Source organism: Corynebacterium sp. CNJ-954, from assembly GCF_001942345.1.
Taxonomy (GTDB): domain Bacteria; phylum Actinomycetota; class Actinomycetes; order Mycobacteriales; family Mycobacteriaceae; genus Corynebacterium.
Genome location: NZ_MKKI01000007.1, coordinates 1 through 51174 on the forward strand (window position 1 = coordinate 1; position 51174 = coordinate 51174).

A 51174-nucleotide genomic window follows, 5' to 3' on the forward strand; every position below is an offset into this window, starting at 1 on the left:
GCCGGCATCTAAGTGTGTGGGGAGGCCCTGGTAGCCAGTTTTCTGGTTGCTGGGGCCTCCTCTTTTTTTGTGTGCGTGTGTGCGTGTGTGCGTGTGTGGGTGGTGTTGGTGGGGTGGGGTGCCCCGCCCCGGCCCGGCCCGGCCTGGGGTGAGGGGCGTGCGTGCCCGGCCCGGGTGGGCGGCGGCGGTGTTCCTGTGGGGTGGAGCGGCGGCGGTGGTGGTGTTAGAGGGTGTGTGGGGTGTAGTGGCTGTGGAAGTGGTGGTGGTGGTTGGTGAGCGGGTCGGGGAAGGACAATGTCACCGCGGTTAATCCCATAGGGTGGTTGAAGTCCTCGTCGGCGACGGTTGTCCGGCAACTCCCACGCATTGCTCTCCAACGGGTCTGCGTTGTGCGGACGGGTTGTGTGGCCCGGACTATGAGGAAGGGGCCCTAGCTCGTGTGTTCCTCGAGCAACGGCACCAGCTCCTTCAGCGCGAACTCGATCGCGGACGGTGACCCCAGGGAGTAGGCGCTGGAGATGTCGCGCGGCATGGCGAAGGAATGTCCTTCCTTCGTCGCTGAGAGCCGTTGCCAGGCGCTGTTGCCGTCCACGTCCTCCGGGGTCGTCCCGACCGCGAACGCCACGACAAGGTCCGAGTCAGCCTTCGAGAGAGTTTCATCGCTGAGCTTGACGGAGAAGCCGGTGTCGCCGACCTTCTCCTCAGCGAGGGTGGTGTTCTCCTGGAACCCGAGGTCGAGGAGCGTGTCGTAGCGTTCGGAGCCGCGGATGTAGGCGCCCCACCCGGTGGAGGAGAGGGCCACGGTGGAGGCCGTCTTCTCCGCCCATTCGGGATGTTCCTCGCGGATTCCGGCGACCATGTCGTCGTATCCCTTGTTGATGGTCTCTCCCGCATCGGGACGTCCCAGCGCGGTGGCGATCATCTGCACCTGTTCCTCACGGGGGGTCAGGTAACTGTCCGCCCCGTCCGGAATGCCGACGGTGGTGGCGATCGAGGAGAGCTTGTCGTAGCGGTCCTGGTCGCCGGAACTCCGGACGTCGAGGATGAGATCGGGCTTCAGCGCGGCGATTTCCTCGTACTCCGGCTCCAGCGTGCTGATGATCTCGGGGGAGGAGTCGTAGGCACCTTCCATCCACGGGCCGACGCCCTCACCGCCGAAATCGAGCCAGTCGGATGCGGCGACGGGCTGGACGCCGAGAGAGAGTGCGGTCTCTGCATCGCCCCACCCCAACGCCACCACCTTGGTGGGCTGTTCGTCGACGGTGACGTCACCGAACTTGGTCGCGACGGTCTGCGGGAAGGTTCCCTCTGTCTGGACGGCGGAGGATTCGCCGGCGTTGACGGAGTCGTCGTCGTCCGAGGAACCGGCGCATGCGGACAGGGCGAGTGCACAACCGACTGCTGTGAGTATGCCGACGGTGCGTCGGCCGGGATGTGGAGTGAAAGTCATGAAGGACAGCCTACGCTGGCATAATCATGAAGAGAAAGAAACTATCCCAGCAGGTCTTGGCTGGCGATACGTGCACCTTCGACGAGTGACTCCAGCTTCGTCCACGCGATCTGCTCGTGGAGACGGCCACCGAGACCGCAGTCTGTGGAGGCGACGACCCGGTCTGGCCCGACAACCTCGGCGAACGTCAGGATCCGGTCGGCTACCGTGCGCGGGTGTTCCACGACGTTGGTGGAGTGACAGACGACCCCGGGATAGATCAACGTGTTGTCGGGGAGTGCATGGTCCTGCCAGACGCGCCATTCATGGGCGTGGCGAGGGCTGGCGCCCTCGAAGGAGAACCCGCCCACCTCAGCCTGGAGGACTTCATCGATGATGTCGGCGAGGGGGATGTCCGTGGTGTGGGGGCCGTGCCAGGAACCCCAGCAGATGTGCAGACGGGTCTGGTCCTTCGGCAGCCCCGCGAGCGCTCGGTTGATGGCGGCGATCCGGATCCGGATCCACGCCTGGTAGTCGGCGACGGAGGGCTCGGGGTTGATCTGGTCCCAGGCCTCGGCGAGGTCGGGTGCGTCGATCTGCACGGTCAGGCCGGCGTCCGTGATGGCCTTGTACTCATGGTGCAGGGCATCCGCACAGGCGTTGACCAGGGCCGTGTCGTCACCGTAGTACTCGTCGGTGAGACGCGCGGCGGAGCCCGGGGAAATGGCGGCGATGAACCCGTCGGACGTGTTCTTGTCCGCGGCGGACAGCGCATGGGTCAGGAGTCGGACGTCGGCGCCTACCTGGTCAGCGCCGATGTAACCGACCTCGCCGGTGAATTTTGGGTTGCCCACCTTGGCACGTCCGGTAAAGATACCGGACTCGGGGTCGTCGTAGGCGGCACTGAAGGCGGCACGGTCACGACGGTCGGGGAAGGAGGTCAGGCGGATGTTCCCGGGGGTCGACCGGACCTTCTCCGCGTTGGCCCAGCGGTCGGTGTCGGTCATGGTGAGTCCGCTGAGCCGGGAGAAGATGTAGTTCCACCAGGCGCCGTAGTCCACGGCGCCGGAGGTGACGTGTCCGTACTCGCCCTCGTTGATGATGTCGAGCCCGAGGTCGACCTGCCGGCGGACGACCTTGTCGACACCGTCCTGGAGAATGCCGAGGAACTCGTCCTGGCTGATGTCGCCGCTGCTCCGACGCTGGTTGGCCTCCAGCAGTTCCGGGGTGCGCGGCAGTGAACCTACGTGTGTGGTGCGGATCTGAGTCATGGGCACCATCGTAGTGTTTAGTTTCCGGTCTTATGCAGACGCGTCCAGTCAGCAGCGAGCAACCGCTCCTCGGCCAGGTCGAGGGTTCCGTCGGCCTTGCAGAATGTCCACCGCACCAGGGTGTCGACCTGTTCATCGGCCACAGCCACGAAGCTGCTCACCGGAATGGCGGCCACTCCGACAGCCTCCGGCAGGGAGCGGCAGAACTCCTCGGCCGTGACGTCGAGCCCCAACGGGTCGATGTCGCTGACCAGGAAGTAGGTGCCGTCACTGTGCAGGACGTTTTGCCCTGTCGCACGCAGGACGCCCGCCAGGCGGTCCCGGCGGGCCTGCAGCGTGTGCCCCCACCGCTCGCTCCAGTCGTCGGCGTTGTCGAGCGCCCACGCCACCGCCGGCTGCAGGGGTGTGACCCCGACGTAACTGAGGAACTGCTTGGCTGCGGTGACGGCATCCAGCAGCTCCGGAGGAGCGATCGCCCACCCGGTCTTCCAGCCTGTGACGTTGAAGGACTTAGCGGCGCTGGACAACGTCACGGTCCGGGACCACATCCCGGGCAGCGTGGCGAAGGCGACGTGGGGACGATCGAAGGCGAGGCGCTCGTAGACCTCGTCGCTGATGACGACCACGTCGGTGTCACGTACTGTCTCGGCGATGAACTCCAGGTCGTCGCGCCCCAGGACCGTGCCGGTCGGGTTGTGCGGTGAGTTGAGGATGACGGCGGCCGGGCCATCCGCCACTGCAGCGGCGAACGTCTCCCGGTCCAGGTGCCACCTGCCGTCGTCCAGCAGCAGACGCACAGGTCGGGCAACGGCCTCGGCCAACCCTATGGCCGCCGAGTACGCGTCGTAGGTGGGCTCGAGGACCACGACCTCGCGGCCGCGGTCGACAAGTCCGAGCACTGCGGCGGCGATGCCCTCGGTCGCCCCCACGGTGATCAGCACATCCTCCGGGTCCACGACGTGCCCGAGACGGCGCCCCCGGTCCTCCGCGACGGCACGACGCAACGACGGCAGGCCGCGTCCCGGCCCGTACTGGTTGTTGCCGCCGGTGATCTCCGCGGCGGCCATCCGGAGCATCTCCGCCGGGCCGTCCTCGTCCGGGAAACCCTGCCCGAGATTCGCCGCACCGGTACGTACCGCCTCGGCGGTGATCGTCGCGAAGACCGTCGGGCCGACGCCGGCGACCCGGGACGCCGGAGCACGGGTGGGGATGTGATGCTGAGATTCCATGCCGCCATAGTATGGGGTCATGAGCATTCAGCCGATTACCGCGACCGGGGCGGACCCGGACGAGACCGTCCGCCTTGAGCAGACCGACCCCGCGACGTTGCCGAAGGGGCATCCGGTGGACGCCCAGGCAGGCAGGGACGGCATCAGCCCGCGCGGTCAGCTCACCCAGCTGCTGAACTTCTTCGAGGACAGCTACCCGGAGATCTTCCGGTCGTTGACCACCGATGAGGCCGCGGAGTCGCCGGACGGGGTCACCGCCGAGCTCAAGGACCGTACCGAGCGCATGTGGGCGCGGGTACCGGACCTGATCACCCACTGCAGTCTGCTGGTTCTCGGTGCGGGTCTCGACCACGCCATGCCGACGTCGGCGTTCCTGAAGACGGGCCCCTCGGCGGAACCGGTGACCGTCGCCGGGGTCGGCGGGACCGTGCTCACCCCGAGTGAGCCGACCGGTGCCGTGGCGGTGAGCCTGCACGGCGGGCCCGGCTGGTTCGGTGACGCTGAGGCCCACGACCAGCTCTGGCTGCCGTTGTTCGCCGTACTGGCCGAGAAGTCCGGGGTGACCGTGGTGGATCTGGTGTACCCGTTGCCCGCCTACGGCGAGGGAGCGTCACAGGAGCGGACGCAGGCGGCCGTTGCCGCCGCCGTCCGCGAGGTTCGCGGGTGGGGCCGACCGGACCAACGCACCGGTCTGATCACCTTCGGCTCCGGCTTCGGACTGGCCCGGGACGTCGTCGAGGACGCGGACTTCCTGCTGGCCATGACTCCCCGGATCTCCCCGGAACTCACCGCTGCTCCTCCGGCTCTGTCGGAGGTCCCCACGCTGGTGTCGGTGGCTTCCGAGGACTCCCGGGGGACACCGGCGGAGCAGGTGCAGGACTTCTTCACCTCCAGCGCACCGGGCCATGAGTTCCGGGCCTACCTCTCCGAGCACATCCTCGGGGTCCCGGACGTGTGGCGGCGGCGGATCAGCGACGACGCGGCATGGTTGGCGCAATGGTAGAGGTACGCGACCTCAACCGGTATGACGCGGACGGGCGTCGCTGGCTCGCCGGGGCGATAGCGAAGGTCAAGGCGGACCAGTGCCGCTCGGCCGACACCCACCTGCTGTCCGTGCCCCTCCCGGAGGCCTGGGGCGTGGATCTCTACCTCAAGGACGAGTCGACGCATCCCACCGGTTCGCTGAAGCACCGGCTCGCCCGTTCCCTGTTCCTCTACGCACTGAGCAACGGGTGGATCCGGCCCGGTGCCCCGGTGGTCGAGGCGTCCTCCGGTTCCACCGCGATTTCGGAGGCCTATTTCGCCCGGCTCATCGGTGTCCCGTTCCTCACCGTCGTGGCAGCGACCACCAGTGCCGAGAAGGTTCGTCTGATCCGGTCGTACGGTGCCGACGTCCGATTCGTCGATGATCCGTCCACCGTCTACGCGGTCGCCGCGGACATTGCGCAGGAGAGCGGTGGCCACTACATGGACCAGTTCACCTACGCCGAGCGGGCCACCGACTGGCGGGGGAACAACAACATCGCCGAGTCCGTTTTCCGTCAGATGGCGATGGAACGGTACCCGGAGCCGGCATGGATCGTCGCGACCGCCGGTACCGGCGGCACCTCGTCGACCCTGGGCCGCTACGTGCGCTACACCGGACGGATGACCGGTCTGTGCGTCGCCGACCCGGAGAACTCGGCGTTCCTGCCGGCCTGGGAGGCTGACGACCGGGACGTCACCACTGCGGCACCCTCCAGAATCGAGGGTATCGGTCGCCAACGGGTGGAACCGAGTTTCACCGGGACCGTCGTCGACCGGATGATGGGTGTGCCCGATGCCGCGGCGATCGGTGCGATCCAGGCACTGGAGCAGGTGACCGGCATCCGGGCCGGCGGCTCCACCGGCACCGGACTGTGGGCCGCGCTGCGGCTGGTCTCCGAGATGGTGGACGCCGGTGAGCAGGGCAGCGTGGTGTCACTGATCTGCGATTCCGGGGAACGCTATCTCGACAAGTACTACTCGACGGAGTGGCTGGCGGACCGGGGGATCGACGCCGCGGCCTACCGCGACCGGGTCCTGGAGTTCCTCTCAGCCGATGAGGGAGGACAGCGACGCGCTCGTCTCGAGCAGTGACGCGCGCAGCAGGGTCGCCGCCCCCTCCCGGTCACCGGCCTGGAGCCGGGTGACGATAGTCCGGTTGACCGGTACGAATCCCCCGTGGAAGCCGGGATCGTGCCGCTCCGCCTGCAGGAAGACCAGGCGCATCCGGGCGAGTAGCCGTTCCATCTCCTCGTTGAGCAGCTCCGAACCGGCCGTCGCGACCACGGCGCGGTGGAACTCCTGGTTCGCCGTCGCGGTCGCCGCCAGGTCGCCGGCCCTCTGGTGTTCTTCGGCGTCGGCGACGATCCGGTCCAGGACGTCGACATCGTGGGTCTCCCCCCACAGCAGCGCCCCGGGTTCGACGACGGCACGGGCGAGGAAGAGGTTGTGCACGTCGGCGGCGCCGGGTGAGGCGATGAACACGCCGCGGTTGGGGATACGGGTCAGCACACCGTCCGCGATCAGCGTGGCGTAGCTTTCGCGCAGGGTGTTGCGGGAGATACCGAAGCGTTGCGCGACGGCGACCTCGCTGAGTTTCTGTCCCGGGCTGAATTCGCCGGCGGACACGGCGAGCCGGAGCTGCTGGGCAGCGGTCTGGGCACGCACTCCTACTCCTCCACGACCCGGGCGATCACGTCTCCGCGGGCGACAGTGTCCCCGGGCTCGGCGTGCAGGTGGATGGTGCCCGAGACCGGTGAGGTGACGGGGGACTCCATCTTCATCGCCTCGACGGTGGCGATCGTCTGGTTCTCCTCGACGGTGTCCCCGTCAGAAACCTGCCACCCTGCCAGGGTGCCGGCGAAGGGGGCGGGGACGTCCCCGGGGTCCCCGTCTCCGGCGGTGTGTCCGTCTCCGGACGCCGCGCCCCCGCCCTGCAGCAGCACGGACGGGACCCGCACGTGCTGTAGTACGCCGGCGATCTCGACGGCGAGGGTGGTGCGGTCGGCGTAGATGTCGTCGAATGACACGTCGGCCACGGTGCGCGCGCCGGGCACGTACTCGCGGTCGACCCAGTCGGTGCACATGGCGAAATCGTCGGCCCCACCGGACCACGCCGGTTCCCGCACGATGTCGCGGTGGAACGGCAGGACGGTCCGCACCCCGTCGATACGGAACTCGTCGAGTGCGGCGCGGGCCCGTCGCAGAGCGGTCTCGCGGTCAGGCCCCCACACCACCAGTTTCGCCAGCAGGGAGTCGTAGCTGCCCGGGATCGTCGACCCTGAACGGACACCGCTGTCCACACGGATCCCCGGGCCTGTCGGGGGTTCGAAGTGCGACACGGTCCCCGGGCAGGGGGCGAAGCCGTGGGCGACGTCTTCGGCGTTGATCCGGAACTCGACGGCATGACCGTGGGCGACGGGGTCCGCGTCCGGGTCGACGGTCAACCGTCCTCCGGCCGCGATACGGAACTGCTCCTGGACGATGTCGATTCCGGAGACGGCCTCGGTCACCGGGTGCTCGACCTGCAGGCGGGTGTTGACCTCGAGGAAAGACACGGTGCCGTCCTCGGCGACGATGAACTCCACCGTCCCCGCACCGACGTATCCCGCCGCACGGCACACCTCGCGGGCACCGTCGATGATCCGCCGGTTCTGCTCTGCGGACAGGAAGGGCGCCGGTGCCTCCTCCACGAGTTTCTGGAAGCGACGCTGGGTCGAGCAGTCGCGGGTGCCGACCACGGCGACCGCCCCGTGGGAGTCCGCCAGCACCTGGGCCTCGACGTGCCGGGGGCGGGCGAGGAACTTCTCCACGAAGCACTCCGCACGTCCGAAGGCCTCCTGCGACTCGCGACCGGCCGCGGCGAAGGCGCCTTCCACCGCCTCCAGTCCGTCCTCCTCGGTGACGACCTTCAGACCCCGTCCGCCACCACCGAAGGCGGCCTTGATCGCGATCGGCAGGCCGTGCTCCTCGGCGAAGTCGCGGGCCTGTTCCCATGAGGTCAGTGGTTCGGAGGTACCCGGGGCCAACGGGGCCCCGGACTGCTCGGCGAGCTGACGCGCCGCCATCTTGTCGCCCAGGGTCTCGATGGTCTCCGGCGACGGGCCGATCCACACCAGTCCGGCGTCCTGCACTGCCCGGGCGGCACCGGCGTTCTCCGACAGGAACCCGTACCCGGGGTGCACACTGTCGACGCCGGCGCGGGACGCCACCTCGAGCAGTGCGTCGACGTCGAGGTAGGAGGACACCGCGTGCGCTTCCTCGGCAATCTCGGTGTGCAGGGCACCCACGTCGACGTCGGTGTACATGGCGACCGTGCGAATGCCCAGGTCACGGGCGGCACGGGCGATGCGCACCGCAATCTCCCCGCGGTTGGCGATCAGGACGGATGAGATGGTGCTCATGTGTACTCCTCGAATCTGACCGTCGCGCCGGGCGCCAGCTGGGCTGCGGCGTCGAGGTCCTCGGCGATGACAGTGGCGATGACGGGGTAGCCGCCGGTGACGGCGTGATCCCGCAGAAACAGGACAGGCTGGCCGTCCGGCGGCACCTGGACGGAACCGGCGACCATCCCCTCACTCGGGAGCTCGCGGTCGTCGCTGCGGTCCACGGCGGCACCTGACAGCCGTACCCCCACCCGGTTCGACGCCGGACTGACCGTCCATGTCCGGCCGGTGAGGGCTTCCGCTCCGCCGGTGAACCAGTCGTCACGGGGCCCGGGGATGACGCGCAGGACATCCGGGACACGCAGCGGGTTGGTGCCGTGCCGCGTCGGAGCCACCTGGCTGGCACCCACCTCGATCATGGAGCCGGCGACCAGCGGATCCGGTCCGAGCCCCGAGAGAACATCCGACGACAGCGATCCCAGCACCTCTCCGTTGTGCCGGACACCGCCCCGTACCGCGACATAGCTGCGTAGCCCGTGGTGAGGGTCGTCGACGCCCGGAACCACCAGCGTCGACCCCTCGGTGACCAGCAGGGGAGAGGCCAACGCTCGGCTGCGACCGTCTACCGTGACCGTGGTTTCCGCGCCGGTGACCGCGACCACCACGTCCTGCAGGGCCGTCAGTGACAGTCCGCCGATGTTCTCCAGGACCGCGTCTCCGGGGTGGTTGCCCACGACGTCGTTGGCGACCTGGGCTGAGGTCATGTCTGCGGCACCGGAGCCGGTGACTCCCACCCCGCCGTGCCCAGGGCGGCCGGCATCTTCGATCACTGTGAGCAGACCGGGGTCAGTCAGCGTCAGAGAAGCGCGTTCCTGCACGTCGTCGTCGCGTTCGGGAGCCGACGGGCAGACCTCCACCCGTTCCCTGACCGCCCGGTACGCCACACGGTCGCCCGGTCGGATCAGGGCAGGTTCCTGCTCCGATGCGTCCCACACCGGAGTCGCGGACGTGCCGATCAGCTGCCAGCCACCCGGTGAACTGCGGGGATACACCGCGGAGAACTCACCCGCCAGGCCCACGGCTCCGTCCGGGACCTCCGTGCGGGGAGAGTCCCGGCGGGAGACGGACGGTACCTTGTCACCCACACAGTAGGTGAACCCCGGCGCGAAACCACCGAATGCACCCGTCCACGTCGACGAGGTGTGGTGCTCGATCACCCCGTCGACCGTGGTGCCGAGCTGGTCAGCGACCGTCTCCAGGTCGGGGCCGTCGTAGACGACGTCGACGGTCACAGTCCGGTATGCGTTCCCGCCAGCGCTTTCGGTAGGACGGAGTGTCCTGAGCTGCTTCATCGCCGCCGTTGCCGCCGACGGTGAATCCAGCACAACGAGGACGGTACGGGCTGCGGCGATGATGTCGCGCTGGCCTCTTAACGGGTGGGTGGCCAGATGGGAGTGCCAGACCATTGCCGTCGCCAGGTCCGGAAGATCGACGAGCGCCGCCCGCGAGCCGACCCGGTGGACCGGTGTTGCATCCGGTGTCGCATCCGTGGTCACAGGAAACTCCTGATATCGATGCCGTCGGCGCGAAGCTTCTCGACGATCATCCGGGAGAGCTCCACCGCGCCCGGGGAGTCACCGTGGATGCACACCGATTCAGCATCGACGCGCAGGACCGTGCCGTCCACTGCGGTAACGGCGCCGGTGGTGGCTACCTGCAGGACGCGCGCGGCGACAGCGTCCGGATCGGTGATCACGGCGTCCGCCTCCGACCGGGGGACAAGCGTGCCGGCAGAGGTGTAGTTGCGGTCGGCGAACGCCTCCCGGATCACCCGCAGGCCTTTACCCTCGGCGAGGTCGATTGCAACACTGCCGGGCAGGAGCATGAGCGGCAGGTCACCGAATGCCCGCACACCGTCGACGACCGCCCGGGCCTGTGACTTGTCGTGCACGATGGTGTTGTAGAGCGCTCCGTGAGGTTTGACGTAGCTGACTTTCGTCCCGTGGGCCCTGGCCAGGGCATCGAGTGCACCGATCTGATAGAGAGTCTCGTCGGCAAGCTGGGCGGGGTCGATGTCGAGGATGGTTCGCCCGAAGTTTCCGGGATCCCGGTAGCCGATGTGCGCCCCGACGGTAACTCCGCGTTCAGCGGCGGCCCGGACAGTGGCGGCGATGTCGTGGGGGTCACCCGCATGGAACCCGGTCGCGACATTGGCGCTGGAGACCAGGGCGATCATGGCTGGGTCGTCGGCCACGGCGATGCCACCGGTGGTCTCGCCCAGGTCGGCATTCAGGTCGATGGTGGCTGGACCGTTGTCGTGCATGGTGTCGTAACCCTCACTCTCAACGACATTGTTGAACAAAGTCAAGCCTAGCGGAATTGTGGAGGGTGGCTGGGGGAGCCAGGTTAATCATCGCACCTCATCACTGGCTTATGTTCGTAAAAGGCCTGTTCAGATTCGCAGAAGGAGCTAAAGGGGTGCGAAATCCAGCCCGCGGCAGTAGCCACCGCGCCGATCCGGCGTTCCGTCGGCTACTCTGAACCTGCGTCCACGGGGGTGGACCGAACAGAAGCACGGGGGAAACGAATGGCATACCGGGGGACACATCTCGACGACAACTTCGTCCGGGCTGGTGACCTGTGGGTGCCCAGGGCGGCGGTCAGGGATCCCGCGCTGGTGGCGTGGGGAGCCGCAGAGCATCCCCGTGGCCTGGCCTACGATCTTGATGCCTTGACCAGGGTGCGGATGGTGCTTACCCGACGACCGGACTGGATCGCGCACAGCTGGAGTGCCGCGTGCCTCTGGGGGATGCCGTATTTCTGCGACGACGCAGACACCTGCGTCCTGTCCGGCGGTCGGCGTCGGGCGGCGACGACTCCGCAGGAAGTCTCCCGGTTCCGCAAGGAGGGGACGCTGGCGGCGGTCACACCCCGCTGGCAGGTGGACGGTGAGATGCCCGAGCTCCAGGTCACGCCGCCGGTGCTGACCGTCATCCACTGTCTGCGCTCCCTTCGCGCCGGCGACCATGCCTGGCGTGTTGTGCCCGGGACGGGGTTGGATATGAAGCGTGTCCGGGCCGTGCAGTTCATCGATGCATTCTGTGCCTTGTCCGGATGTGATCCTCTCCGTCTCGTCGCCGCGTGCGGAGACCATTATCCCCGACGGGACATGGCGGGGATTGCGGCGATGGCGGACCGGGGTGCGGAGTCGCCGATGGAGACCGTGATGCGGCTGCAGGTGCGTCGGATGTTCGGGGAGGGCTTCATCTCTCAACTGGTGATTCGGCGGGACGGTACGGTGGCGGATCCGGTACACACGACGGACACTACCGGCCGTGGCGTCGTGGCGCGGGTGGACTTGGGTTCGCCGACGTTGAAACTTGCCCTGCAGTACGACGGTTCAGAGCATCTGGACCGCCGTCGCCGCGACACGGACTCCCGTATTTCGGCGGAGTTGGCGAACCTGGGGTGGCACGTCCTGCGGCTGACCTACGGCCATCTCAGGGATCCGGACCTCCTGGAGCGCACCATCGCGGCCGGTATCGCACTGTGCCGGCGTCGAGGATCGGGTGACTATCGCACCCGGTAAGGAGATAATGTTTCCGAAAGTCCAGGTCACAGCTCCATCAGAGAGTGATGGGGTGCGATAATCCACCGGCTCCCGAGACCGACCGGAACCTACTCCAGCTCGAGCAGCAGGTGCCGGGTCTTCTGCACGTCCTCGAGACGGTCGATCAGGGACTCCAGCCGCGACCACTCCGACTCCGGGATGGCCTTCTCCGCCTCGGCGACCACGGACCGGTCCTGCGTCCCCCACGCCACCGGCATCGGGGAGATCTGTTCCCAGTGGTCCTGCTGTCCGACGGAGCGCATTCCGGTGACCGCCATGGCAGGCACCCGCTCACCGACCTTGCGTTCCACCCCGGGAATCGAGGTCACGGTGCGCAACGCGAGAGCCGGGCGGGACCTGGCGGTACCGGTGGCGGCGGTGTCCACCAGCGACATCAGGACGACGTCACGTGGGTTGACCTGGGCGATCACGGTGGGGGCAAGCGCGTAGGCGTCGTAGTAGTGTTGCGGCGAACCGAGCTGGCGGGGGAACACCGGCACCATGATGAAGCAGATCAGCGCCATGATCACAGCGGCGATGCCCACGATCACCGCCCAGCCCGCGTCCACGACCACGAAGAGGATCACTGCGGCAGCGACCATGATCGCCCCCATCAGACCAGCCGACCACTGGAATCGGCGCGAGTCGCGGAAGAACTCGTTGTGTTTACGGGCGAAGGGCTCGTCGACAGTGAAGTTGAAGCTGACCACGGTGAATGATCCTACAGGTCGACCGAGTCGATGATGCGGTAGCCGTACCCCTGTTCCGCCAGGAAGCGCTGACGGTGGGCGGCGTAGTCGGCGTCGAGTGTGTCCCGGGCGACGACGGAGTAGAAGTACGCGGGGCCTCCGTCCGGCTTCGGACGCAGGATCCGCCCGAGGCGCTGAGCCTCCTCCTGGCGGGAACCGAAGGTGCCCGAGACCTGGACCGCGACCGACGCGCCGGGGAGGTCGATGGAGAAGTTCGCCACCTTCGACACGATCAGCACCCGCAACTCGCCGCTGCGGAAGGCGTCGTAGAGTTCCTCGCGGCGGTGGGTGGTGGTGCGTCCGTCGATGACCGGTGCGTCGAGTTCTTCACCGAGTTCCTCCAGCTGGTCGATGTAGGCTCCGATGACCAGCGTCGGTTCGTCGGGATGCTGGTCGAGGATCCTGCGGACGATCCGGTTCTTGGCCGGCGAGCAGGCGGCCAGCCGGTACTTCTCGTTCTGCTCGGCGGTGGCGTACACCATGCGCTCGGACTCGGTGAGCTGCACGCGTACCTCGGTGCAGTCGGCGGGGGCGATCCAGCCCTGGGCCTCGATGTCCTTCCAGGGGGCGTCGTAGCGCTTGGGGCCGATGAGACTGAACACGTCGTCCTCGCGGCCGTCCTCACGCACCAGCGTGGCGGTCAGACCCAGGCGTCGGCGCGACTGGAGGTCACTGGTCATGCGGAAGACCGGGGCGGGCAGCAGGTGCACCTCGTCGTAGATGATCAGGCCCCAGTCACGGGAGTCGAAGAGTTCCAGGGCACGGAACTCACCCTTCGTCTTACGGGTCACGACCTGGTAGGTGGCGATGGTGACGGGCCGGATCTCCTTCTTCTCACCTGAGTACTCGCCGATCTCGTCTTCGGTGAGGGAGGTGCGCCGGACGAGCTCGTCCTTCCACTGCCGTCCGGCGACGGTGTTGGTCACCAGGATCAGCGTCGTGGTCTGCGACTTCGCCATGGATGCTGCGCCGACCATCGTCTTGCCGGCGCCACAGGGCAGTACCACCACGCCGGAGCCACCGGCCCAGAAGGATTCGGCGGCCATCTCCTGGTAGTCACGCAGATGCCAGTTCTCCTGCTCGGTGGACAGGGAGATGGGGTGTGCCTCGCCGTCGACGTAGCCGGCGAGGTCCTCCGCGGGCCATCCGACCTTGACCAGCTCCTGCTTGAGACGCCCACGTTCCGAGGGGTGGACGATCACGGTGTCCTCGTCGATTTCCTCACCGAGCATCGGCCGGATCTTCTTGTGACGACGGATCTCGGCGAGGACCGCACGGTCGGTCGACTCCAGAACCAGCCCGTGGGCGGGGTGGTTGGCCAGAATGAGCCGGCCGTAGCGTTCCATCGTCTCGGCGACGTCCACCAGCAGGGGCTGGGGGACGGGGAACCGGGAGTAGGTTTCCAGCACGTGCACGACCTGCTCGGCGTCGTGTCCGGCGGCCCGGGCGTTCCACAGGGCCAGCGGGGTGATCCGGTAGGTGTGGACGTGTTCGGGGGCGCGTTCCAGTTCGGCGAAGGGGGCCAGCGCGGTGCGGGCCTCCTGTGCCTGGGCGTGCCCGATCTCCAGCAGCACAGTCTTGTCCGACTGGACGATCAGCGGGCCGTCACCGAGTCCCACGGGTGCCTCCTCACAGGGGTTGGTGCAGGTGTGCGTTGCCGCTCGTGCAACCAGACCATCCTACGCGTCGGCACCGTCCACGTCAGTTACTGCTCATCGGTCGTATCCACCGGTGTGCCGACCCACGCGACGCGGTGCGGCTGGATGTGCAGTGACTGGCCACCGGCCTCGGTGACGCCGATGATCGACACCGGGCTCATCGTGACCACGGAGATCCACTCGTGCACCGCTGACCCGGTGGCGTCGACGTAGCTGATCTCCACCGAGGTCCCGGCGTCGTAGGCGTGACGCAGCGCCGCCATGATGGCGCGGGGTTCCCGGACCCGAGCGGTCTCGCCACTGTGGCCCGCCTCGTCGTCCTCGTCCTGACGGGTGCGGCGGAACCCCTCCACCGCACCGGCGAGCTGGTCGGCGACCTGGGTGAAGGACGGTGCCGGACGGGGTGGGTCCGGGACGGTGGAGAACACCGGTGCGGCGGTGGCACGTCCGGTGCCCGTGTCGCCGTCGATGCTGATGGTCACGCCCTCGTCCTCGAGAGCCTCGACCACCAGTGACAGCTGCACCGAGCTCGCGGCGACGGTCGGGGAGAGCAGGCGGAGTCCGGTCTCGTCCGCCGCCTCGGTGTCCATGATCGCTGCCATGGACTTTTCGTCGGGGGCGGTCAACACGCTGGCCGCGGTACTGCCGACCACCGGCGTCGGGGGACGGTGGGTACGGAACGTGTCCTGGACCAGATACCACAGCGACTGGGGGACGTCGGGGGCCATGCCGGCGAGGAAGTCCTCGATGCCTTCGGCGGTTTCTCCCCGTTCCACGGCACGTTGCATGCTCTCCCTGGTCACCCGCCAGACGCTGGCCATACCGGTGGACTCGACGTCGGCGAAGGTCCGCAGCTTCGCCTCGGTGTCCTCGTCGAGCAACCCGGGGGCGAGGATCGTCATGTCGGCCTGGATGATCAGCATGCCGACCGGAGCGGGCAGGATATCGGCGAGTGCGGCGGTCAGCCGGTCCTCGTCGGATCCGGTGGCGGCCAGCGCGACGGCCGCCGAGGAGGGCTCCCCGTCAGCGGACAGGCCCAGGATCACGCACTCGTCGCGCACACTGTCGACGGCGGCCTCGGACGTCACAGCGGCGACGGAGGGCCGGATACGCCAGAGGGACTCTGCCGTGACGACCCCTCCGCTGGCGGCGACGACACCCCGCAGTGCCGCCGCTTCGGCCGCGTCGAGGGAATCCTGCAGCAGGTGGGCGTCAGCGCCGGTGTCGTCCTGCGCCGACCACGGGGCGTGCGGGCTGTGGCGCCATCCGTCGACCAGCATCGCCCAGCGTCGGGACAGGGGTGCGGACAGGTACGTGGCACCTCGTTCGCTCAATGACCAGAAGTTGCCGCTGCCGATGACGTCCCGGGGAGCGGGAACGGGCAGTCCCAGGGCGATCAGGTCGGCGTGACGGCACAGGACGAGCGTGTCGCTGACTACCGCTGCGTCGAGGCCCAGCGCCTTCGACAGGCGCGCGATCTCCCGTACCCCGATCCCCCCTGCGTTGAGGGGGCGCACGGGCGTGTTCCCGATCTGCTTCAGGACGTCGGCCACCAGGCGGGCGGTCTCGACCACCCGTGCCACGGCGGTGGCGTCGGTGCGGGCGTCCGGGCGGGACGGGTTCTCCACCGCGCTGAAATCACCGCCGGGCGGGGGGACGACGCGTCCGGAGATGCTCGCCGACACCCGCAGTGACAGGCGGGCTGTCTGGGCGTCCACCCGGTCCAGCAGGCCTGCCGCGATCATCCGCGCGAGGGGGCGTTCCGGGTCGTCGAGTGTCGCCGAGTGCCCGACGCCACCGGACAGCTCGAGGGTGTCGAGCAGTCGCCGCTGGCGGGTGGGGAGGGCGTCGAGGACCTTCGGCAGGTCCTCGGTCGGGATGGGGCAACGGTAGCCGTCCACCAGTACCCACGGCAGGTCAGTGGTGGCGGAGAACAGCGGTGGCAGGTGCATCGGCACCTTCATCGCGCCCGGCGCTGTGGCAGGGTCCCGTGGAGACACCGACAGGTCCGGCCCGAAGACCAGCCCCCAGGATGCCAGCGTGTGGACCGTGGTCCGGACCGCCTCGGTGTCCGCCCGGTGTTCTGGGCGGGTTCCGGCGGTGTCCCACAGCTGTGTGAGGGTGCTGGTGACGTCCTCCAGTTCCACCGGCTGATGGTCTGCCCCGGCGACGACGAGGGCGTGCAGGACGGCCAGGCCGGTGGCGTCGAGCCGACGCAGTGCGGCCACGTCCGAGACCGACCCCAGGGAACCGGGGTGGAAGGCACGCAGACGCCAGAGCAGGTCGACGAGGACGTCGTCGGGGTGACCGGACAGCCAGTCGGCGTAGGTGGGGAAGGAGTCAGGCATAACGACGGTAACTTTACCCGCCGGTGGTCGCACGGGTGTAGACGCCGGTGTGGACTACACCGTCGGAAAGTCGCCTGAACGGCGAGGATGTGGAATGATCGGTGCCATGGCTGACGCAAAGAAGAAGCACTACGTTGATCCGGGCTGGCCGCAGAACCTGCCCGAAGGTAAGCACGCTGTCTCTGAGCTCGTGGCTGACGACGCCGGGGCGTTGAGCCCTTTCGGTGACGCCGAGTTCCCCGTGCCCGCCGAGAAGCTGCCCTATGTGCATCCGTACACGGTGATCAACCGTTAGTCGGGCGGCATACGGCGGAAAAGGTCGTCGCCCGGGTCATTCCGAATAGTCGGAATGCCCGGGCGAGACCTTTTGTCAGGTGGGATCCTGGTGATGCGTGGGGTCTAGTGCGCGTCCCGGGGCATGACCCGGAACAGGACGCGGCGGACTAGAACAGGTTGCCGGCGACAGCCTTGTACTGCTCGCCTGCAGCCTCGGCCTGCTTGATGGCGCCGGTGTAGTTGTCGTTGAGGGCTGCGCGGTTGTCCTTGTACAGGGACTCCAGCTCGTTCGGCACCTCGATGCCGTTGGCGGCGAACGCCTCGGTGATCTTCTCCACACGCCGTCGATGGCGAGGGAGTCGGTCTGGCTGCTGAGGTCGGCAGCAGCTTCCTGGGGGTTGGCGGCGTAGTTGTCGGTGGCGGGGGCCGCCGGTGCGGAGCGCTGTTCCGGTGCGGAGTTCAGGCCCAGCTGAGCGGAGCAGGACGGCCATGCGCCCCAGCCCTGTCCCTCGAGAATGCGCTCGGCGACAACGATCTGCTCTTCGCGGGAGGCCTGGTCGGCGGAGGCTGCGAACTCGTCGCCGCCGTAGCCGCTCCAGGTGCTCGGGGAGAACTGGAGTCCACCCTGGAAGCCGTTGCCGGTGTTGATGGACCAGTCTCCGCCGGACTCGCACTGTGCGAGGCGGTCCCAGTCGGAGTCGGGGGCGGCGTTGGCTGCCGGAGCCGCGACGGCGCCGAGTGCCAGGGTCGCCATGCCGGCGACGGCGAGGCGCTTGGTGCTGAAGCTGCTCTTACGGATGGTGTGTCGTCCCATGTGGGTTGATTCCTTTCGGAGTCGGTGGTGCGGCGATCAGGTCCCGTGTATCACCGCGGTGTTCATTGCTGGGGTCCGACAGTAACGGTTTGTCACGATTGAGTCACGCTGATTGGCGGGATTCGTGGCTGTTCAGGCGCGATCGCGTCCTGATGCCGCGAATGTGAGCGTGAGCACCTACGGGGTCAAAACCGGCGTTGCCCAGTGCGTTACCGTTCCGTGTCTCGAACGTTATCGAACCGTTATTATTGACGTGTGACCTTCATCACATTGTGGCCCGTGGCGGCATTTCGGGGTCCGGAGGCACGCGTGGGCACCCGTGGCGCCCCACGGGTAAGCTGGTGCATTCCCCATCCGTGAGTAGACAGTATGTAGAGAAAGGACAGGCCGACATCATGCCGACCGGAAAAGTGAAGTGGTACGACCCGGACCGGGGATTCGGCTTCGTCTCCAACCCCGAGGGTGAGGACGTCTACGTCGGATCGCAGGTGCTTCCCGAGGGAGTGACCGAGCTGCACAAGGGACAGCGCCTCGAGTACGACTTCGCCGAAGCACGGAAAGGCCCGCAGGCCATGCGCGTGACCGTACTGGACGACGGGCCGGTGTCGTCACCGCAGAAGGGCTCCAGGGGTGCCCAGGGGGCACGGGGTCACAAGTACAGCCCCGACAAGCTCCATGAACTGGTCCAGGACACCGTCACGCTGCTGGAGTCACGGGTGCAGCCGAGCCTGGAGGCGGGACGCCGTCCCGACCGGAAGGAAGGGCGGCAGGTCGCCGAGATCCTGCGCACCATCGCCCGCGAGCTCGACAGCTGACCGGCTACTCCCCGGGGTCGGTGGTGGGGTCGGCGGCGGGGTCCGGCTCCACGCCGGTGTTGAAGGCCCAGACCACGCCGTAGGGCACCTCTTCGCCGTCTTCCTCCCCGAGGATCAGGGCATGGACCTCGACCACGCTGAGACGGGCACCCGGTTCGGCCCCGTCCTCCGTCTCCGCAGAACCCCGGACCGTGACCTCCGACTTCTCTCCTGCGGCCCAGGTGTTCTCCATGTTCGCCGCCTGATCGTCGAAGATCTGCAGCAGTGACCAGTCCTGGCTGGTGACCTCCTCGGGCAACGAGAGTGTGACCTCGTCGTCCGGTCCCACCTCGATCGTGGACGGTTCGCCCTCGTCGCAGTCGCCTGTGAACCGTTGGCAGACGGAGTAGGGGGCGTACTCCTGCTCGTTCCCGGACGCGTCGGTCACCGTCACCCGCAGGTCCTGCGGGTCCGCGGCGGGGCGGTTGTCGCTCCAGTACTGGTAACCCAGCACTGCCGCAGCGACCACCACGACCAGGAGCACGATAGCTCCGAATGCGATGTACTGCTTACGCTGGGCAGCCCGGCGCCGCTGCTTCTTCGTCTGCTTCTCGGTGCTCATTCGGTAGGGAACTCCTGTCCACGGGGGTCGGGTTCGGGCGTGCTCACCGGGGGCTCCTCGCCCGGCCGATCAGGGCACCCAGGCCGACGCCACGCGCCGCGGCGATGACATTGGCGTACATCACTGTACCGACGACGGCGAGCACGGCCATACCGACGGTGAGCTCCGGGGGAAGCAGGATCCCGAGAGTGCCGCCGAAGACCCACGACAACTGCAGCGCGGTTTCGGAGATGCCGAAGGCCGACGCCTGTGCCGCCTGATCAAGTCCGGACTGGATCGCCGCGTCCAGGCACACCTTCGACATCGCGCTGCCCAGTGACAGGACAGCGGTGGCGACTGCTGCGGTGACCATGCCGTCCCATACCGCCGCACACACCACGGCACCCAGCGACAGCGCTCCCAGGGCGAGGACGGCGCCCTGAGGCCGGGAAAACCGGATCCGCGAACCCAGGGCGTTACCGGCGAACGTGCCCACACCACCGGCCGCGCCCACCGCGGCGAGCATCGAGAGCTGTTCGACACCTGACAGATGGGAGGAGGACTTGGCGACGAACGCCACGTAGATTGTCATGAAGCCGGTTCCGCACCGCTGCAGAGCCGTCGCCCACATGCAGGTCCGTGCGGCATCGGGGAAGCGCACCCGGATGGAGCGCCGCCATCTGGTGATCACGGGTCCACCGCCACGTCCTCGACGCACCCCCGCAGCAGGTACAGGATCCTCCGGTACGAAGGGACTGACCGTGACCTCGTCCTGACCACGTTCGGCGGTGGAGGGGATCAGGGCGCATCCGTAGATCCCCGACAGCGCCACGACCATCAGCAGCCACAGGGACGCCTGGGGATCGAAGACGTAGGCGATCGCTGCCGCCAGGCCGCCGGCGACCAGGGAGCCGCCGATGTGCCCGGCGATCGTCAACCGGGCATTGGCACGCACCAGGTCGAGTGCCTCGGGAGCGACGCGGGGGGTGACCGAGGACTTCAGTACGCCGTACGACTTACTCAGCACCAGCATGCCCAGCGCTGCAGGGTAGAGCATCCATGAGTTGAAGTTCTGCAGCAGCACCGCCGCCAGGACGACCCGGCCTGCGAAGGTCAGGGAGAGCGCGAGACGACGACCCGTCCGGATCCGGTCAAGCGCAGGCCCGATCAGCGGAGCGAGCAGGGCGAAGGGTGCGATCGTCACCAACAGGTAGGCGGCGACAGATGTCCGGGACTCCGCCTCGGCTGCGGAGAAGAACAGGGTGCCTGCCAACGAGACCGCCAGGACGGCGTCCACCGCGAAGTTCGCGATGGAGGTGTACATCAGGGCGGTCAGTCCGGACTCCCGTGCCCCGTCGGCACCCATCAGGCCGTATACCCGGTTGGCCGACCGGGACATCACGCCACTATTCCTCACTGAACTGCACCTCGTAGAGGGTGTCCCACAGCTTTCCGGTCACGAGGAAACTGTTGCCGTCGGCCCCCTCGGCACGGTTCTCGGCGATACCGTTGAGGACGTCGGCACCGTCCCTGTCACCTGCGGGGAGGTCGAGGTCGACCACCCCGGTCACGTCACCGGTGGTCGGGTCGATGCGCAGAATGCGGTCGGAGTGCCACACATTGGCCCAGACGGTCTTCTCGTCCCCGGAACCCGTGCACTCCAGTTCGTTGATCTCGTCGACGGGGTCCCCGTCGAGGGTGACCTCCACGCTGCCGGTCGGGGCGAAAGTCGCCGGATCCCGGAAGGTCAGGGTGGGGGAACCGTCCGACATGACCAAACGGTCGCCGTCGGAACACAGTCCCCATCCTTCGCCGTCGTAGGAGGCTTCGTCGGTGACTTCCAGGGTGTCGGCGTCCCGCGCGAAAGCGACACCTGATTTCCACGTGAGTTGCCACACCGTGTCCCCGTGCACGGTGGCCCCCTCGCCGAAGTACCTCTCGTCGAGGTCCGCGCTGACGGTGGGGGAGGTCGCGTCGTCGACGGGGGCGCGGTAGATCCGCGACTCGCCGTTCAACCCTGTCGACACCAGCAGGTCACCGTCGGGCATGACCTCCAACCCCTGGGTGAAGGACGATGAGTCGAACGGATGCTCCGCGGTGACCTCGGCCGTCAGGACCGGGACGGTGGAGTCGGCATCCACGGGGTCCCCGCCGTCCTCGGCCGCGGAGCATCCGGTCATCGCGACCGTCAGCATGGCGGCGGACAGGATGGACACCGTACGTGCGCCACGTGGCGCCGACTGAACGCGAGGGGTCATACCGCCCATGCTGCCACACCGGTTGCACGCAGACCTGCCTGGTGCGATTCTTACTACTTATGTCAGATTCCATCGGCGAGATGACCGCCGCACCAGCACCAGGGGCCCTCGACCGGTACTTCCACATCACGGCACGCCGTTCGACGGTCGGCACGGAGGTCCGTGCCGGTATCGTGACGTTCTTCGCGATGGCCTACATCATCATCCTCAACCCGCTGATCCTGGGGACGGTCGAGGACGGCAACGGCGACGTCCTGGGGACCTCCCGGGTCGCCGCCGTCACCGCGCTGGCGGCCGGCGTGATGACGATAGCCTTCGGAGTGTTCGCGAAGTACCCCTTCGGTATCGCCGCTGGCCTGGGGATCAACACCCTGGTGGCGGTCACCTTCGTCGCCTCGGAGGGGCTCACCTGGCCCCAGGCGATGGGGCTGGTGGTGATCGACGGTGTGATCATCGTGATCCTCGCGGTCACCGGTTTCCGTGAGGCCGTGTTCAACGCGATCCCGAACTCGCTGAAGGCGGCGATCGGGGTCGGTATCGGTCTCTTCATCGCCATGGTCGGTGTGGTGGACTCCGGGTTCGTCCAGCGCATCCCCGATGCCGCGGGGACCACGGTACCGGTCACGTTGGGGATCGACGGGTCGATCGCCTCCTGGCCCACGGCCACCTTCGTGCTCGGCCTGGTCGTCTGCGGCATCCTCGTCGCCAAGAAGGTCCGCGGTGGACTCTTCATCGGCATCATCGTCACCACCGTCTTCGCGATGATCGTCCAGGCGCTCACCGGCGACTTCGGCGAGGGCAAAGGATGGCAGATGGCCACCCCGGAGATCCCGGACTCACTGGGCTCCGTGCCGGACCTCAGCCTCGTCGGCGCTGTCGACCTCTTCGGGGCCTTCGCGAAGATCGGTGCCCTCTCTGCGTGCCTGCTGGTCTTCACCCTGGTGCTGGCGAACTTCTTCGACGCGATGGGCACCATGACCGCGTTGGGCAAACAGGCGCGGCTCGTCGACGAGCAGGGCAACCTGCCGAACCTACGCACCGCCCTGATCATCGAGGGCGCCGGTGCCGCCGTCGGCGGTTCGGTGTCGGCGTCGTCCAACACCGTCTTCGTCGACTCCGCCGCCGGGATCGGCGACGGCGCCCGCACCGGCCTGGCGAACGTGGTGACCGGCGTGATCTTCCTGGCCGCGATGTTCCTGACCCCGCTGTACTCCGTGGTGCCGATCGAGGCCGCGGCACCGGTGCTGGTCGTCGTCGGTGCGATGATGATGGGGCAGATCACCGAGATCGACTTCTCCCGCTTCGAGATCGCCCTTCCGGCGTTTCTGACGATCGTGATCATGCCGTACACCTACTCCATCGCCAACGGGATCGGCATGGGGTTCATCGCCTACGCGATCATGGCGCTGGTGACGGGACGGGGCCGGACACTGCACTGGCTGATGTACCTGGTGGCGATCCTGTTCGTGGTCTACTTCGCCATCGACCCGATCATGGATGCGGTGGGGTAGAGCTGTGCCGGACGCTCCTGTAACGGTCACTGACCCGACCGACACCCGCCTCGACGACATCCGTGACCTGAACTCCTCGGACAGACGTCCGGACCTGCCCGGAGGCAAGGGCCTGGTGGTTGCGGAGGGCAACCTGGTCGTCCCGCGACTGGCGGCGTCGCGGTTCCCTGTGCGCCAGGTGGTGGGCTTCGCGCACCGCCTGGACCAGTTGCGGGACGTTGCGGCGTCCGACCCGGAGGTCGCCCGTGGACTCGAGGGTGTCCCTTTCTTCGAGGTGTCCCGGGACGTGCTCGCCGACGCCGCGGGATTCGACATGCACCGCGGTCTCGTCGCCACCGCCGACCGTGTGGAGGAACCGTCGCCGCAGAGCGTGTTGGACGGACTTTCTCCGGACAACCGGGTGATCGCCGTGCTGGAGGGAGTCGGTGACCACGAGAACATCGGCGCGCTGTTCCGGAACGCCGCCGGCCTGGGGGTCGGCGCGGTCCTGCTCGGGGCGGGGTGCGCGGACCCGTTGTACCGACGGGTGGTGCGGGTGTCGATGGGGCACGTGCTGCGTACCCCGTTCGCACACGTCGGTGTCCGTCCGACGACGTGGCAACGGGGTCTCGTCGACCTGCAGTCCCGCGGATACCGGGTGGTGGCGATGACGCCGAACACGGACTCGGCGCTGTCCGAGGCGGTTGCAGGCGCGGACAAGGTTGCCGTGATGGTCGGTGCAGAAGGCCCGGGGCTGACCGAACATGCGATGCGGGCGGCCGATGTACGGGCGAAGATCCCCATGTCGCCGGGGACGGATTCGCTGAATGTGGCGACGTCGGCCGCGATCGGCTTCTACGCCGCACAGTTCTGAGGCAGTCAGCGTCCCGCGTTGCGTGCGCGTCGCCGGACCTCGTCGCCGATGCGGTGCGCGCCCGTCTGGAACAGACGTACCCCGCCACGAAGTCCGCGGCCCACCCCGGTCACCGCGGACAGCGCCGCGCCCTTGAGTAGATCGGAGGTTGCCCTGGTCGCGGACTCCTTGCCGTCGGCGTAGTCGTCGTACCCGGGGGTGTTCGGGGTGACGGCGCTGACCGGACGGTGCGGGACGGAGGATGCGCCGGAGTTCCGGCGACCGGGCCGCGATGCCGGGCGACCGTCCAGAGCGAAGGCGCAGACCGGGATGTCGATCCCCTCACGCTCCACGCGGAAACCGAGCCAGTACTCCTCGGCTGCGGCGGCGAACTCCCCCGGTCGGAACGGCAGTTGGATACCGGTCGATTCGACGTTGCCTTCCCAGAACGGCGCCTCGAACGGTTCGGGGAGCCCGTTGTCCTCGAGGATCTTGTCGCGGGTGGCCGTGAAGCACCGTTTGAGCACGCCCCCGGACCAGTGGGCGAAGCCCCCGAGTCCGTCCGGATCGTCCGGGGTGCGGCAGGTCACGTATATGTCCGCCGCAGCGATGAGGTCCCGCAGAGGTACGGGGACCTCCGACAACAGTCCTGCATCGGGGAGGACCGTCTGCACGATCGACAGGCCGGTGTAGCCGCCGATGTAGAACTCGTGGCGTCCCGGCGGCGCGGACCTGTTCATGTCGAAGTCACCGATGTGTGTGGGGGAGGAGAAGTCCCCGAAGACAGTCGTCGCACCGTCGCCTTCAGCCCCCAGACGGACGCCGAGTTGGGCGAGGTACTTCCGGGCGAAACCACGGTCGGGGACGGGTTCAGCCGTGAGGACGTCCCGCGGGACTGCTGCGGTGGCGAACCAGAGGGTCACGACCGTGTCAGGCACACCTGCGGAACCGGAGGAGTCGGAAGATCCCACGGCCGTCTACTTCTTCTTGTTCCGGCCGTTGGCCTTGGGGTTCGTCCGCACGCCGAGGAGCACATCCTCCCAGTGCGGGGTGACCGCCTTCTTCTTCCGTTTGGCTGAGTCGTTGTCGCCACCGGCAGGGTGGGTACGCCGTCCGAAGAGGTCCACGGGAGCATCCGCCGTCGGGTCGGACGAGGTATCGACCGGACGGTTGTCCGGACGGGTCGCGTCGGAGTCACGGGGCGGGATGCCCGATGCCTCTCCCACGAGCTCGTCCGGGTCCTCGTCTCCGACGTCGTCCTGCCGACTGGACGGAACCACGGGGGACACCGTGCGGACAGGTCGTTCGAACCGGGGGTCGATCAGGTCGGAGGCGACTGAGTTCACCGGCTCTGCTGTCGCAGGACCGTCCTCCCCGGGCACGTACCGGAAGTCGGCGACGAACCGGGACGCACCTTCGCGGTTCCCCTTCGTCCAACTCACCGAGATGATCCAGTGGTCCGAGGAGTCCATCGCCGCGGACCATTCCGCCGCCCGCAGACTCTCCCCCCGGGCGGCGAATGCACCGGCCAGGACCTCGCGCAGCGGGCCGTCGGTGGGCCCGTCCGCCCGGACCGGGTGAGCGTCCCGGGCCATGTCGGCGATGCGGTTGCGTTCCATCGCGATCGGCACGGCGAAAGGACGGACGCGGCGGTCCTCCATCCCGGTGTCCGCGACGATCTGCTCGACGGTCTCACCGTGGCGGATGCGGTCCTGGATCTCCTTGGGACGCAGGTGGACACGTTCACGCGTCGGGACGGCGACGGGCTCGGGTGCGTCAGAGGGTACGGGTTCCACGGCACGGTTGACCCGCTCCCGACGGTCGTCCGCGTCGTCGGGAGCCGTCGTCTCCTCGGCCTCCGCTGCCCCCGCAGTATCCGGTCCTGCGGCGCGGATGCCGAGGAACTCGGTCAGTTCGTCGGTGACCGGCAGGAAAAACTCCGCGACGCCCGCGCTCTCCGCATCGTCACCGGTGCCCTCCTCGGTGACCATGCGGAGAACGAGGGACGCCCGGTCGCTGTCGTCTTTGACGAACCGCAGTTCCTGCATCGGTGGGACCTCCATCCACTGGGTGTTTTCCGCCACAGTAGCGCAGAAACCCCCGGAAGACCGTGAGCTTCCGGGGGCGAGTCAGGGACAACTACCTGTCGGCTACCTGTTGGCGACGCCGGAGTCGAGGATGTGGTCGATCGCGGCGGTGAGCGTGCGCACGTCCTCCGGGTCGATGGCCGGGAACATGCCGATACGCAGCTGGTTGCGCCCCAGCTTGCGGTAGGGCTCGGTGTCGAGGACACCGTTGGCGCGCAGCGTCTTCGCGATGACGTCGGCGTCGACCGACTCATCGAAGTCGATGGTGCCGACGACCAGCGAGCGGCTGGACGGGTCAGCGACGAACGGCGAGGTCTCCGGACGGGCCTCGGCCCAGTTGTACAGCGTGGAGGACGACTCGGAGGTGCGGGCGACCATCCCGTCCAGTCCTCCGTTGGCGTTCATCCACTTCACCTGGGCGTCCATCATCAGCAATGTGCCGACGGCGGGGGTGTTGTACGTCTGGTTCTTGCGTGAATTGTCTACCGCGGTCTTCAGGTCGAGGAACGCCGGGATGTAACGGTCGGTGGCTGCGATCTCCTCGACGCGCTCCAGGGCGGCCGGGGAGAAGGCGGCGAACCAGAGACCGCCGTCTGAGGCGAAGCATTTCTGGGGGGAGAAGTAGTAGACGTCGGTCTCGGCGACGTCCACAGGCAGGCCGCCGGCGCCGGAGGTGGCGTCGATGGCGACGAGTGCGTCAGTTGCCGGACGTGTGACGTCGACCATCGCGCCCGTGGACGTCTCGTTGTGTGCCCATCCGACGAGGTCGGCGTCCGCTCCGTCGAGCTGTGCGGGGGAGGGGGCCGTTCCGGGGTCGGAAGCGAAGACCTCAGGTGTGTCCAGCCACGGGGCCTTCTTGGACACCGAGGCGAACTTGCCGGAGAACTCTCCGTAGGTCAGATGCGCGGACTTGTTGCGGATCAGGCCGAAGGACGCCGAGTCCCAGAATGCGGTGGCACCACCCAGGGAGGTGATGATCTCGTAACCCTCGGGGAGGTTGAAGAGCGTCGACAGACCTTCCCGGACGGATCCCACGAGATTCTTCACGGCAGGCTGACGGTGCGAGGTGCCGATGATGTCTCGGCTACCGGAGACAATGGCGTCGATCTGGTTCTGGCGGACCTTTGACGGACCGCAGCCGAATCGACCGTCGGCGGGGAGGAGGTTCTCGGGCAGGGTGGGGAACTGGTCGCTCATGATCGGCTTTCCTGGTCTCTTCCTAGTCTTCCAAGCACGGTGGTACGGGAACGTCGTCAGCCTAGCCGGTCGAGCCATTTCGTGGAACCGAACGTCCCACACTCCGGGATGCACCGGGGGTGGCTGACGGGGATACCGTACGACCCTACTGTGTCCGTGTGGGGGGTATTGGGTACAGTGTGTCCTATCCCACGATCGTCGACGGTCCGCAGTATGAGCTTTATTCATGCCGGGCTGCTCGGTTCGAGGCGGGCCCCGGGTCGGTGTTCTCCGGCTCAGGGGACACAACCGAAAGCATCGAAGTACCTGAATAAACGAAAGGGCTGTCAATGGCTTCCGACAACCAGGACAAGGCCGTTCTCCACTACCCCGGTGGCGAATACGAAATGCCGATCGTCAAGGCCAACGAAGGAAACTCCGGATTCGCACTGGGCAAGCTGCTCGCGGAAACCGGTCTGACCACCGTTGACCCCGGCTACGTGAACACAGGTTCCACCCTCTCCGAGATCACCTACATCGACGGCGGCGAAGGAATTCTGCGTTACCGCGGGTACGACATCGCTGACCTGGCGAACAACGCCACTTTCAACGAGGTCAGTTACCTCCTCATCAACGGCGAGCTTCCGAATGACGAGGAGCTCGAGAACTTCAACGCCAATATCCGTCGTCACACGCTGCTCGACGAGGACTTCAAGAGCCAGTTCAAGATCTTCCCGCGCAACGCGCACCCGATGAACGTGCTGGCGTCCTCGGTCAACATCCTCGCGACCTACTACGAGGACGAGCTCGACCCGCTGAACACGGACTTCCAGAAGAAGAACACCTACCGCCTGATGGCGAAGGTACCGATGCTGGCGGCCTACGCCTACCGCGCGTCCAAGGGCAAGCCCTACATGTACCCGGACAACAAGCTGAATGCGCGGGAGAACTTCCTGCGTAACATGTTCGGCTACCCGACCGAGGACTACGAGGTCGACCCGGTTCTGTCCAAGGCCCTGGACAAGCTGCTCATCCTGCACGCAGACCACGAGCAGAACTGCTCCACCTCCACCGTGCGCATGGTCGGTTCCTCCCACGCGAACATCTACTCCTCCATCGCCGCGGGCGTCAACGCCCTCTCCGGCCCGTTGCACGGGGGAGCCAACCAGGCTGTCCTGGAGATGCTCGAGGAGATCCACGACAACGGTGGCGACGCGACCGACTTCATGAACCGCGTGAAGAACAAGGAGCCGGGCGTGAAGCTGATGGGCTTCGGGCACCGCGTGTACAAGAACTACGACCCGCGTGCGGCGATCGTCAAGGAGTCCGCACACGAGATCCTGGACCACCTCGGTGGCGACAACCTGCTTGACCTCGCGATGAAGCTTGAGGACATCGCCCTCAACGACGACTACTTCATCTCCCGCAAGCTGTACCCGAACGTGGACTTCTACACGGGCCTGATCTACCGCGCCATGGGCTTCCCGACGGACTTCTTCACCGTCCTGTTCGCCATGGGCCGTCTCCCGGGCTGGATCGCACACTACCTGGAGCAGATCAACGAGCCGACGGCGAAGATCAACCGTCCGCGCCAGATCTACACCGGCGAGGGCAAGCGCGCCTTCGTCCCGCGCGACAAGCGCTAGTCGGCCAGTCACGGACTGACAGACTGGACCCGGATGCCGGCCCCGCTGCACAGCGGTGCCGGGCATCCTCCTTTTCTGCTCCTGCCGGGGCCGTGCTGGTAATCTGAGACGGTTCGCACGACCACGAATCTTCAGGAGACATCCCATGAGCAAGCCCACCATCGACGTTCAGCCCGGCCCCGCGCCGTCGCAGCTCGTGATCGAGGACATCACGGTCGGGGACGGCCCCGAAGCTGTGCCCGGCGGTATGGTCGAGGTCCACTACGTGGGGGTCGACTTCGAGTCCGGGCAGGAGTTTGACTCGTCCTGGGACCGTGGCCAGACCATCGAGTTCCCCCTCGCCGGGCTCATTCAGGGCTGGCAGGAGGGCATCCCGGGCATGAAGGTCAACGGGCGTCGTAAGCTGACGATTCCCCCGGAGCTCGCTTACGGGCCTGCTGGGGCGGGGAATCCTCTCGCAGGTCGTACCCTGGTGTTCATCATTGATCTGGTCGACGCGCGTTAGCAGTCGTCGGTGCCGGTGACGCCGGCTCGCGGGCTGGCGGGGGACGTGCACCGGGGAGTGGCACACACGGTGGCGGGAGGCATGGGGGCTCCCGCCACTTTCGTATATCCGTATCCGGTTGATTTGACTATCAACTTAGTTTGAGGGGAAAATCACATTCCAGTCGACTGTGTTAGGACGAGCATCACACTGACGTGAGCTGCGCAGTTCGGCAGCAGGAGGTTGCTCGTATGAGACAGCTGTCTGGCGTGGACGTTTCTTTCCTCCACGTCGAAAACTCACGGGTCACCGGTCACGTAGGGGGTCTGCTCATTGTCGATCCTTCCACGGCGTCAGAGCCCATCACCGCAGACGCGGTCCGTCGCTTCTACGCGTCCAAGATTCACAAGCTTGCTCCGCTGCGCTGGCAACTGGTGAACGTCCCGTACGGTTTCGACCGTCCGTACTGGCACGAGGTTCAGGACCCCGACCTGAATTACCACATACGGGGAGTCACCGTGCCGTCGCAGGGGTCGGAGGAGGAACTTGTCGCCCTGGTGAGTCGTCTGCACGCGCGTCCCTTGGACAGGGCCCATCCTCTCTGGGAGGTCTACGTCATTGACGGTCTGGACAGTGGGAAACTCGCGATCTACACCAAGCTGCACCATGCGGCGATCGACGGGAAAGCAGGGATGGCGATCACCGCAACCGTGCTGTCCACTAGTCCTGACGTGGAGATTCCGGACATGGTGGAGTTGCCTCCGCCCTCGCCTGTTCCCTCCGAGGCCGAAATGTTCACCCGTGGCTGGAACAGTCTTCTGTCTCAACCCGAGAAGGCGATGAAGCTCTGGGGCGACGTCACCAGGGAGACGCAACGCTTCTATTCCCGGATGCTCACCGGTGCATCAGAGTGGACCGCCGACGCCAGTCCTCCGCAGGTGGCCCCCAAACTGTCGTTCAACAGGACGATCTCAGCCCAGCGCAACTACACCTTCGGCACGGCCTCGCTGTCGGACGTCAAGAAGATCAAGGAGAGACACAACTGCACCGTCAACGACGTGGTGATGGCGATGTGCACCTCCGCTCTGCGTCGCTGGCTGATAGACCATGACGAGCTTCCGCGTGGTCCTCTGCTGGCGATGGTCCCGATCTCGATCCGTGCCGCAGACGCATCCGAAGATGTCGGTAACCAGGTTTCCAGCCTCCAGGTCGCGCTTCCGACCAATGTCGGGGATCCTGCCGAGCGCTTGAGAATGGTCAGTGCAGGTATGCGTTCTGCGAAAGAGACCCACAAGGCGTTGCCGGCAAACCTGCTTCAGGACTTCACCCAGTTCACTGCGCCGGCCGCTGCTGAAGCTGTCGCGCTGATGGCAGCGAACATGAAGTGGGCGGACTCGGCGACGATGCCGTTCAACGTGGTCATCTCCAATGTGCCGGGGCCGAGGGAGACCTTGTACTACCTGGGGGCAAAGCTCGAGGCGAACTATCCCGTGTCGATGATCACCGACGGGATGGGCCTGAACATCACGGTGCACAGCTACCGGGACAGCATTGATTTCGGAGTGGTCAGTACCCCGGAGTTCGTTCCGGACATCACCTGGCTCCGCACCTACATCATCGAGGCGATCGACGAGCTTCTGGCTTTGTGACCAGGGTTTACAGGGAACCAGATGTCTCAACGCAATGACCTACTACTACGAAGTATCATGAAAGGACCCGGCTCATGTCATTCAATCTTGCAGCGATGCTCACGGAGGCAACCTCGGCGACGCCGGACAAGACCCTGGTGTATCTCGGAGACGAAGAGCTGAGCTACGCTCAGATCGACGAAGCGTCCGGGCGTCTCGCAGCAACGCTGCGGAAAGCGGGTTACGGACCGGGTGACGCGGTCGCTGTCCAGCTCCCCAACATTCCGCAGTTTCTCATCGCATACTTCGGGCTTCTCAAGGCCGGGATGGTCATGGTGCCGCTCAATCCCCTTCTGGCGGCACGCGAGGTTGCGTACCATCTCGACGACAGCGACTCCCGGGCACTGATCACTTTCGACCAGTTCGCGGCGTCCGCGATGACCGGTGCCGCTGGTGATGCGCCGGTCTATGTGGTGGGGGAGACCCCGCAGGGGGCTCTTCCCTTTGAGGAACTGCTTGTTGAGGAGGACACCGGTGAGGTCGTCGCACGGTCGTCCGATGATACCGCTGTCCGCCTGTACACCAGCGGGACCACCGGGAGCCCGAAGGGTGCGGAACTCACGCATTTCCAGCTCTACATGAACTGTACGGTGGCCGGTTCCCTGTTCGGGATCCGTTCCGACGATATCTCGGTGGGCGTCCTGCCGCTGTTCCATGTTTTCGGTCTCTCCAGTGTCCTCAATGTCGCGGTTCGTTACGGTGGGTCCCTGGTGCTCGTCCCTCGTTTCGATGCCGAGGCCGTGGTGCGTGCGATCGAGGACCACGGTGCGACCGTGTTCGCGGGAGTGCCGACGATGTACATGGCGATGCTGCAGGCAGACACTGAGGGGCGTGACGTGAGTTCGCTCCGGGCAGCCAGCTCCGGCGGAGCATCGATCCCCGGCGAAGTGATCCGGGCCTTCGAGGAGAAGTTCCCCGGGGTAATCGTGCTCGAGGGGTACGGGCTGTCAGAGACTGCGGCCACCTGCACATTCAATATCAGTGCGGAGGAGCGCAAGGTTCTGTCGGTGGGTAAGCCCATCTGGGGTGTCGACGTCAAGATCATCAATGACGATGGCGAATCCCAACCGCAGGGAAGTGAACACCGAGGGGAAGTACTGGTCCGTGGCCACAACGTGATGAAGGAGTACTACAAACGTAGTGAGGCCACTGAAGAGGCGCTCCGCGACGGATGGCTCCATACCGGCGACGTGGGTTACCTGGACGAGGACGGCTTCCTGTTCATTGTCGACCGGCTCAAGGACCTCGTCATCCGTGGCGGGTACAACGTCTATCCCCGTGAGGTGGAGGAGGAGCTGTACACGCACCCTGCCGTGGCAGAGGCTGCCGTGGTCGGAAGGGAAGACGCGCGACTGGGGGAGGAGGTTGTCGCCTACGTCTCCCTGAAACCGGGCCGTACCACCACGGAGGACGAACTGATCGCGTACTGCAAGGAGCGGCTGGCGGCCTACAAGTACCCGCGGGCCGTCAGCATCCTGTCCGAACTGCCGAAGGGGCCGACGGGGAAGATCCTGAAACGGGAGTTGAAAGTGTGACTCCAGGCGCTTGACGTACCACGTAGGCGCGTGGCTTACTGATTGGGCAGTCGACGGAAGGAGCTTCGCCATGGAGAAGCACGCAGAGGCGCTCGAAGACCTCGGGAAGTACCTCAAGGCCCAGCGCGAAATGGCCCAGTTGTCCATACGTCACCTGGCACGCGTCAGCAGTGTGTCGGACTCGTACCTGAGTCAGATCGAGCGCGGAATGTATCAGCCGTCACCGGACATTCTCCGGTCCATCGCGAAAGCGCTCAACATCGCGCCGGATCAGCTCTTCCAGAGAATGGGCTGGCTGTCGCCGGGCGCCGTTGCCGGCGATGACGTACCGACTGCGATCGCAGCAGACGAATACCTGACCTCGGCACAGAAGACCGCGTTGGTCCAGACCTATAAGGCGATGATCGCGGACAGGTGAATGTCCACCTCACATTGACCCGGGTACGGTGCCAGGAACCAGGGTGAGACGGTGACCGGGCGTATGCCCGGGCCGAGCATCTTCTCGTCGTGCGGTCAGGTGGTGGAGGAGGCGTGCTCTGTGATCGCGTCGATAACCGGTGTCCAGACTTCGCGGGGAAGATCGTGGCCCATGCCCGGGAAAGTGATCAGCCGTGCACCGGGTATCGCGTCCCGGGTGGCGGTTCCACCGGCGGGGCGAACGAGCGGATCATCCTCGCCGTGAATCACCAGAGTCGGCACTGCGACGTCTTTCAACCGCCCAGTCCGGTCCCCGGAAGCCTGGATGGCCGCGAACTGGCGGGCGACTCCTGTGGGATCCTTCTCGCGAGAAAAGGCTTCCCGAGCGACGGCGGTCAACCGTTCTTCGTCGAAAGGGTAGCCGGGGGAGCCGATCACCCTGTACACATCCAGCGCCCGGGCCGTTGCTTCTTCCTCCGTGCCTGCCGGCGGACGCATGAGGGCGGCAGCAGCGGCAGGTGTGGGCGCTCCTATCCTCGGTGCGGTCGTCGAGAATATCGACGTGAGGGTGAGTACGCGTCCCGGGTGGTGGATCGCGACTTCCTGGGCGATCATGCCACCCATCGAGGCACCTACGATATGGGCTTTCTCGACACCGAGGGCGTCCAGAAGACCGGCCGAATCATCGGCCATGTCTTTCAGCAGGTACGGAACTCCGGACGAAGACCCGCCGCCGAAGCCAGGAACTCCGGCACCGGTGAGATGTGTGGACAAGCCGATGTCCCGGTTGTCGAACCGGATCACCCAGAACCCGCGGTCGGCTAATGCGGTGCAGAAACTTTCGTTCCATGCGAGCATCTGGGTGCCGAGACCCATGATGAGAAGGACGGTCGGGTTCTTCTCTGAGCCGAAGGTCTCGTAGGCAAGTTGGATCTCGCCGCAGTCTGCGATTCCACTGCTCATGCGGCCTGCGCATATGATCGCGCGTCACCCTGGTATGGCCTCCAGCCTCGCTCGGGCTGACGGAGCCGGTCGAGCACAATCGAAAGAACACGTGGGTTCATCCCCATGCCCAGGTGGCTGGCTGTGACTTCGATGTTCTCGCGGTGAGGTGCCTCGATGTCGAGGCACGCCTGCCAGGGGACCACTCCGTCGAGTTTCGAATACACCGATGTTGCGGGGGTGGCGGTGGTCATTTTCCTCTTGCCGCTGGAGAAATCGTCGAGGAAATCGGTGTGCCACGGCCTGAGTGCTTCGAACAGGGGCCCTGCATGTGACGTGCTCGCCGAGGTTTCGACACTGAGGTTGAAGGGGCTGCCGAGGGAGACGACACTACGAACCTTATCCGGCTGGTACTCGGTCAGTACGCGGGCGAGGATACCTCCCAGACTCCATCCGACCAGGCTGACCGGGCGCCCCTGACGCTCGTAGAGCTCGTCGAGCTTGTCGAGCAGCCCTGAGACGATCTTCCGGGTGGGCCCGAGGTTGGGGCCGAGCTTCCATGCGTTCGCGGAGTATCCGTGAGATGCGATAACGGCACGCATAACTGCCGTTGAACTGTCATCCGCAGACAGGCCGGGGAGTACGAGAACCTCCTGTCCGTCTCCCCGTGGTGCTGCCGCAAGAAGCGGAAGGGCGGTCCAGAAGCTGATCGCGTCTGCAGCTGCACGACCACCTTCGGTCCACAGAAGGGCGGTGCTCGGCTTTGAGTATTCGGTCGTGCGTGTCGTGGTTTTCGGCATCGCCTTCTCTTCTACGCATCCAATGTGATCTGAATCACGCTAGGACATTATTTTTGGAAGCGCAACAATGGAGATGTTGTCATATCGGTGTTGCTCCGCCTGATGCCCCTGTGGAGACGTCTGATTTCTATGAAGACCTGGTGCGGTCTCCACGATGTAAAGGGAGTTCACTTCCGTGCTGTCCAGCAACGTCGGCGTTCTGGAAACCTCCGTACCTGCACCGACGTCAAGGAACTCTCGGTACAGTGGGGCTCCGCTCAGGCGGCATCGAATCCGGGCCCGGGGTCAGTCATTCTGATGAGGTCTACTGGAACACCGTGCGTAACCGCAGGACGTTGATCCTTCCGAGCTCACGCACCGTGGTCTCCCATTCTGTGACAGTGGGGTTCTCCAGGCGACGTTTGAGGAGCAGTAGGACCTCGTGGCCACCGATGCCCTGGGCGCAGACGAGGAAGATGTGGTGGAACCGTGCCTCATAGCGTCTGCCGAGGTCGGCGATCTCGGTGAGGACTTCGGGCGGAGAGTCGAGGATGAAAGACTGCTCATCGCGCGAGTATGCGTCCGTCGTCTTTTCTCCGAGGACGGGGTGGGCCTGGATACTGGCGAGGATCTCGACGCGGGGCAGTCGCAGCAGCTCGCGGTGGGCGGCGTCGAGCAGGTGCTCGAGGCTTCGAAAAGGAGCGGCTGCGGCGATGGCTGCACCGAGTTGCGGTGAGTACAGCAGGTCACCGATCATCTCAGCGACCTGGGTGGGGGTCATCCTGTTGAGTTCATCGACGGTGGTGACGGGAACGGTGTCAATCATGATTCCCAGTGAACTGGTGGTGCATTTCCGTCCCGTTTCGCCGTGGTGAACACCCGGAGGTTGGGCGGCCCTGGGCGACTACCCCGCCTTGATGGCTCGCATCCAGGTCATCTTCTTGCCGTTGTTCAGGATCGAACCCCGGTAGATGCGGGCAACCAGAAGCAGGACCAGGAGCGTGGTCAGTGCCAGGAGCGCATAGGACGCGGCCAACAGGCCGAGGGACATGTCGCCCGCGGCATAGCGCATCGGTGCCACCCCCAGGGACATTGGCGGCACCCACGAAAGAACCTGCATCACCGTGGAATCCGGAACGCTCCAGCCGAAGATCGGGGGGTACATCACCGCGAAGAATATCAGCATCACCGGCATCTGGGTGCTGCTGAGATCCTCGGCCTTGCTCACGAGGGACCCGGCGGCAGCGTAGAGGGCGCTGAAGAAGAGCATTCCCAGGACGAAGGAAACGAGGAGGACCGGGAGTGTCGCTGCATCTATCTCGATGTCATCGAGCATCCCTGTCGTGCTCAAGGCTGCCATGGCGACACCGAGAATCACCACAGTGCCGATGAAACCGATGACCAACATCGCCAGCACCTTGCCGATAAGCAGATCGATCGGACGGATGGTCGCGAGGATGATCTCGACGACACGCGAGGACTTCTCCTCGGTGACACGCCCGCCGACGTTTCCGGCGAAGATCATGATGAACGTCAGCACGACCATGGTGCCGAGCATCGTGGTGACCACGGCGGCGATCGTGTCTTCCTGGGCGTCGTCGGAGATGTCGGTCGTGGTTACCGTGGCATCGGGGAGGGCAGCGGTGAACTCCGCGGGGTCGACCCCGACGGAGGTCAACGCGTCGTTCTGGGCGATTGCCGAGGCCACCGCCTGCGCAGCTGCGGATATCGAGGCGTCCGGGCTGCCGTCGCTGAGCAGTTCGAAGCCGTCATCGGTTCGGACGAGGGCAGCGTCTTTTCCGTCCTCGACGGCAGCTACCGCGGCGTCGCGGTCATCGACGGTGCCGACGTCGATACCGTCGCCGGCTATTTCAGAGACGACAGCCGTATCCGCGCCGGCGACAAGCAGTTCCGGGTTGTCGGTGTCCTTGTTGCTGAAGTAATTGATGACGAAGATGGCGCCGACAACAACGACCAGGACGATGATGAAGGTGGCGATAATTCCCTTGTTCTTCGTCGCGACCTGTATCTCTCGTCCGGTGACGGTGCGGATGGCGCTGGCCCGTGAATAGCCCGGCGCGCCCGTGCTGGATGTTGTTCGCGTGCTCATGCGGAGACGACCTCCTTGAAAAGATCGGTCAGGTCGGGAACGCGCCGGGTGAATCCGTGGACGGTCCCGGCGTCGAGGGCGGCGTGGAGGATCTGCTGGTCCGCGACATGACCGGCATCCAGCACAACGGAGTTCTCGTCGGACTCGATAACCCGGGTGCCGGCCGGGTACCAGTCACGGGCGGTGGTCAACACCTCGTAGAGCACCGGCCCGCGGCTGCGGAGGTCATCGACGGTTCCTTCCGCTTTCATCTGGCCTTTGGTGATGATGCCTACCCGGTGGCAGAGTCTCTGCACCAGGTCGAGCTGGTGGGAGGAGAAGAGGACGGGCACCCCTTCGGCGGCCTTCGACAGGAGCATGTCACTCATCACGGAGACCGCGACGGGGTCGAGACCGCTGAAGGGCTCGTCGAGGATGAGCAGGGCAGGGTGGTGGACGAGGGACGCGGCCAGCTGGACGCGCTGCTGGTTACCCAGTGAGAGTTCCTGCAGTTTGGATTCAGCGCGTTCGGCGAGTCCGAGTTGCTCGAGAAGTTCGTTGGTTGAGGACGTCGCCGCCTGTTTGGTGAGACCGTGCAGACGACCGAAGAAGGTCAGCTGGTCGGCGATCTTCTCTTTGTCGTACAGCCCGCGTTCTTCCGGCATGTATCCGATGGTGCGACGTATGTCGTCGTTGATCGGCGTGCCGTCGACCCGGGCTTCGCCGGTGTCGGATGCGAGCACGCCCAGCGCAATGCGCATGGCGGTTGATTTTCCGGCGCCGTTGGAGCCGACGAATCCGTAGATCTCGCCGGGGCGCACGGTGAAGCTCATGTCTGTCAGGGCCCGGACGGCGGAGTCGCCGCTTCCGAAGGTCTTGTTGAGGTGGTCAAGTTCGAGGGTTGGCATGAGGTTCTCCTCTGGTTGAGGGGTGGTGATGGCCAGATTAGTTGTTTGGCGGGGGAACGGGGCCGAAGGTCGTTGCGTAGGCGATGGTGGGCATGGCCGTGGCGGACATCATTCCGAGAATGCTGAAGAGTCCGGCGGTGTACACCCAGCGATTGAGGCTGTCAGGGTTGATTACGGCTACGAACACCATGAAGAGGCTGACGGTGAGGAGGATCAGCGTCATCCATCCGTAAGCCGCGACTTGCCAGGTGCGTAGGACTTTCGCTTCGTACTCGTCGAGTTCGGCGTCGGGGGCGACGTCGCGGGTATTGATCACCGTCCGAAGCATCGTCCAGCTCACGCAGACGATCACCGTGAAGGGGATCCATGCGAACAGAAACGGGGGCCAGAAGATCTGGGCGAAGGCGGTAATCAGCCCTATCGCCAGAGAGCCGAGGTAGATCCTGATCAGCAGACGTACGCGGTCCGCAGTCCTCCAAGCGGGAAGTTGGGTTGATATGGACTCCGCCCGGGCGAGCCACCGTTCCGCTCTACGCTCGGTCCGTCGCTCAGCCCAGGCCGCGAATCCGCGCATGGTGTTCATCACTGATCCTTCCGGTAGATCTCGGTGGACATCGGCGCGAACTCTGTCCGGCTGAATACGGCTTCGACCGGGAGGGTGAAGACCTCACAGATACGGAATGCGAGGTCGAGACTGGGGGAGTGGTCGCCCCGTTCGAGTGCGCCGACCGTCTGCGGGTTCACGTCGATGAGGTCCGCCAGCTCAGCGCGTGACAAGTCCCTTTCGACACGAAGAACCCGGATCCTGTTGTGGATCGGGCGCACCGGCTTCTTCTTCGGGGACATGAGACAAAGTGTTGTATAAACACAACGCTATGTCAACCTTTTCCAGTCAGTGCATCAAGCCCCGGGGAGGCCTACGCTGGTCGCCATGACAGACAAGAACCAGACCGCTGTGACAGTCACCCTCAACGACGGACAGGAGATCCCCCAGCTCGGCCTCGGCGTCTGGGAGCTCTCACCGGAGGACGCCTACTCGTCGACCCGTGCCGCACTCACGGCAGGCGCCCGCCACATTGACACGGCTGCCGCCTACGGAAACGAGAAGGACGTCGGACGTGCGATCGCCGATGCCATCGCCGAGGGGGAGGTCACCCGTGACGACCTCTACATCACCACCAAACTGTGGAATGCAGACCAGGCGCCGGGCAAGGCCGCCGACGCCATCGACACCTCGTTGGCGAACCTCGGTCTCGACCACGTCGACCTCTGGTTGATCCACTGGCCACTGCCGTCCTACGGGCGCTACGTGGAGGCGTGGCGGTCCTTGATCGCGGCCCGGGAGGCAGGAAAAACAACCTCCATCGGTGTCTCGAACTTCTACCCCGAGGTCCTCGACGAGATCATCGACGCCACCGGAGTTGTTCCGGCGGTCAACCAGATCGAGCTTCATCCGGGACTCTCCCAGGCTGCTCAGCGTGCCGACGACGCCAAGCGTGGCATCGTCACCGAGGCATGGTCGCCGCTGGGGCGTGGGTTGCTCGACCACCCCGTGATCACCGCGATCGCGGGGGAGCACGGTGTGAACCCTGCCCAGGTGATTGTGCGCTGGCACCTGCAGCAGGGCATCGTGGTCTTCCCGCGGTCCCGGCAGCCGGAGCGGGTTCGTCAGAACCTCGACGTCGACGGCTTCGAGCTCACCGAGGGCCAGATCGCGCAGATCACCGCCCTGGACGACGACACCGATGCTGCCGGGCGCGTCGGCGCTGATCCCCGCGAAGCGGCTTTCGGCATCCCGGAGGACGAGGAAGCCTGAAGAAGAACGACCGGGGTCACCCCCTCAAATGCGGTGTCTACCTACCTGGTCCTTACTTTCGGGAACAATGGGGCACCGGAGAGAAACTGGATAACCGGCTTTACGGTGAGAGGTAGATGAGGGGCATGGCAGAGGTACAGGAGACGCCGGTCGACGCAGGTATCCGGGTGGCGCGGGACAGTACCACGCCCGCGGTGGGGTGGATCACCCTCAGTCGTCCTGAGAGGCGCAACGCCCTCGACGCCGAGCTGTGCGCGGCCATCGCCGACGCTGTCGAAGAATTCGTCGCCGCTGACGATCCGGTCCGTGTCATCCTCGTCCGCGCGGAGGGGCCGGCGTTCTGCGCCGGCGCGAATCTCAAGGGCGGGGTCTACGCCAGCGGGTTCTTCGCCACGGTTGAACGCATGATCCGCGCGATCTCCGAGGCTCCGGTGCCGGTCATCGCCGATGTTCAGGGGCCTGCCGTCGGTGCCGGATGCCAGCTCGTCCTCGCCTGTGACCTGCGTGTCATGGGGTCGAAGGCGCGGGTGTGGGTGCCCGCGGTCCATCACGGATTCAGCCTGGACCGGTGGACGATCCGGCGTGCCGTGGAACTGCTGGGTGGTTCGGTCGCGCGGAATGTCCTCATCGCCGGTGCACAGGTCGGTCAAGGCATGGCTGTGGCCAACGGCTTCGCCATGTTGGGTGGGCCGTCGCACGACGCCGTGGAACTGGCCCGCACCATGTCACGGCAGGCGCCGATGCCGATGCACTACTTCAAACTGGCGATGAACAATCCTGAGCCGGACTCCGAGCTCGCCGGCGAGATCGACCGGCTCGGTGGTGCCTGCTGGCTCAGCAGGGACGCCGCGGAAGCGCGCCGGGCCCGTGAGGAAAAGCGGTCCCCGATCTTCGAAGGGCGGTAGTGACGGTGACCCAGGCCACAGGAGTCTCGCTCACCGGTCTCAGTTCGTCCGAGGTGTCCCAGCGTGTCTCCGAAGGACGGACGAACACCGTCGGCAGGAGCACCGGACGCAGCGTCTGGCAGATCATCCGCGCGAACGTCTTCACCCGGGTCAACGCGATCCTCGGCGTGTTGTGCGTGATCGTGCTGACTACCGGATCATGGATCAACGCCGCATTCGGGCTGCTGATCATCGCCAACTCGGCGGTCGGCGTGATCCAGGAGCTGCGTGCCAAACGGACGCTGGCCAATCTACGTATCGTCGGTGAGACCCAGCCGACCGTCCTGCGTGACGGGGAACGGCGCACGGTCCACCAGTCTGAGGTCGTCGTCGACGACCTCATCGTCCTCAGGTCCGGTGACGAGATCGTGGTCGACGGGACACTGGTGGTCACGGCCGACTCCGGGTTCACCGTCGATGAGTCCCAACTCACCGGCGAAGCGGACGCCGTGCACAAGGAGACCGGGGATGAGGTGCTCTCCGGTTCATTCGTCACCGGTGGGACCGCTGTCTTCCGCGCGGAGAAGGTGGGGGAGGAGGCCTATGCTGCACGCCTCGCCGCTGAGGCGAGCGAGTTCTCACTGACGGACTCTGTGCTGATGAGTGGAATCAACAGCATCCTGCGGGTCATCACCTGGCTGTTGATCCCCACCGGAGTGTTGACGATCTGGACCCAGCTGGTGCGCTCGGGGACTGATGTACGGGAGTCGATCCTGTCGATGGCCGCGGCTATCGTCCCCATGGTGCCAGAGGGCCTTGTCCTGATGACGTCGATCGCCTTTGCCGCCGGAGTGATCCGCCTCGGGCAGTACAAGGCGTTGGTCAATGAACTTGTCGCCATCGAGGGGCTGGCCCGGGTCAATACCGTGTGCACCGACAAGACGGGCACCCTGACGACCAATGAAATGGAGCTCGACGGGGTCTACACCGCGGACGGAGTTGCCGCGCCGGAAGAACTCCGTGAGGCGCTGGGGCGGCTGGTGGCCTCCCAGGAGGACCGTAACTCCACCGCTGAGGCGATCCTCGCCGCTTACGACGAGCCGTCCCCGTTCGACGGTGTCGAGATCCCCTTTAATTCACAGTGGAAGTACTCCGGTGTGCAGTGTCCCGGTCATGCGTGGATCCTCGGCGCGCCCGACGTCCTGCTGTCTGAGGGAGCTGCCGCTGAAACGGCGAAGAAGTTCGGTGACCGTGGGCTGCGTGTCCTTGCTTTCGGCCGTGTGGAGGGGGCCCTGCAGAGCCCGGACGGCGACGCCGGAATGTCCGACGCCCCCTCGATCGGAGAGCCGGTGTTGGTGACCTTGGGCCAGCAGTTACGTCCTGATGCGAGGGAGACACTCGACTTCTTCGATACCCAGGACGTTGACCTGAAGATCATCTCCGGCGACAATCCCGACTCCGTTGCTGCTGTGGCGCGCGGTGCGACGGACCGTGAGCTCGTTGCCGTGGACGCCCGCACCCTCGACGACCTGCCCGAGGCCGATTTCGACGAAGAGGTTGCCCGGGCGAATGTCTTTGGACGTGTACGCCCCGAGCAGAAGCAGCAGATGGTGGAGTCGCTGCACCGTGCCGGTAGGACGGTGGCGATGACCGGCGACGGTGTGAACGATGTCCTTGCCCTCAAGAAGGCGGATATCGGCGTGGCCATGGGGGCCGGTGCTCCCGCGACCCGTAGTGTGGCGCAGCTGGTCCTGCTGACCAACCGGTTCTCCGCTCTCCCCAAGGTGGTGGGGGAGGGACGTCGGGTCATCGGCAACATCGAACGGGTCGCGAACCTCTTCCTGACCAAGACGGTCTACTCGGTGGTGCTGGCACTGGTCGTGGCTGTGATGGGGATATCCTTCCCCTTCCAGCCGATTCACGTGACCATCACCGGTTGGTTCACAATCGGCATCCCCGCCTTCATTCTCGCGTTGGCCCCCAACAACGAACGCCCGCGCGACGGCTTCCTCCGTCGCGTGCTGTCGCTGGCGGTGCCGTCCGGCGTACTGGTCGGTGGGTTCGCGGTGGCAATGTGGATCGCGGTCTACCCCGGGGGTGACGCTCCGGAGATTGAGCGGGCCCAGGCGGGTACGGCGGTTCTGCTCGCGCTGATCGTGATGGGGCTCTGGGTGCTGGGCATCGTCGCCCGTCCCCTGGTGTGGTGGAAGATCCTGCTCCTGGTGGGGTGTGTGGCCGGTTATGTCCTGTTGTTCACGGTGCCGTTCCTGCGTGAACTGGTTCTGCTGGAGCCCGGGGACACCCGGCTCATGTTGCTCGGGCTGGTGGTCGGAGCGGTCGGTGCACTGGTGATCGAGGTGGTGCACCGGGTGGTCGGGAGGCGACGCCGCGAAAAGTAGTTGACATGTCATCTACTTCAGGTGGATCATGGGGTCATGGACTTCGGAATCTTCACCATCGGTGATCTCACCCCCGACCCCACCACCGGTCGGGTACCTGACGAGCATGAACGGATCTCGGCGACGGTGGAGTACGCCAGGAAAGCCGAGGAGGTCGGTCTGGATGTCTTCGCCACCGGTGAGCACCACAACCCTCCGTTCGTCGCCCCGGCCAATCCGCCGATTCTGATGGCGTACCTGGCGGCACAGACCGAGAAGATCCGCTTCTCCACTGCCACGACGCTGATCACCACCAACGATCCGGTGCGACTGGCAGAGGACTACGCCTACGTCCAACATCTCACCGGTGGGCGGATGGACCTGATGATGGGTCGGGGCAACACCGGCCCAGTCTACCCGTGGTTCGGCAAGGACATCCGCAAGGGTATTCCGTTGGCGGTGGAGAACTACCATCTGCTGCGCACGTTGTGGAGGCAGGAGGACGTGTCGTGGAAGGGTGAGTTCCGCACCCCGTTGCAGAACTTCACCTCGATGCCCCGCCCCCTGGACGGCACCCCGCCGTTCGTGTGGCACGGCTCGATCCGGTCGCCGGAGATCGCGGAACAGGCGGCGTACTACGGTGACGGCTTCTTCCACAACCACATCTTCTGGAATATCGAGCACACCGCGACCATGGTGAACACCTACCGGCAACGATTCGAGTACTACGGCCACGGAGCTGCGGACCAGGCGATCGTGGGGCTGGGCGGTCAGGTATTCATCGGTGACACCGAGAAGAAGGCGAAAGAGTACTTCCGTCCGTACTTCGACAATGCCCCGGTCTACGGACACGGACCGAGCATGGAGGACTTCACCCGGATGACTCCGTTGACGGTGGGGACGGTGGACCAGGTCATTGAACGCTACCTCGGCTACGCGGATGCGGTGGGTGACTACCAGCGACAGATGTTCCTGGTGGATCATGCCGGCCTCCCCAGGGAGGTGGTGCTGGAGCAGATCGAGATCCTCGGCACCGAGGTCGTCCCGGTCCTGCGTCGTGAGCTGGAGGCCCGACGTCCTGCGCATGTCCCCAGTGGGCCGCCGACGCATGGGTCCCTGGTGGCGGCAGGAATGAATGATCCCTTCCACGACGTTGAGCCTGTGAAGGAGAGGAGCAGACAGTGAGCACCAGAAAGCTCGTCGTCATCAACGCGGGCCTGAGCAATCCGTCCAGCACCCGGGACATCGCCACCCGGGTCGCCTACGCCGCCGAACATGAGGTGGCAGCTTCCGGGGCGACGTTGGAGGTCACCGTTCTCGACCTCCGGGCGCTGGCGGGCGACCTGGCCACGTTCATGACGACCATGATCCCGACCCCTGATCTGGAGGATGCCCGGCTCCTCGTCGGCAGCGCCGATGCCCTGATCGCGGCCACCCCGGTCTTCCAGGGAAGCTATGCGGGGTTGTTCAAGATGTTCTTCGACACACTGGACAAGCATGCTCTGCAGGGGCTCCCGGTGAGTCTGGTCGCTACAGCCGGAACTCCGCGGCACTCGATGGTCTTCGACTACGCGATGCGCCCGCTACTGTCTTTCCTGCAGGCCACCGTCCTGCCCACCGGGGTCTTCGTCGCGACCGGCGAGTACGGCGAGTCTGATGCTGCCGAAGATCTGCGGGTGAGAATCACGCGGGCAGGCAGTGAGATCGCCTCAGCGCTGGGCGCGGGCAGGTCCGTCGGAGCCGATGCCGCCGTGGAGCAGACCGGGGTGGCGCAGGCCCGTGGTACCGGCGAGTTCGGCGGTTTCGAGGCACTGTTGAGGGCGCACTCCGGGTCGTGAGTGGTGGTCCGGCACCGTTTTGACCATCAATTTATGGTCGGCGAATTCTGGCATTCTTGGGTGACTCGTGACGTCGACTGAAGAGAGTGCACCATGCAGGACGCTCCACCCTCCCGTTCCAGCTCATTCTGGAGACGCGCGCTCCCCGCGTTACTGATTCTGCTCTGGTTGGCGGTGGCCGCCGTGGGCGGGCCGAAGTTCGGGGAGATCAGCGACGTGGCCACCAACGACCAGTCGTCGTTCCTCCCGGAGTCCGCAGAATCGACGAAGGTCAGCGCCCGACTGGAGGACTTCCAGGATTCGGGGTCGGCTCCGGCGATCGTGGTCATTACCGCAGACGCCGACGGGGAGCAGGTCGATGCCACGTCACTGGGCGATCTCCCCGACCAGCTCTCGGCCGCTGTGGACGGTGGTGCCGGTGCAACGGGGACAGAGGTCAGCCCTCCGGTACCGTCGCAGGACGGGAAAGCGGTGCAGATTATCGTGCTTCCACCCGAAACGGCGGCACCGGCGGACGCCGTCGATGCGCTCCGGGCCACGCTGGGCTCGGAACTGCCGGAGGGTCTGCAGGCACAGGTCACCGGACCTGCAGGGTTCAGCGCCGATCTGTCGGAGGCGTTTGCCGGGATCGACGGTCTGCTTCTGCTGGTTGCCGTCGCCGCGGTGCTGGTCATCCTGGTACTGGTGTACCGCTCACCGTTCCTTCCGCTGATCGTCCTGCTCAGCTCGATGGTCGCGTTGTGTGCTGCGGTGCTGGTCAATGTCGCGCTGGCGAGATCCGGCATCGTGATGATCAACGGGCAGATCCAGGGAATTCTGTTCATCCTGGTCATCGGTGCAGCGACGGACTACGGGCTGCTCTACACCGCGCGTTACCGGGAAGAACTCGGCCGACATGACAGCGCATGGTCCGCTACCGTGGCTGCGCTGCGGGGCACCTGGCAACCGGTACTGGCGTCGGCGGCGACGGTGATCGCCGGGCTGCTCTGCCTGCTCCTGTCGGACCTGGCGTCGAATGCCGGGCTGGGACCGGTGGCCGCCGTCGGAATCGCCGCCGCATTCTTCACCTCCCTGACGTTCCTCCCCGCAGTCCTGGCATTGCTGGGCAGGCGGGTCTTCTGGCCCAGAGTCCCCCGTCCGGTCACAGAACAGCCGGATCACACGGCAGCTGCCCGTGGCGGAGTGTGGGCACGTGTTGCTGACCTCGTCGGGCGTGCACCCCGACGTATTGCGGTCGGTGTGGGCCTTCTACTGCTTGTCGGCTGTGCCGGACTGTTCACCCTCGATGCCGACGGAGTGCCCACCAGCGACTACGTGATCGGTCAGAGCGATGCCCGCGACGGGCAGGACGTCCTTGACCGCCACTTCCCGGCTGGGGCAGGCGCACCGACATACGTCCTGGTCCCTGAGAACAACAGCGGTGCCGTCGAATCAGCGATCGGAGCACTGGACGGTGTGCAGTCCGTCGGGGAAGGGGAGAGGAGCGGGCCCTCGGTGGTTGACGGTGAGGTTCTGCTGGAAGTGACGCTCACCGATTCCCCGTACTCCGATGCCGCGGAGAACACCGTCCGGGAGATCCGGGGTGAGGTGGGCGACCTCGGCGCGATGGTCGGCGGGACGACGGCCACAGAACTGGACACCAAGGAGACCTCGGTCGCAGACCGTGCCACGATTATCCCGATTGTGCTGCTGGTCATTACGGTGATGCTCGCGCTGCTGCTGCGGGCCGTGGTGGCCCCGATTGTGCTGCTGGCGACGACGGTGTTGAGCTTCGGTACAGCGCTGGGGATCGGCGCTGCCGTCTTCGCGCTCATCGGCTTCAGTGGCTCGGACCCGTCTGTACCGTTGTATGCCTTCGTGTTCCTCGTGGCTTTGGCGATCGACTACAACATCTTCCTGATGACCCGGGTGCGGGAGGAATCCATGGCTCACGGGACCGCAGTCGGTGTGGGGCTCGGTCTCATCAGTACGGGTGGTGTGATCACCAGCGCTGGTATCGTGCTGGCAGCCACGTTCGCGGCGCTGCTGGTGATACCCATCCAGTTCCTGGTGCAGCTGGCGATTATCATCTCGCTGGGAGTGCTGATCGACACCTTCCTCGTCCGCTCGTTCCTGGTACCGGCCCTGACCCACATGCTGGGCGACCGGATCTGGTGGCCGGGGAGGACGGGTAGGGGCGCGACGGGCGCCCGCCGTAAGGGATGACACCTGCCGTGGTACTGAGTTCGCCGTCTCGCGGTCGCCGGACTCGGAGAAAACCGGCCACGACGTTACATCGTGGCCGGTCGCCTTCTTCTCGTGTCGTGCCCCAGGGCAGATTCGAACTGCCGACACCCGCTTTAGGAGAGCGGTGCTCTATCCCCTGAGCTACTGGGGCGCACCGCAACAGTGTAGCGTGTCGGGGCCGTCGAGCGGGAACGCGGTCCCGGTGTCAGGCAGGGGGAGGAGACGTTGCGGTAGTCGCACCCCGGGACGTCCCGACGGCCGGTGCCACCAGTGGGAAGATCAGTACGGTCAGTGCTCCTCCAGCGACCAGTAGTGATGCTTCCTCCTGCCCGATAATGCCCGACGCGGTGGCGACACCGGTGACAGCGACGATGATCGGCAGTCCCGTCGCAGAATAGAGGGACATCTCGAGTTTCTCCCGCCACCCCTGGAGCTCTGACCCGGTGTCGGTCCAGAGTTCGCGCAGGAAGATCGGCAGGCCTCGGGTGATGAGGATGATCGGCACGATCGCGAGGACGAACCACGGTCGTTCGGCGATCACTCCGGTGTCGATGGCCATGCCGGACGTTACGAAGAACACGGGGATGAAGACGCCGTAACCGACGGTCTCCACCTGCCTCTCTAGCCCCGGTCGGTAGGCGTCGGGCACGATCTGGTGCAGGATGATGCCGGTGGCGAATGCACCGAGTACGACGTCGAGGTCGAAGACGGCCGCGACGGCCATGAGCACGGCGAGCATCAGGACGACGGAGCGGATCACCGTCTGGTTCGTTGAGCCGGCACCGTCACGGATCGCCCAGCCGATCCAGGGGGTGAGGGTTCGGACAGTGCGGGGGACGAGTGCGACGATGACGGCGACGACGAAGAATGCGGCGAGCACCGCAGCGCTTGCCCAGGTCGACCGTGCCGACAGCAGGACGGCCATGGCCATGACCGGGGCCAGTTCGCCGATGGCGCCGTGGACCATCACACTGTTGCCGACCGGGGTGCCACTGAGATCATTCTGCTTCAGGATCGGCATGAGGGTGCCCAGTGCGGTGGATGTCAGTGCGATTCCCAGCACCACAGAAACACCGGCGTCGCCGGAGGTCAGCAGCATGGCTCCGCCGAAACTCAACACGAGGCACAGAACCCAGGTGGCGAGGGCGTGTCCGCCTTGGCGGGACTTGAGCATGGACGGGTTGATCTCCATGCCGGCGAGCAGGAACAGGAGGCCCAGGCCGAGCTCCCTCATGAGATCGACGGCTTCACCGTCGCGTGCGAGCCCGAACCCGAAGGGTCCTATCAGCAGGCCGAGGACGAGCAGGAAGACAACGGCAGGGATGCGCTTTCCGGTGAGAAAGGCGAGGACCGGAGCGAGAAGGCCGGCGCCGGCGATCCATGCGAAGGAGACGAGGGCGTCAGTCATGGTGCTGAGACTACCGTCGGGGAATGCAACTGTCCCCTCCACCGTGGTGTGGTGGAGGGGACAGTGGGGTGGTGTGGTGGCCGTGGTGAGTGGTGGTGGCCGTAGGGGGAGTCGCTGGAACTAGTGGTCGACGGGAGCTTCGACGCCGACGCCGGTGAGGGACCGGACCTCCATCTCGGCCTGCAGGGCGTCCTTGTTGTCAGGCTTGCCGAGGTAGGTTCCGACGATGCCTGCCAGGAAGCCCAGCGGGATCGAGATGATCGCGGGGTTGGTGAGGTCGAGCAGGGACCAGTCCGACGTATTGAACATTGCGGTCTCCGTGCCAGACACAGAGTTGGAGAAGAACAGCACGACAAGTGAAGAGATCAGGCCGACGTAGATGGACGAGACGGCACCGGTGGTGTTGAAGCGCTTCCAGTACAGCGAGTACAGGATGGTCGGCAGGTTGGCCGACGCTGCGATGCAGAATGCCAGGGAGACCAGGAAGGCCACGTTCTGGTCCATGGCCAGGATGCCCAGGATGATCGAGGCGATACCGATGACGACCACGGTGATCTTCGAGACACGGACCTGCTCGGCTTCGGTGGACTTTCCGCCGCGGAGAACTGCGTCGTAGAAGTCGTGCGCCACCGAGGCGGAGGCGGTGATCGCCAGTCCGGCGACCACGGCGAGAACCGTGGCGAACGCGACCGCGGAGATCAACGCCATGAAGATGGAACCGCCGAGTTCGAAGGCGAGAAGCGGAGCTGCCGCGTTCGCGCCGCCCGGGGCTCCCTTGATGGTGTCGACACCGACGTAGGCGGCGGCAGCGTAGCCCAGGATCAGGGTCAGCAGGTAGAAGCCGCCGATCAGGACGATGGCCCAGGTCACGGACTTGCGGGCCTCACGTGCGGTGGGCACGGTGTAGAAGCGCATCAGGACGTGGGGCAGGCCGGCAACGCCGAGGCACAGTGCCATGGCCAGGGAGATGAAGTCGAGCTGGCCCATCAGAGAGCCGCCGTACTGCATGCCCGGGGTGAGGATGCCCTCGGGGTTCTCGGTACCGGCTTCGGCGTGGTTGTCGATCGCCATCTGCAGCAGTTCGGAGAAGTTGCCCTTGACCATCACCATGATGATGACCGCCATGATGAACACGCCGGCGCACAGCAACACGGCCTTGATCATCTGGACATAGGTGGTGCCCTTCATACCGCCGATGAGTACGTAGGCGATCATCACGACACCGACCACGGCAACCACGGCGGCCTGCGCGGGCTTCTCGTGGATGTCGAGGAGCACGGACACCAGGGAACCGGCGCCGGCCATCTGGGCGATCAGGTAGAACAGCGACACGAACAGTGTCGCGAAGGACGCAGCGAGCCGCACCGGGCGCTGCTTCAGGCGGAAGGACAGTACATCCGCCATGGTGAATTTACCGGTGTTACGCAGTGGCTCGGCGACCAGCAGCATCGCGACGACCCAGGCGACGAAGAAGCCGATGGAATAGAGGAATCCGTCGTAACCGTTCAGCGCGATGGCGCCGACGATTCCCAGGAAGGATGCCGCCGACAGGTAGTCACCGGCGATGGCGAGCCCGTTCTGGGTTCCCGAGAAGCTGGCGCCGCCGGTGTAGAAGTCCTTGGCGGAGTCCTTCTGCTGGGACTTGCTGGCGCGCGTCACGATGTACATCGTGATCACGATGAAGCCGACGAAGATGGCGATATTGAGGATGGGGTTGCCCGCGTCTTCTTGGGCGAGGAGATGTGTCTGCATGTTTTCTCTCAGTTCCGTGTCGACGGGGTTTACGCCGTGGCTGGTCCGGTCTCAGCGAAGTCGCCGGTGCGCTCGAGACGGTCGCGGAGGGCGGCGGTCCTCGGCTCGATCTCCCGGTCGGCGAACTTCACGTAGGCATAGGTGATGGCGAAAGTGGTCACGAACTGGAGCAGGCCCAGGATGACGCCGACGTTAATGTTCCCCCACACTTTTCCTGAGAACAGGTCGGGTGCGAACATGGCGAGCACGACATAGGCCGCGAACCAGATAAGGGCGCAGATCGTCACGGGGAACGCGAAGCCCCGCTGCTTCTTTCGGAGTTCCTGGAATTCGGGGCTTTTCTGAGCCTCCACGAATTCCTCGGGGGTCGGTGTGTGCCGCAGGTCGGGTGTCGACATCGGCTCCCTTTCTTGTTAGTGATAATGGTCACAGACTCGCTGTGGATGGGTGTCAAGTTACAGAACCCCGGGAAACCATTTCAAGGCAAAACGTGGGTTGTGCAGGGTGCTGAACGCAATGCACCCCCGCTGGTCCTCCTGACATGCATCTAAGCGGGAGCTAACGGGGGTGAGGGGGAAGGTGGGGTAGTCGCAGAGGTGCAGCCGGTCAGTCGCAAGTGCTTCCGAAAATATGTCCTTCTGCTCGGGCAACACGCTCTCTCCGGGCGTGCTTGTGTGCTCGGCGGTCAGGGGTCGTGACCGTCGAGTACGTGTGCCTGAAGCCCCGCCTGCCGGGGGTGGGGGTCAGTCGGGGTGTCTCACCGGTGACAGTGGCCCGGCGGCGACGGTGGTGAGTTCCACCCCGCCGGGTCCTGCCCAGTGCAGTGTGACCGCATCATCCGGGCTGGTCGGCTGCCAGGCCCGCGCGGTTTTCAGGGTGTGGTGGGTCCGGCACAGACAGATCCCGTTGGCCACACCCGTCGGCCCGTCACTGGTGGGGTCGGTGTGCGGGGAGTTGACCAGATGATCATGCTCACAGGTGTCGGCGGGCACCTGACAGCCAGGAAACCGGCAGTACCCGTCGCGGCCCTGGATCCAGGCTTTCTGCACGGTGGTGAACCGGTAGGCCTCAGTAGGAGGAATATCGGCGGCGCCCGGGAGTTCACACACCCGTGTCGCCAGGGCGGCCAGTTCACCACCGGTGGTGGCGGACACCCACCCACTGCCCAGCACGTAGCACGGCTGGTCCGAGTGGGCCTGGTAGGCGTTCACGGTGACGGTCAACTGGTCACGGTGCCCGCCGAGCAGGTGCAGGGCGACCTGGCCACGACAGTGCGACATCAACGGCACCGGCGGGACAACCTGGGTGTTGTCGTCGCGGTCACTCCCGTCC

45 protein-coding genes, 1 tRNA gene and 1 pseudogene are annotated in these 51174 nt (G+C 65.8%); 18 read left to right on the plus strand and 29 right to left on the minus strand.

Annotated elements, in window-relative coordinates; all coding sequences use genetic code 11:
- Nucleotides 1–430: 430 nt before the first annotated feature.
- The 3 genes from BJF89_RS03780 to BJF89_RS03790 are packed head-to-tail and all read right to left on the minus strand — an operon-like array spanning nucleotide 431 to nucleotide 3929.
- Nucleotides 431–1450 (minus strand): iron-siderophore ABC transporter substrate-binding protein, encoded by a 1020-nt coding sequence (locus tag BJF89_RS03780; protein ID WP_075812373.1) that lies wholly within the window; start codon nucleotides 1448–1450, stop codon nucleotides 431–433.
- A gap of 41 nt (nucleotides 1451–1491) precedes the next feature.
- Nucleotides 1492–2709: a cobalamin-independent methionine synthase II family protein gene (locus BJF89_RS03785; RefSeq protein ID WP_369803642.1), complete on the minus strand. Its 1218-nt coding sequence runs from the start codon at nucleotides 2707–2709 to the stop codon at nucleotides 1492–1494.
- Nucleotides 2710–2717: 8 nt separating this feature from the next.
- Nucleotides 2718–3929, minus strand: a complete 1212-nt coding sequence (locus tag BJF89_RS03790; RefSeq protein WP_075812375.1) for an aminotransferase class I/II-fold pyridoxal phosphate-dependent enzyme — start codon at nucleotides 3927–3929, stop codon at nucleotides 2718–2720.
- 19 nt (nucleotides 3930–3948) lie between these two features.
- Between BJF89_RS03790 and BJF89_RS03795 the strand changes: the two genes are divergently transcribed.
- Both BJF89_RS03795 and BJF89_RS03800 read left to right on the plus strand, forming a co-directional pair.
- Nucleotides 3949–4932 carry a hypothetical protein gene (locus tag BJF89_RS03795; protein ID WP_075812377.1) on the plus strand — a complete coding sequence of 328 codons (984 nt, stop codon included), beginning with the start codon at nucleotides 3949–3951 and terminating at the stop codon, nucleotides 4930–4932.
- Nucleotides 4926–6047 (plus strand): PLP-dependent cysteine synthase family protein, encoded by a 1122-nt coding sequence (locus tag BJF89_RS03800; protein WP_222843800.1) that lies wholly within the window; start codon nucleotides 4926–4928, stop codon nucleotides 6045–6047. Before BJF89_RS03795 ends, BJF89_RS03800 begins: the two co-directional genes overlap by 7 nt.
- On the opposite strand, the gene BJF89_RS03805 is transcribed toward BJF89_RS03800, so the two are convergent.
- Genes BJF89_RS03805 through BJF89_RS03820 form a run of 4 tightly spaced genes read right to left on the minus strand, consistent with a single transcriptional unit; the run spans nucleotide 6003 to nucleotide 10661 of the window.
- Nucleotides 6003–6620, minus strand: coding sequence for a GntR family transcriptional regulator (locus BJF89_RS03805; RefSeq protein ID WP_075812381.1), 618 nt, complete (start codon nucleotides 6618–6620; stop codon nucleotides 6003–6005). The genes BJF89_RS03800 and BJF89_RS03805 overlap by 45 nt on opposite strands.
- A 2-nt stretch (nucleotides 6621–6622) precedes the next feature.
- Nucleotides 6623–8356: a biotin carboxylase N-terminal domain-containing protein gene (locus BJF89_RS03810; RefSeq protein ID WP_075812383.1), complete on the minus strand. Its 1734-nt coding sequence runs from the start codon at nucleotides 8354–8356 to the stop codon at nucleotides 6623–6625.
- Complete coding sequence (locus BJF89_RS03815) at nucleotides 8353–9894, minus strand: carboxyltransferase domain-containing protein (protein ID WP_075812385.1); 1542 nt, start codon at nucleotides 9892–9894, stop codon at nucleotides 8353–8355. The genes BJF89_RS03810 and BJF89_RS03815 overlap by 4 nt, the downstream gene beginning before the upstream one ends.
- Nucleotides 9891–10661 carry a LamB/YcsF family protein gene (locus tag BJF89_RS03820; protein ID WP_075812453.1) on the minus strand — a complete coding sequence of 257 codons (771 nt, stop codon included), beginning with the start codon at nucleotides 10659–10661 and terminating at the stop codon, nucleotides 9891–9893. The genes BJF89_RS03815 and BJF89_RS03820 overlap by 4 nt, the downstream gene beginning before the upstream one ends.
- A gap of 264 nt (nucleotides 10662–10925) precedes the next feature.
- Between BJF89_RS03820 and BJF89_RS03825 the strand changes: the two genes are divergently transcribed.
- The gene (locus tag BJF89_RS03825; protein ID WP_075812387.1) at nucleotides 10926–11927 is read left to right on the plus strand and encodes a hypothetical protein; all 1002 of its coding nucleotides are present in this window, start codon (nucleotides 10926–10928) and stop codon (nucleotides 11925–11927) included.
- 89 nt (nucleotides 11928–12016) lie between these two features.
- Here the strand turns inward: BJF89_RS03825 and BJF89_RS03830 are convergent, their stop codons facing one another.
- The 3 genes from BJF89_RS03830 to BJF89_RS03840 form a co-directional block, all read right to left on the minus strand.
- Entirely contained in the window at nucleotides 12017–12658 is a 642-nt protein-coding gene (locus tag BJF89_RS03830) for a DUF3239 domain-containing protein (RefSeq protein ID WP_075812389.1), read from the minus strand.
- Between the two features lie 11 nt (nucleotides 12659–12669).
- On the minus strand, nucleotides 12670–14316 hold the full coding sequence (locus tag BJF89_RS03835; protein ID WP_075812391.1) for a DNA repair helicase XPB: 1647 nt from the start codon (nucleotides 14314–14316) through the stop codon (nucleotides 12670–12672).
- Between the two features lie 86 nt (nucleotides 14317–14402).
- Entirely contained in the window at nucleotides 14403–16703 is a 2301-nt protein-coding gene (locus BJF89_RS03840) for a helicase-associated domain-containing protein (RefSeq protein ID WP_075812393.1), read from the minus strand.
- Between the two features lie 106 nt (nucleotides 16704–16809).
- On the opposite strand from BJF89_RS03840, the gene BJF89_RS03845 reads away from it, so the two are divergent.
- The gene (locus tag BJF89_RS03845; RefSeq protein WP_038553016.1) at nucleotides 16810–16998 is read left to right on the plus strand and encodes a hypothetical protein; all 189 of its coding nucleotides are present in this window, start codon (nucleotides 16810–16812) and stop codon (nucleotides 16996–16998) included.
- A gap of 148 nt (nucleotides 16999–17146) precedes the next feature.
- Here the strand turns inward: BJF89_RS03845 and BJF89_RS19860 are convergent.
- Nucleotides 17147–17793: pseudogene (locus tag BJF89_RS19860) on the minus strand (resuscitation-promoting factor Rpf1 domain-containing protein).
- Nucleotides 17794–18188: 395 nt separating this feature from the next.
- On the opposite strand from BJF89_RS19860, the gene BJF89_RS03855 reads away from it, so the two are divergent.
- Complete coding sequence (locus BJF89_RS03855; RefSeq protein WP_075812395.1) at nucleotides 18189–18608, plus strand: cold-shock protein; 420 nt, start codon at nucleotides 18189–18191, stop codon at nucleotides 18606–18608.
- Nucleotides 18609–18612: 4 nt separating this feature from the next.
- Here BJF89_RS03855 and BJF89_RS03860 read toward each other — a convergent pair whose 3' ends face one another.
- Genes BJF89_RS03860 through BJF89_RS03870 form a run of 3 tightly spaced genes read right to left on the minus strand, consistent with a single transcriptional unit; the run spans nucleotide 18613 to nucleotide 21455 of the window.
- Entirely contained in the window at nucleotides 18613–19209 is a 597-nt protein-coding gene (locus BJF89_RS03860; RefSeq protein ID WP_075812397.1) for a DUF2771 domain-containing protein, read from the minus strand.
- Nucleotides 19210–19252: 43 nt separating this feature from the next.
- Entirely contained in the window at nucleotides 19253–20587 is a 1335-nt protein-coding gene (locus BJF89_RS03865; protein ID WP_075812399.1) for an MFS transporter, read from the minus strand.
- Between the two features lie 7 nt (nucleotides 20588–20594).
- A complete protein-coding gene (locus tag BJF89_RS03870) occupies nucleotides 20595–21455 on the minus strand; it encodes a glutaminyl-peptide cyclotransferase (protein ID WP_075812401.1) in 861 nt (286 codons plus the stop codon).
- Between the two features lie 50 nt (nucleotides 21456–21505).
- Here BJF89_RS03870 and BJF89_RS03875 point away from each other — a divergent pair, with 50 nt between their 5' ends.
- Entirely contained in the window at nucleotides 21506–22957 is a 1452-nt protein-coding gene (locus BJF89_RS03875; RefSeq protein ID WP_075812403.1) for an NCS2 family permease, read from the plus strand.
- Nucleotides 22958–22961: 4 nt separating this feature from the next.
- Nucleotides 22962–23810, plus strand: coding sequence for a TrmH family RNA methyltransferase (locus tag BJF89_RS03880; RefSeq protein ID WP_369803645.1), 849 nt, complete (start codon nucleotides 22962–22964; stop codon nucleotides 23808–23810).
- Between the two features lie 5 nt (nucleotides 23811–23815).
- Here BJF89_RS03880 and BJF89_RS03885 read toward each other — a convergent pair whose 3' ends face one another.
- From BJF89_RS03885 to serC, 3 genes are all read right to left on the minus strand, one after another.
- Nucleotides 23816–24760 carry a hypothetical protein gene (locus BJF89_RS03885; protein ID WP_075812407.1) on the minus strand — a complete coding sequence of 315 codons (945 nt, stop codon included), beginning with the start codon at nucleotides 24758–24760 and terminating at the stop codon, nucleotides 23816–23818.
- Between the two features lie 6 nt (nucleotides 24761–24766).
- Nucleotides 24767–25852 carry a septation protein SepH gene (sepH, locus tag BJF89_RS03890; protein WP_255372478.1) on the minus strand — a complete coding sequence of 362 codons (1086 nt, stop codon included), beginning with the start codon at nucleotides 25850–25852 and terminating at the stop codon, nucleotides 24767–24769.
- Nucleotides 25853–25939: 87 nt separating this feature from the next.
- Nucleotides 25940–27073, minus strand: a complete 1134-nt coding sequence (gene serC, locus BJF89_RS03895; RefSeq protein WP_075812409.1) for a phosphoserine transaminase — start codon at nucleotides 27071–27073, stop codon at nucleotides 25940–25942.
- A gap of 329 nt (nucleotides 27074–27402) precedes the next feature.
- Between serC and BJF89_RS03900 the strand changes: the two genes are divergently transcribed.
- The 5 genes from BJF89_RS03900 to BJF89_RS03920 all read left to right on the plus strand — a co-directional run bounded on the left by BJF89_RS03900 (nucleotide 27403) and on the right by BJF89_RS03920 (nucleotide 32823).
- Nucleotides 27403–28698, plus strand: coding sequence for a citrate synthase (locus tag BJF89_RS03900; RefSeq protein ID WP_075812411.1), 1296 nt, complete (start codon nucleotides 27403–27405; stop codon nucleotides 28696–28698).
- Nucleotides 28699–28843: 145 nt separating this feature from the next.
- The gene (locus BJF89_RS03905; RefSeq protein WP_075812413.1) at nucleotides 28844–29203 is read left to right on the plus strand and encodes an FKBP-type peptidyl-prolyl cis-trans isomerase; all 360 of its coding nucleotides are present in this window, start codon (nucleotides 28844–28846) and stop codon (nucleotides 29201–29203) included.
- A 230-nt stretch (nucleotides 29204–29433) separates the two neighbouring features.
- Nucleotides 29434–30831, plus strand: coding sequence for a wax ester/triacylglycerol synthase family O-acyltransferase (locus tag BJF89_RS03910; protein WP_075812415.1), 1398 nt, complete (start codon nucleotides 29434–29436; stop codon nucleotides 30829–30831).
- Between the two features lie 74 nt (nucleotides 30832–30905).
- Entirely contained in the window at nucleotides 30906–32405 is a 1500-nt protein-coding gene (locus BJF89_RS03915; RefSeq protein ID WP_075812417.1) for a long-chain fatty acid--CoA ligase, read from the plus strand.
- 70 nt (nucleotides 32406–32475) lie between these two features.
- Nucleotides 32476–32823 (plus strand): helix-turn-helix domain-containing protein, encoded by a 348-nt coding sequence (locus BJF89_RS03920; RefSeq protein ID WP_075812419.1) that lies wholly within the window; start codon nucleotides 32476–32478, stop codon nucleotides 32821–32823.
- A 95-nt stretch (nucleotides 32824–32918) separates the two neighbouring features.
- Here BJF89_RS03920 and BJF89_RS03925 read toward each other — a convergent pair whose 3' ends face one another.
- The 7 genes from BJF89_RS03925 to BJF89_RS03955 form a co-directional block, all read right to left on the minus strand.
- A complete protein-coding gene (locus BJF89_RS03925; RefSeq protein ID WP_075812421.1) occupies nucleotides 32919–33785 on the minus strand; it encodes an alpha/beta fold hydrolase in 867 nt (288 codons plus the stop codon).
- Complete coding sequence (locus BJF89_RS03930; protein ID WP_075812423.1) at nucleotides 33782–34564, minus strand: alpha/beta fold hydrolase; 783 nt, start codon at nucleotides 34562–34564, stop codon at nucleotides 33782–33784. The genes BJF89_RS03925 and BJF89_RS03930 overlap by 4 nt, the downstream gene beginning before the upstream one ends.
- Nucleotides 34565–34868: 304 nt before the next feature.
- On the minus strand, nucleotides 34869–35369 hold the full coding sequence (locus BJF89_RS03935; RefSeq protein WP_075812425.1) for a 2-oxo-4-hydroxy-4-carboxy-5-ureidoimidazoline decarboxylase: 501 nt from the start codon (nucleotides 35367–35369) through the stop codon (nucleotides 34869–34871).
- Nucleotides 35370–35447: 78 nt separating this feature from the next.
- The gene (locus BJF89_RS03940; RefSeq protein WP_075812427.1) at nucleotides 35448–36653 is read right to left on the minus strand and encodes an ABC transporter permease; all 1206 of its coding nucleotides are present in this window, start codon (nucleotides 36651–36653) and stop codon (nucleotides 35448–35450) included.
- On the minus strand, nucleotides 36650–37540 hold the full coding sequence (locus BJF89_RS03945) for an ABC transporter ATP-binding protein (protein ID WP_075812429.1): 891 nt from the start codon (nucleotides 37538–37540) through the stop codon (nucleotides 36650–36652). The genes BJF89_RS03940 and BJF89_RS03945 overlap by 4 nt, the downstream gene beginning before the upstream one ends.
- Nucleotides 37541–37577: 37 nt before the next feature.
- Nucleotides 37578–38123: a hypothetical protein gene (locus BJF89_RS03950; protein ID WP_075812431.1), complete on the minus strand. Its 546-nt coding sequence runs from the start codon at nucleotides 38121–38123 to the stop codon at nucleotides 37578–37580.
- Nucleotides 38123–38386, minus strand: a complete 264-nt coding sequence (locus tag BJF89_RS03955; protein ID WP_075812433.1) for a helix-turn-helix transcriptional regulator — start codon at nucleotides 38384–38386, stop codon at nucleotides 38123–38125. The genes BJF89_RS03950 and BJF89_RS03955 overlap by 1 nt, the downstream gene beginning before the upstream one ends.
- Before the next feature lie 85 nt (nucleotides 38387–38471).
- On the opposite strand from BJF89_RS03955, the gene BJF89_RS03960 reads away from it, so the two are divergent.
- From BJF89_RS03960 to BJF89_RS03985, 6 genes are all read left to right on the plus strand, one after another.
- Entirely contained in the window at nucleotides 38472–39356 is an 885-nt protein-coding gene (locus BJF89_RS03960; protein WP_075812435.1) for an aldo/keto reductase, read from the plus strand.
- A 125-nt stretch (nucleotides 39357–39481) separates the two neighbouring features.
- Complete coding sequence (locus BJF89_RS03965; RefSeq protein WP_083650475.1) at nucleotides 39482–40261, plus strand: enoyl-CoA hydratase; 780 nt, start codon at nucleotides 39482–39484, stop codon at nucleotides 40259–40261.
- A 5-nt stretch (nucleotides 40262–40266) separates the two neighbouring features.
- Complete coding sequence (locus tag BJF89_RS03970; RefSeq protein WP_075812459.1) at nucleotides 40267–42639, plus strand: HAD-IC family P-type ATPase; 2373 nt, start codon at nucleotides 40267–40269, stop codon at nucleotides 42637–42639.
- Between the two features lie 36 nt (nucleotides 42640–42675).
- Nucleotides 42676–43803, plus strand: a complete 1128-nt coding sequence (locus BJF89_RS03975; RefSeq protein ID WP_075812437.1) for an LLM class flavin-dependent oxidoreductase — start codon at nucleotides 42676–42678, stop codon at nucleotides 43801–43803.
- Nucleotides 43800–44456, plus strand: coding sequence for a CE1759 family FMN reductase (locus BJF89_RS03980; protein WP_075812439.1), 657 nt, complete (start codon nucleotides 43800–43802; stop codon nucleotides 44454–44456). The genes BJF89_RS03975 and BJF89_RS03980 overlap by 4 nt, the downstream gene beginning before the upstream one ends.
- Nucleotides 44457–44549: 93 nt before the next feature.
- A complete protein-coding gene (locus BJF89_RS03985) occupies nucleotides 44550–46661 on the plus strand; it encodes an MMPL family transporter (protein ID WP_075812441.1) in 2112 nt (703 codons plus the stop codon).
- A gap of 99 nt (nucleotides 46662–46760) precedes the next feature.
- On the opposite strand, the gene BJF89_RS03990 is transcribed toward BJF89_RS03985, so the two are convergent.
- The 5 genes from BJF89_RS03990 to BJF89_RS18815 all read right to left on the minus strand — a co-directional run.
- Nucleotides 46761–46833 (minus strand) — tRNA-Arg (locus tag BJF89_RS03990).
- A gap of 54 nt (nucleotides 46834–46887) precedes the next feature.
- The gene (locus tag BJF89_RS03995) at nucleotides 46888–48090 is read right to left on the minus strand and encodes a cation:proton antiporter (protein ID WP_075812443.1); all 1203 of its coding nucleotides are present in this window, start codon (nucleotides 48088–48090) and stop codon (nucleotides 46888–46890) included.
- 120 nt (nucleotides 48091–48210) lie between these two features.
- A complete protein-coding gene (locus tag BJF89_RS04000) occupies nucleotides 48211–49842 on the minus strand; it encodes a cation acetate symporter (protein WP_075812445.1) in 1632 nt (543 codons plus the stop codon).
- Nucleotides 49843–49871: 29 nt separating this feature from the next.
- The gene (locus BJF89_RS04005) at nucleotides 49872–50240 is read right to left on the minus strand and encodes a DUF485 domain-containing protein (protein ID WP_075812447.1); all 369 of its coding nucleotides are present in this window, start codon (nucleotides 50238–50240) and stop codon (nucleotides 49872–49874) included.
- 345 nt (nucleotides 50241–50585) lie between these two features.
- A partial coding sequence (locus BJF89_RS18815; RefSeq protein ID WP_187344672.1) for an HNH endonuclease signature motif containing protein occupies nucleotides 50586–51174 on the minus strand: 589 nt, incomplete at its 5' end.

Bases quoted from the DNA above. Each gene is read 5' to 3' on its own strand.
- BJF89_RS03780 (WP_075812373.1), bottom strand. From the start codon at position 1,450: ATGACTTTCACTCCACATCCCGGCCGACGCACCGTCGGCATACTCACA.
- BJF89_RS03785 (WP_369803642.1), bottom strand. From the start codon at position 2,709: ATGGTGCCCATGACTCAGATCCGCACCACACACGTAGGTTCACTGCCG.
- BJF89_RS03790 (WP_075812375.1), bottom strand. From the start codon at position 3,929: ATGGAATCTCAGCATCACATCCCCACCCGTGCTCCGGCGTCCCGGGTC.
- BJF89_RS03795 (WP_075812377.1), top strand. From the start codon at position 3,949: ATGAGCATTCAGCCGATTACCGCGACCGGGGCGGACCCGGACGAGACC.
- BJF89_RS03800 (WP_222843800.1), top strand. From the start codon at position 4,926: ATGGTAGAGGTACGCGACCTCAACCGGTATGACGCGGACGGGCGTCGC.
- BJF89_RS03810 (WP_075812383.1), bottom strand. From the start codon at position 8,356: ATGAGCACCATCTCATCCGTCCTGATCGCCAACCGCGGGGAGATTGCG.
- BJF89_RS03820 (WP_075812453.1), bottom strand. From the start codon at position 10,661: ATGCACGACAACGGTCCAGCCACCATCGACCTGAATGCCGACCTGGGC.
- BJF89_RS03825 (WP_075812387.1), top strand. From the start codon at position 10,926: ATGGCATACCGGGGGACACATCTCGACGACAACTTCGTCCGGGCTGGT.
- BJF89_RS03840 (WP_075812393.1), bottom strand. From the start codon at position 16,703: ATGCCTGACTCCTTCCCCACCTACGCCGACTGGCTGTCCGGTCACCCC.
- BJF89_RS03845 (WP_038553016.1), top strand. From the start codon at position 16,810: ATGGCTGACGCAAAGAAGAAGCACTACGTTGATCCGGGCTGGCCGCAG.
- BJF89_RS03855 (WP_075812395.1), top strand. From the start codon at position 18,189: ATGCCGACCGGAAAAGTGAAGTGGTACGACCCGGACCGGGGATTCGGC.
- BJF89_RS03860 (WP_075812397.1), bottom strand. From the start codon at position 19,209: ATGAGCACCGAGAAGCAGACGAAGAAGCAGCGGCGCCGGGCTGCCCAG.
- BJF89_RS03865 (WP_075812399.1), bottom strand. From the start codon at position 20,587: ATGTCCCGGTCGGCCAACCGGGTATACGGCCTGATGGGTGCCGACGGG.
- BJF89_RS03870 (WP_075812401.1), bottom strand. From the start codon at position 21,455: ATGGGCGGTATGACCCCTCGCGTTCAGTCGGCGCCACGTGGCGCACGT.
- BJF89_RS03875 (WP_075812403.1), top strand. From the start codon at position 21,506: ATGTCAGATTCCATCGGCGAGATGACCGCCGCACCAGCACCAGGGGCC.
- sepH (WP_255372478.1), bottom strand. From the start codon at position 25,852: ATGGAGGTCCCACCGATGCAGGAACTGCGGTTCGTCAAAGACGACAGC.
- serC (WP_075812409.1), bottom strand. From the start codon at position 27,073: ATGAGCGACCAGTTCCCCACCCTGCCCGAGAACCTCCTCCCCGCCGAC.
- BJF89_RS03900 (WP_075812411.1), top strand. From the start codon at position 27,403: ATGGCTTCCGACAACCAGGACAAGGCCGTTCTCCACTACCCCGGTGGC.
- BJF89_RS03905 (WP_075812413.1), top strand. From the start codon at position 28,844: ATGAGCAAGCCCACCATCGACGTTCAGCCCGGCCCCGCGCCGTCGCAG.
- BJF89_RS03910 (WP_075812415.1), top strand. From the start codon at position 29,434: ATGAGACAGCTGTCTGGCGTGGACGTTTCTTTCCTCCACGTCGAAAAC.
- BJF89_RS03915 (WP_075812417.1), top strand. From the start codon at position 30,906: ATGTCATTCAATCTTGCAGCGATGCTCACGGAGGCAACCTCGGCGACG.
- BJF89_RS03920 (WP_075812419.1), top strand. From the start codon at position 32,476: ATGGAGAAGCACGCAGAGGCGCTCGAAGACCTCGGGAAGTACCTCAAG.
- BJF89_RS03925 (WP_075812421.1), bottom strand. From the start codon at position 33,785: ATGAGCAGTGGAATCGCAGACTGCGGCGAGATCCAACTTGCCTACGAG.
- BJF89_RS03930 (WP_075812423.1), bottom strand. From the start codon at position 34,564: ATGCCGAAAACCACGACACGCACGACCGAATACTCAAAGCCGAGCACC.
- BJF89_RS03935 (WP_075812425.1), bottom strand. From the start codon at position 35,369: ATGATTGACACCGTTCCCGTCACCACCGTCGATGAACTCAACAGGATG.
- BJF89_RS03940 (WP_075812427.1), bottom strand. From the start codon at position 36,653: ATGAGCACGCGAACAACATCCAGCACGGGCGCGCCGGGCTATTCACGG.
- BJF89_RS03945 (WP_075812429.1), bottom strand. From the start codon at position 37,540: ATGCCAACCCTCGAACTTGACCACCTCAACAAGACCTTCGGAAGCGGC.
- BJF89_RS03950 (WP_075812431.1), bottom strand. From the start codon at position 38,123: ATGAACACCATGCGCGGATTCGCGGCCTGGGCTGAGCGACGGACCGAG.
- BJF89_RS03955 (WP_075812433.1), bottom strand. From the start codon at position 38,386: ATGTCCCCGAAGAAGAAGCCGGTGCGCCCGATCCACAACAGGATCCGG.
- BJF89_RS03960 (WP_075812435.1), top strand. From the start codon at position 38,472: ATGACAGACAAGAACCAGACCGCTGTGACAGTCACCCTCAACGACGGA.
- BJF89_RS03965 (WP_083650475.1), top strand. From the start codon at position 39,482: ATGGCAGAGGTACAGGAGACGCCGGTCGACGCAGGTATCCGGGTGGCG.
- BJF89_RS03975 (WP_075812437.1), top strand. From the start codon at position 42,676: ATGGACTTCGGAATCTTCACCATCGGTGATCTCACCCCCGACCCCACC.
- BJF89_RS03985 (WP_075812441.1), top strand. From the start codon at position 44,550: ATGCAGGACGCTCCACCCTCCCGTTCCAGCTCATTCTGGAGACGCGCG.
- BJF89_RS03995 (WP_075812443.1), bottom strand. From the start codon at position 48,090: ATGACTGACGCCCTCGTCTCCTTCGCATGGATCGCCGGCGCCGGCCTT.
- BJF89_RS04000 (WP_075812445.1), bottom strand. From the start codon at position 49,842: ATGCAGACACATCTCCTCGCCCAAGAAGACGCGGGCAACCCCATCCTC.
- BJF89_RS04005 (WP_075812447.1), bottom strand. From the start codon at position 50,240: ATGTCGACACCCGACCTGCGGCACACACCGACCCCCGAGGAATTCGTG.